Here is a 56,796-nt window from a genome sequence, read left to right on the forward strand (position 1 = left end):
CACAGCGCTCCGACACTTCTCCCAGGCGGGACGTTGGAGGGCGGTGCCTGTGCTCTCCGGTGTCAACCCCCGAAGGACTTCCGGAACGGAGCACTAAGCCCTGCCTGCTCTCCGGAGCCCGTTGACCTGCGATTCCGTGGTGGTTGAACCTTCGGCAGTCGTGTTGATCAACTGCCTGGAGGTCCGGGGTGCCGGTCGAATTTCTGACGGATGAGCAAGCCGCAGGGTACGCGGCGTTCCGAGGGGCCCCGGCCCGCGCGGAGCTGGAGCGGTTCTTCTTCCTGGACGATGCGGACCGGGAGCTGGTGGAGTCAAAGCGGCGCTCGCACAACCGATTGGGTTTCGCCGCCCAGCTGACGACGGTGCGTTTCCTCGGGGTGTTCCTGGACGACCCCACCGACATCCCGGTGGACGTCGCGGACTACCTGGCCGAGCAGTTGGGTATCGGAGACTCCTCGGTGCTGGCGGAGTACGGCGAGCGGGAGAACACCCGGCTGGACCACGTGCGCGAGCTGCGGCGGCTGCTGGAGTACCGGGAGTTCGCCGAGGCGGAGCCGGAACTGCGGGCGTGGGTGGACGCGCGGGCCTGGACGACGGGTGAGGGGCCGAAGGCGCTGTTTGACGCGGCAGTGGGGTGGCTGCGGGAGCGGCGGGTGCTGCTGCCGGGGGTGACGACGCTTGCCCGGTTGGTGGCGTCGGTGCGGGAAGCGGCGAACCAGCGGCTGTGGGACACGTTGTACGGGTTGCTGAGCGTTGGCCAGCGGGGCGTGCTGGATTCGCTGCTGGCAGTGCCGCCCGGCGCGCGGGTGTCGGAGCTGGACCGGCTGCGCCGTGGTCCGGTGCGGGTGTCGGGGCCGCAGATGAGGGCCGCGCTGGACCGGGCGGAGGAGATCATCGCGCTGGGCATAGGGGAGCTGGACGTGTCCGGGATTCCGCCGCGCCGCCTGGCGGAGCTGTCCCGGTACGGCGTGGACGGAAAGGCATCGCTGCTGCGGCGGCACGGGGATTCCCGTCGCCTGGCCACGCTGCTGGCCACAGCGGTCTACCTGTCGACGCGGGCGGTGGATGACGCGCTGGACCTGCTGGAGGTGCTGATCGCCACCAGGCTGCTGGCGCGGGCGGAGCGGGACACGGCGAAGGAGAAGCTGAGGACGCTGCCGAAGGTCGAGCGGGCCGGCGCGAAGCTGGCCACCGCGTTCCAGGTCGTGTTCGACACGACCGCGGAGCAGGTCGACACCGACACCGGGGAGATCACCCCGCCGAAGGTGGACACTCTGGAGGCGATGTGGGAGCAGATCGAGGCGGTGATCCCCCGCGAGGAGCTGGCCGCTGCGATCGCCGCGCTGTTCGAGCTGACGCCGCCGCTGGACTCGGACGCGGACGAGGCGTGGCGGGCGATGCTGGTCACCCGGTTCGGCACGGTGCGGCCGTTCCTGAAGCTGCTGGTCACGGTGGTGGACTTCGGTGCCACCCCTGAGGGTCTGCCGGTGTTGAAGGCGCTGAAGGCGTTGCCGGACCTGATGGGCCGCAAGAAGGTGGGCGCGACGGAGATCGACACCGAGCTGCTGACCGGCTCGTGGAAGCGGCTGGTGCTGTCCGCGCCGCACCTGGAGCCGGGCGAGGTGGACTGGAAGGCGTACACCTTCTGCGTGCTGGAGCAGGCCCACCGGATGCTGCGGCGCAAGGAGGTGTTCGCGAAGAACTCCTCCAAGTGGGGTGACCCGCGGGCCAAGCTGCTGGCCGGCGGGTCGTGGGAGCAGGCCAAGCCGACGGTGCTGGCCTCCCTCGGGCTGCCTGCGGGGGCGCGTGAGCACCTGGCGGCGCGGGCCGCGCTGCTGGACGGCACCTACCGCGAGGTCGCCTCCCGGCTGCCGGCGAACACGCAGATCGTCTTCGACGACGACGGCCGCCTGCACTTCTCGGCGCTGGAGCCGCAGCCCGAGCCGGCCTCGCTGCTGGCGCTGCGCGCGGCGTTGGGCGCGATGCTGCCGCGGGTGGACCTGCCCGAGGTCCTGCTGGAGGTGTTCTCCTGGACCGGCGCGGACCAGGCGTTCACGTCGGTCACCGGTGATGAGGCCAGGTTGAAGGACCTGCACGTGAGCATCGCGGCGCTGCTGGTCGCGCACGGCTGCAACGTCGGCTACACCCCGGTGATTGGCGGCGCAGACGCGCTGAAGTACGGCCGGCTCTCCCACGTCGACCAGACCTACCTGCGGCTTGGAACCTACCGGCAGGCCAACGCCGCGCTCATCGCGGCGCCGTCCTCGATCCCGCTCGCCCAGGCCTGGGGCGGCGGCCTGGTCGCGTCGGTCGACGGAATGCGGTTCGTCGTGCCGGTGCCCTCGGTGTACGCGCGGCCGAACCCGAAATACTTCGGCGCCTCCACCGGCGGCAGCGGACGGCGGGCGGGCGCCACGTGGCTCAACATGATCAACGATCAGGCCGCGGGGCTCGGCGGGAAGGTGGTGGCCGGTACCCCGCGCGACTCCCTGTACGTGCTGGACGTCCTGTACGACCGCGACGGCGGCAGGCGTCCCGAGATGATCGTGACCGACACCGCCTCTTACAGCGACATCGTGTTCGGGCTGCTCACCCTGGCCGGGTTCACCTACGCCCCGCAACTGGCCGACCTGCCCGACCAGAAGATGTGGCGCATCGACCGCGCCGCCGACTACGGCCCCTTCCAGGACGCCGCGCGCGGCCGGATTGACCTGGACCGGATTGAACGCCACTGGGAAGACATCCTGCGGATCATCGGCTCCATCCACACCGGAGCGGTACGGGCCTACGACGTGATCCGGATGCTGTCCCGCGACGGCCGGCCCACCCCGCTGGGCGACGCCACCGCCCACTACGGGCGCATCGCCAAGACCCTGCACATCCTGCGGCTGGCCGACGAACCCGGCTACCGACGCCAGATCAAGACCCAGGCCAACCTGCAGGAGGGGCGACACGCGCTGGCCCGGAAGATCTTCCACGGCCGCGCCGGCCAGCTCTACCAGAACTACCACGACGGCATGGAGGACCAGATCGGCGCGCTCGGCCTGGTCCTCAACGCCCTGGTCCTGTTCAACACCCGCTACATGGACGCCGCCCTCACGCAGCTGAGCGCCGACGGCTTCGACGTCCGCGACGAAGACGTCGCCCGCCTCTCCCCGTTCACCCGACACCACGTCAACCTGCTGGGCCGTTACTCCTTCCATCTGCCCGAGATGCCCGGCGGGATGAGGCCGCTTCGCGACCCTGGGACGTCCGAGGAGGAGTGACCCGCCAGCGGGCCGGCGCCCCCGCGGGGAAGGCGCCGGCCTTGAGCTCACATCAGCTGACTGTTGCCCACTGGTGGACGCTGCCCTGGTGGACGGCGGCGTAGATGCGGTCGCGCAGCAGGTTGGCGTCGTGGTCGGTGAGGGTGCGGTCCAGGTGTCGCAGGACCACCTTGAGGAGGACGTTCTTCTGGTCCGGGCGGGCTCCGAGCCGCTCCAGGGCCCGCGGCGGCAACTCCGCGCAGGGCGTCTGGCTGAGGATCTCGACGGTTTCCACGCAGTCGGCGTCGGGGCCGAGGGCGTCGCGGACCCGGTCGCCGAGGTCTTCGGCCAGGTCGTCGCGGTCAACGGCGACGGACAGATCACGGCGGATGCCGGGCATCGCGGACACGGCCCGGTAGGGGGCCAGGTCGGCCATCTGGGTGGCTACGGAGGGCTCGGCCGAGCGCAGGATGCGGATGTCCGGAATGCCCTTGAGCAGCATCAGCATGCGGTCGAGTCCCATGCCGAGCGCGAGGCCGCTCCACGAGTTGTCGAGGCCGGCCCGCTCCAGCACCTTCGGATGGGCCAGGCCGCACTCGGCCACCTCGATCCATTCGCCGTCGCGGTCCACGTCCACCTGGCGGCCGGAGAGGGTGTAGGGGTGGACACGGTCCTCGTGGCGGTGCTTCGCCCCGGGGAGGATCCCCGCCACGAGAGTGGTGACCATGTCGTCCAGGTCGGCGGTGGTCATGGGGACCGGGCGGCGGGTGACGCGCCACAGGTCGAGCTGGTGCGGCGTGCCGGTGTGCAGGCGGTCGATGCTGTCGCGGCGGTAGACCAGTCCAGGGCAGACCAAGAGCACGTCGTCGGCCGGGTCCGCGGCCAACGCTCGCAGCGCCGCCGGGACCAGCGCGCTGGAGTGGCTGCGCAGCATGCTCTGGTCGTCGACGTAGCGGGTGTAGCGGGCGTCGCGAGTGATGTCGTCGGTGCGGTAGCCGAGGTTGTCGTAGTTGTCCTCGACGGTGACGGCGCGCTCGCCGCGGCACCAGCGGACCTCGCAGCCCCATCGTTCCGCCAGGGCCTCGACGGCGCGGCCCAGGACGAGCTGGAGAGCGTGCGGTCCAGCGGCGGGGTCGGTGAGGTCCCGGATGGACAGGTCACGGGCGAGCTGTTCAGCGGAAAGGTGAGTGGGCATGTCGGCCTCCTGGCCAAGAGCTGTGACGGGGTTTCGGAAACCCCCCAGCCCCTGGGCTTGGCCGCACGGTGGGGTCAGCCTGCTCAGCTCTGGAGACGTGGCGAAGTCCGACCCCTGCGGCACCCTTCGGGGGCCAGGGGGCCGGTAAATCGGCGAGAGATCGCTACGACGGCCACACCAGGACTATAGCTGGCTCCTGAGACCGGACCTCAACTGTTTTCACCAGCCTGCTGGCAACAGGTCACCGGCGAGCGTCGCCTGGTGCCAGCAGGCTGGTGATCTCGGCGATCGCTTCCGGGGACGGCTTGAAGTAGCGGCGGACGTTCTCCGGCTTCCTGTGCCGGGACTTCGCCATCAGCATCAACAGCGACGCTCCCTGCTCACCGAGGTGGGTGAGGGAGGAATGGCGGTACTCGTGCAGGTCCCAGCCTGTCCCCGGCCCGCGCAACGCGGTGTGCTCGTCCAGCAGGGCTCGTGCTTGGCCGTACGAGAGACGCGCCAGCCCGGTGTCCGGGCAGACGTCGCGTACGCCGACGACCTTGCCGGGGCCCGGCCGGCGATGCGCGACGAACACCGGCCCGTGCGTGCGGCCCTTGAGCAGGCGGGGCAGCAGGCGCGCGGTGCCGGCGTCCCAGTAGACGGTCTCCAGCACGAAGTCGCCCCGGGTCTGGCCACGGCGGCGGCTCTTGGCCTGGGCTCCCTTCGCCTTCACCAGGGCGCGACGTCCCGCCAGGTCGAGGTCTTCGACGTTCAGACCCAGGATCTCCTCGGAGCGGGCCGCGGTCTCGTAGAGCATCCGGTAGAGGGTCTTCTCCCGCAGGTGGACCTCGCGGCGGGCGATCAGCCGGTCGATGGCCATCTTCGAACGGGCGGGGGTCTCCGAGTCCGGCGCGGGCAGCCGCTTCGTCCAGACGGGCACTGCGGGTGCGTCGTGGCCGCGCTCGCGGCACCAGGCGAGCCACGAGAGCACCGCTGCCCTGCGGGCGTTCCAGGTGTTCACGGCGGAACTGCCCCACAGCAGTTCCAGTGCCTCGCCAATCTCCTCGTCCGCCACCGCCCCCAGCGGTCGTGCCTCGCCCAGTCGCTCGGCGGTCTTGCCCACACCGATCCCGTAGCTCCGGACCGTGTTCGGATTGCCGAGCGAGTCGAGGAAGGCGTCGGCCGCCGTGCGGACGGTCAACGACTTGCCGGCAGGCAGATGCACGACCGTGGGCACCGCTTCTCCCTTGCCACAGATAACAGGGCCGCTTCATGTGCCGGCCGGAGAATGTCATCGCAGGTGGGAGATCACGCTACCGCAGATAACAGGGCATTATCTGCGGAACAGTTTCACGACCGGCCCGGCGCCGACGGACCGTCAGCCGCCCACCAGCCGCGATCCGGCCTTAGCGCCGCTTTTCGTTCCGATGTTCCTCAGGGCCCTAACACCTGAGAAGCAGGTCGCCACACAGGTCTTCCAGTTCGTCCAGCGCTTCCTCCACAAGGCGTGGCCGGCGGTCCACGCGGACGACCAGGTCCCCGCGCTGGTGTTCCGTACGAGGAGTGTCCCAGGCAGCGCAACCGGGCAGGGGTCGGTGGCGTCCCCGCACGGACGGGGGCGAACTGTTCAGTCAGGAGGGGACGATGGGACGCCACGAGCTGGAACCGGAGCTGGCAGCGTTGGTACGGACGGCGTTCGCGCAGGCGGGGACGCAGGTCACCCTTCACGGGGATGTCGCGCGGGACGACCAAGGGCGCGACTACGGCCTCGGCGGGCTGCCCGAACTGATGGCGGCCCGGCCGGAGGTGCCGCTGGGGGACCTGGTCCGCTCCCACGTCCTCGACCTGGTCGCCGCCGTCCAGAGACCGGGCGCGGGCCGGGCCGGTACGCCGGAGGAGACGGCCGCTCGGCTCTACCCGTTACTCCTGGACGCCGCGAGCCTGGCCGACTCCTCGCAGTACCCGCACGCGCTCGAAGTCGCCCCCGGGATACTGGAGTTCCTCGCACTGGAGTCACCGGTCGGCTGGCAGGTGCTGACCTCCGAGGCCGTCGCCGAGCTCGCGGACGCGGCCTGGCTGCGCCGGGCCGCTCGGGCACGGCTGGCGCGGCTGCCCGTCGAGGAGCACGAGCTCCGACCGACCGGCGGGGGCGGCGGCCTGCACGTCGTGACCGGAGAGTCGGCGCTGACCGGGAGCCGGGTGCTCGCCCTGGACACCCTCTACCGCGAGGTGGCGGGGCGGGAACTGCCGCCGGACGGCGCCGTGGTGGCCTTCCCCACGCCGTTCCGCCTGCTGTTCGCGCCGTTCGACGTCCGGGTACCCGAGGTGCTGCAGACGCTGATCGAAACGGCGGCCCACGAGTACGCGGCCTCCGGCGCGCCGCTGTCCGCCCACACCTACTGGTGGCGGGACGGCGAGCTGACGCCGCTCACCGCGGTGGGGGAGGGCGGGCTGCTGGACCTCGTCAACGCCGACGAGGTGATCGCCGCGGTCACCCGGCTGGCCGACCCGGGGGAGGCGCCGTCCGGACCGCGCCCGCACCACTACCGCTTCGCGCACCACCTGCTGCCCTCGCTCATCCACCTGGACACGGTGCCGGGGGAGCGCATCGGCGGCGAACTGCTGCGGCTCTGGGGCGAGTTCGGCGACACCCTGCCCGCGGACCAGCGGCTGGCGCCGGACGGACTCCAGGGCGGTTTCGTCCAGGCCGGGCCGCACCGGCTGCTCCTCGTCGCGCTCCCGGTGCCGCGGGCGGCGACGGAAGCCTTCGCGGTCGTGCTGGCCTGGCCGGGCGACGGCTCGCCGCAACGGGCCTTCACCCTGGAGTTCGCGGTGGACCCGATCACGGGCGAGCGCGGCGCGGTGCTGGGCGAGTGGGAGCAGCCGGGCCGTCACCGGCTTCACCGGACGGGCATGACCGCCGAGGCGCGCCCCTTCCTCCAGGCCGTCGTGGCCCTCCTCGACCCGCCGCCCCCACCGCCGACGCCGCCCGCGAAGACGAAGCGGCGGGGGTTCTTCCGGCGCTGAACGGGCCCGCCCCGGCCCGACGGCGACGCCGGGCCGGGGCGGGCCGGCGCGGGGCGACGGTCATCACCGTCACGATTGCGGCGGGTCCGCCCGTAGAAGCCACCCCTCACCGCCGGTGAACTCGACGCCCTGGAACGAGGCACCGATCAGCACGTGATCGAACCCGAGTTCCCGGTGCAGGTCGAGTGAGGCGCGGTTCCCGGCGGAGATGAAGCACCAGACTGCCGAGTCCCGTTCCCGGACCCAGCCCATGCGCCGCCGGGTCAACAGCGTCGCTATGCCGCGACGCCGCCAGGCAGGATCCACCGTGACGCCGGTCAGGTAGTAGCCGGCCGGGGCACGGTCCACAGGATGCCCAGGAAGGAACGCCACGTTCGCATACCCGACGGCCTCACCGGATACCTTCGCAGTGACCACTAGGCTGCGCTCTCCACAGCGCGCCCGATGGATGCGGTCCGCCCATTCACGCGGCGAACCACCGCGAGCCCGGGCCTGCAACAAGGCCAGCGCCGGCACATCGTCCCCGGTCGACTCCGCCACCACCGCGGACACCGGGGCATGCCGCTCGACCGGATGCGGCGTGTAGGCGGCGAACCGCAGATCCATCCCTGCCATGCCGCCCTCTCGCACCCGGCCCATCTTCGGCCCACCACGCTATTGCCACCCACGCCATTGCCACCCACGCCATTGCCACCCACGCTATTGCCGCCCGCGCGAGTCCCGCTACCTGGCCAACGGTGCGAGACGAGCCACTGGGCCTCCTGAACAGGGTCCTCACGCCGCGCGGGCCCGAGCGCTGACCGACACGGACCTGCTGCGCGAGGTGGAAACGGCATGAGCGTCGCCCTGGCCGGGGCGCTCGTCCTCGCCGAGCACCTCCTGCCGCCCCTCTTCACCGCCGGTCTGCGCGTGGTGCGCACCTGCGACGCCCACACCCTGCTCACCCCGGGCAACTCGCCTGATTATCTGCGCCGTTCGGGGTTAGACGGCTGCTGTGCTGAGATTCCTGTTGGTTGCCGGGCCGGTCGGTGGTGCGGCCGCCGCCACGGCCGCGGCCGTTTTCGGGTCCCCGTGGTGGTGGTGTGCAGCCGTCCCCTTGCTGGTGGTGACGGTGCTGGCGTCGAAGGACCTGCTGCAGACCCGGCACTCGATCCTGCGGAACTACCCGGTCATCGGGCGTCTGCGGTTCGCGCTGGAGGGCATTCGACCCGAGGTGCAGCAGTACTTCGTCGAACGCAACGTGGACGGGCGCCCCTACGACCGCGACACCCGCAGCATCGTCTACGAGCGGGCCAAGGGGACGGACGCGGAGGAGCCGTTCGGCACGGAGCTGGACCTGTACGAGAGCGGGCGCGAGTTCCTGGTGCCGTCGATGGCCCCCGTCGAGGTGCCGCAGCGCCCGCCCAGGGTGCGGGTCGGCGGTCCCGACTGCTCCCAGCCGTACGCGATGGCTCTGCTCAACGTGTCCGCGATGAGCTTCGGCTCGCTGTCGGCCAACGCGGTGCTGGCCCTGAACACCGGTGCGGCGCTGGGCGGTTTCGCCCATGACACCGGTGAGGGCGGGCTGTCCGAGTACCACCTGCGGCCCGGCGGAGACCTGGTGTGGGAGATCGGCACCGGCTATTTCGGCTGCCGCACCGAGGAAGGAGACTTCGACCCCGGCAAGTTCGCCGAGAAGGCGGCGCACCCGCAGGTCAAGTGCGTCTCACTGAAGCTCAGCCAGGGCGCGAAACCCGGCATCGGCGGCGTGCTGCCCGGTTCCAAGGTCGACGCCCGGATCGCGCGGGTGCGCGGTGTCCCGCAGGGAAGGACCGTGGTCTCCCCGCCCTACCACCGGGTGTTCTCCACGCCGCGCGAACTGGTCCGCTTCATCGGCCGGATGCGCGGGCTGGCGGGCGGCAAACCGACCGGGTTCAAGCTCTGCGTCGGCTCGCGCCGCCAGTTCCTCGCGGTCTGCAAGGCCATGCTGGAGGAGGGGGTGACGCCGGACTTCGTCATCGTCGACGGAGCGGAGGGCGGGACCGGCGCCGCCCCGCTGGAGTTCGCCGACCACGTCGGAATGCCGCTCACCGAGGGACTGATGACGGTGCACAACGCGCTGGTCGGCACCGGTCTCCGGGACCGGATCCGGATCGGCGCCAGTGGCAAGGTGGCCACCGGCAGCGACCTGGTGAAGCGGTTGATCCAGGGAGCCGACTACACCAACGCCGCCCGGGCCATGATGTTCGCCGTCGGCTGCATCCAGGCCCAGCGCTGCCACACCAACACCTGCCCGGTCGGCGTGGCCACCCAGGACCCGCGCCGGGCCCGCGCCCTGCACGTGGGGGACAAGTCCCAGCGGGTGCGTCGCTACCAGGAGGCCACCGTCAGGAGCGCCCTGCAGATCATGGCCTCGATGGGAGTCGACGATCCCTCGCAGCTGCGCCCGCACATGCTCCAGCGCCGCATCGACCCGCAGACCATCCGCTCCTACGCGGACCTCCATCTCTGGCTGGAACCGGGGCAGCTGCTCCATGACCCTCCCGCTTCCTGGGCACGCGACTGGGAGGCCGCCCACCCGGACCGGTTCACCGTCTGACACTTCGAAGGGAAGCCCCGTGGCACGTACCGTCGCCCGCGTGATCGTCGACGCCCTGCAGGAGCTGGGGGTGCGCCATGTGTTCGGCGTCGTCGGCGACGCCCTGAACCCGCTGACCGAGGCCATCCGCACCACCGAGGGCCTGGACTGGATCGGCTGCCGCCACGAGGAGGCCGCGGCCTTCGCGGCCGGCGCCCAGTCCCAGCTGTCCGGAACCCTGGGCGTGTGCATGGGTACCGTCGGCCCCGGATCGGTCCACCTGCTCAACGGACTGTACGACGCGGCCAAGAGCCGGACCCCGCTGCTCGCCATCGCCGGACAGGTCCCGTCCGCCGAGCTGGGCAGCGACTACTTCCAGGAAGTCGACAACGACCTGCTGTTCCGCGACGTCGCGGTCTTCCGGGCGACCGTGACCTCGCCGGACCAGCTGCCGAGGATGCTGGAGACCGCTGTCCGCAGCGCGATCAGCGAGCGCGGCGTGGCAGTGCTGACCGTCCCCGGTGACCTCGGCGACCGGGAGCTGACCGACGACCGCCCCGCCCGCTTCCCGCGTGTCCGCCCGGTCACCCGCGCCGACGACGCCGGCATCCGGGAAGCCGCCGACCTCGTCAACGCCGCCGACCGGGTGACCCTCCTGGTCGGCCGGGGAGCCCGGGACGCCCGCGGGGAGGTGCTGGAACTCGCCGAGCGCCTGTCCGCACCCATGGTCCTCACCCTGAAGGCCAAGGAGGGCTTCGAAGCGGACAACCCCTACCAGGTCGGACAGACCGGCCTGATCGGCAACCCCGCCGCCGCCGGGGCGCTGGACGCCTGCGACACCCTGGTCATGCTCGGCACGGACTTCCCCTACCGCGACTGGTACCCCACCGGCCGCAAGGTCGTCCAGATCGACCTCCTCGAACGCAACCTCGGCCGCCGGGTACCCGTCGACGTGGGACTGGCGGGCGACACCGCGGCCACCCTCCGGGCGCTCCTGCCGCACCTCAGGCCCACCGCGGACCGCGCCCACCTCGAAGCAGCCCGTGAACGCTTCGAGCAGTGGACCGCCGGCCAGCGGCGCCTGGCGGACCCCGAGCACGACCACCACCTGCTCGGCCGCCTGCGCAGCGCGCTGGACAACCGGGCCCACGACGTCCGCCCGGAAGCCCTGGCAGCCGCCGTGAACGACTGCGCGAGCGACGACGCCGTCTTCACCTCCGACACCGGCATGGCGACCGTCTGGCTGTCCCGGTTCGTGACCATGCACGGCCGCCGACGGCTCCTGGGGTCGTACAACCTCGGCTCGATGGCCAACGCGATGCCCCAAGCCCTCGGCGCGCAGCTCTGGGCCCCCGACCGGCAGGTCGTGGCGTTCTGCGGCGACGGCGGCCTGAGCATGCTCCTCGGCGACCTGATGACGATCAGGACCCACCGGCTGCCGGTGAAGCTCGTGGTCTTCGACAACCGCCGCCTGGGCATGGTCAAGCTGGAACAGGAGCAGGCAGGGCTCCCGGAGTTCGGCACCGAGCTGGACAACCCGGACTTCGCCGCGGTCGCCACCGCCCTCGGCCTCACCGGCATCCGGGTCACCCGCCCCTCCGAACTGCTCGACGGCGTGCGACGGGCCTTCGAGACGCCGGGACCGGTGGTGCTCGACGTCCTGACCAACCCCCGGGAACTCGCGGTTCCGGGCAAGCCGACCGTCGAGCAGGGATGGGGCTTCGCGATCGCCAAGGTCAAGGAGACGCTGCGCAGCCACGACGGCTGACGGTCGGCCCCCGGGGCGGCGGACGCCGGCGACGCGCCGGCTCGGCCGTCACGTCTGCGGCGGTGGTCCACCCGTCGTCCGGGTGGACGTGGCCGGCCCACCCTCAGGGCCGCGAGCCGACAGCTGCGCTTCCCGGGGGCGTCGCGGGGCAGACGGCGAACAGCGGTCAGCCCGCCTGCTGACCGAACCAGCGACCGAGGAGCAGCCGTGGACGAAGCGCCCGCAGGCGTCAACCCCCGGGATCTGCCGCCGGCCAGACGCGCGAGTGGACCACGGGCCCGGATCCAGACCACCAGGCGCAGACCACCGCGGGTGACGTCGTGGTTCCGGGTGGGTTTCGCGCTCAGCACGGGGGCGCTGCTGGCGTGGCACGCGGTGGACGCCGTCGTCCAGCTCACCTCCCTGCTCACGCTGCTGCTCCTCGCCGTGTTCATCGCGGTCAGCCTGGAACCCGTGGTCGCGTGGCTGCAGCACCGCGGCCTGCGCCGGGGCCGGTCGGTGGCGGTCGTGGTCCTCGGGCTGGCGGCGGTGCTGGCGGCCCTGCTCGCGGTGGTCATCCAGCCGGTCGGCGAGGAGGTGAGCGCGCTGGTCGACGCCGTTCCCGGCTGGCTCCAGCAACTGCACGACCATCAGTCGACGCTCGGCCGGATCGAGGACCACTACCACCTGATCGAGCGGGCCAAGGCGCAGCTGGGGTCGGGCGGTTCGGCCTCCGGCCTCTTCGGTGGCGTGCTCGGCGCGGGCCGACTCCTGCTGAGTACCGTGACCGGCGTGGTGATCGTCATCAGCGTCACCCTCTACGTCATGGCGGCGCTGCCGGACATCAAGGCGTTCTGCTACCGGTTCGTCCCGCGCAGCCGTCGCCCGGGGGTCGAGGAGATCACCGAGGAGATCCTCAGCCGGACCGGCCGCTACATGCTGGGCAACGTGCTGACCTCTGCCGTCGCGGGCCTGGCGACCTTTGCCTGGTGCGCGGCCACCGGCGTTCCCTACTCGGGGGCGCTCGGGGTCTTCGTCGCCCTCATGGACCTGGTCCCCATGGTCGGTTCGACGATCGGAGGGGTCGTCGTCAGCCTGGTCGCCCTGTCGGTGTCCCTGCCGATCGCCCTGGCCACCGCCGGCTTCTACATCGCCTTCCGGCTCCTGGAGGACTACCTGATCATGCCTCGGGCGATGAAGTTCGTGGTCGACGTGCACCCGATCGTGACGGTGGTCGCGGTCCTGCTGGGCGGCGCCCTCCTGGGCCTCGTCGGGGCCCTGGTCGCGGTCCCGGCGGCAGTCGCGCTGGGCTTGGTCCTGGACGAGTACGTCTTCCCCCGCATGGACGGCGCCTGAGGGTTTCCGCACGGACGGTGCCCGGGTTGCCGGACCGTGTCACCCGGAGGCAGGTCGATGCCGTGGCCGCGACCCCCACCGGCCCGTGAGTTCACCTCGTTCGGCTGGTGGGCAGGTCGGCGGTGAGGACGAGGGCGGCCTGGTCGTCGTGTATGCCGTGCGAGCCGGTGAAGGCGTGGACGGCGCGGGTGAGCGTGTCGATGGTCTGTTGGGCGGTGAGCGGGGCTGCGGGGACGTTGCTGAGGGCCTCGACGAGGCGTTCCTCGCCGAACTGTTCCTGGTGGTTGCGGGCTTCGGTGATGCCGTCGGTGTAGAGCAGGAGGCTTTCGGCCGGTTCGAGGTGCAGGTGGTGGGTGGTCAGGTGGGGGTCGTCGCTGATGCCGATGAGGGTGCCGGGGATGTCGACGGGGTGGGCGGTGCCGTGCCGGTCGAGGTGGAGGGGGTGGGTGTGTCCGGCGCGGACGAGGGTCAGGTCGAGTCCGTGGCCGTCGGCGGGGGTGAGGTGGCCGTAGACGAGGGTGACGAAGCCGGTGCCGTGGCTGTCGGGCCGTTGGAGAAGGGCCTTGTTGACCGCGCGGACGACCGCTTCGGGGCCGGGCAGCAGGGGGGCGACGGCGCGGGCGGTGTGGCGCACGAGCGCGGTGGTGGTGGCTGCGGTGGCGCCGCGGCCGCAGACGTCGCCGAGCATGAACGCCCAGCTGCCGTCGTCGAGGGGGAAGAGGTCGTAGAAGTCGCCACCGATGTCGAGTCCTTCGCCGGCGGGGTGGTAGTAGGCGGCGGCCTGGGCGCCGGGCAGTACCGGGATTTCCGGGAGGAGCAGGCCGGCTTGCAGGTCGTGGGCGAGGGTGACGCGCTGGGTGTACTGGCGGGCGTTGAGTGCGGCGGAGCTGGCGCGGCGAGCGAGTTCCTCGGCGAGGGCGACGGTGTGGCCGTCGAAGGCGTGGTCGCCGGTGGACAGCAGGGTCAGGGCGCCGAAGGCGCGGTCGCGTTCCAGGAGGGGGATGCACAGGTAGCCCGTGACGCCGAGGTCTTTCCAGGGGCCGGGCCCGGTGGGGGTGCGGCGGGCGATCTCGCTCACTCCGGAGGCCAGGACGCGGGCGACGGCGTCGTCGTGGGCGTCGTAGACGGGGATGTGCGAGGCGAGCAGGTCTTGCTGGGCGCGGGTGGGGGCGGCGGTGGCGATGCGGCTCACCCGCCCGTCGGCGATGATGTCGACCGCGCACAGCGGCGCCAGGACCGGGGTGCAGGAGTCGGCCAGGCGTTGCAGGGTCTGGGTCTGGTCCAGATCCAGGGTCAGGGCGGTACTGGCGTTCAGGAGGAAGGCGAGGTCGGCGCGTGCGGCCTGTTCCTTCGCCTCGGCGGCCAGGCGGGCCTGCTCGGCCTGGTGGCGTTCGATGGCCAGGGCGGCGGTGTCGGCGAAGACCCGGGCGAGGGCGAGGTCGGACTCCTGGGGTGCCCGGGGGGTGCGGTGGTACATGGCGAAGGTGCCCAGCAGGGAGCCGTCCCTGGCCAGGATGGGCTCGGACCAGCAGGCCGCCAGCCGCGCGGCCTGGGCGAGGTCACGGAAGTCGTCCCAGAACGGGTCGGTGGCGATGTCCGTGACGATGACCCGCTGGCGCCGGTGGGCGGCGGTGCCGCACGAGCCGACGCCCTCGCCGGTGGCGATGCCGTCGATGGCCCGGTTGTAGAAGTCGGGCAGGCTCGGGCCGGCGCCGTGCCGCAGATGCCTGCCCTCGGCGTCGGCCAGGAGCACCGAGACCAGGACCTCCTCCGGGGCCAGGTCCTCGATCGCGCGGGCCATGCCCTCCAGCACCTCGGTCAGGGGCGCTTGCCGGGCGATCTGCTCCAGCAACGCGCGGTGCTCGGCGGTGAGCCGCCGGGCGTGCTTGATCTGGGTGGTCTCCACCCCGATGACCCGGACCCCGGTGACGTTGCCGCCGGCGTCCCGGCGCGGCTCGTAGGTGAAGTCGAAGAACGCCTCGCGCGCCGCGGCCGAAGAGCCGAGCATCACCCGCGCCTCGCGCCCCACGTACCGCTGCCCGGTGCGGTAGACCCGGTCCAGCAAGGTGATGAAGCCCTGCTCGACCAGTTCGGGCATCAGCAGACCCAGCGGCTCCCCGCTGCGGATCCGCTGCGCGCCGCCGATCGCGGCGCAGAACGCGTCGTTGGCCGCCTCCACCATGTGCGCGGGCCCTGCCAGGGACGCGAAGACAGCCGTCGACCGGCCGAACAGAGACCGAAGATCCTCTTCGGAGCTCGGCCTGCCCGCCGGGTTCACCGTGCGAGCCGTTCCCATCTGCGAGACCTTGGCGGCATCCTGCCCTGACACGCGGGTCATACTCCTGCTACCTCTCGCTTGTGGCGGACGCCGAGGACGGACCGTCCTCGCCCGCACCGAAGGTGGACGCATCCGCCACCGTGCCGTACAGCCCGATGACCTGGTCCAGACCCGTCAACGTGAACACCCGCCTCACCGAACCCGGGACCGCCGCCATCCGCAGCACACTCCCGTGCGACGCCAGCCGCCGATGCATCCGCAGCAGGGCGTTGAGGCCCGAGGAGTCGCAGAAACGGAGGGTGGAGCAGTCGACCACGACGATCTGCGGCAGCGGCGTCGCGGCGAGCACCACGTCCATCGCCTCGTACACCTGCACGCAACTGTCGATGTCCAGCTCGCCCCGCACGGCGAGCACACACCCGCGCCCGCCCGTTTCGATGTCCACCCGCAACACCGTCGGCGCCTCCTCCGCCTCTTCGAACCTCGCCCGCGTACCGGGCCACCGAAACCGCCGCAGCCAGGCGGGGACCCCGAAGCGGGACCGCTCGCGCTCGCGCCAGGGCCGTCACAGCTGCGCCGGACCGGATGCGAGGCCCACGGTCCGGTCGGCCGGAGCCGGGACGCGATCGGCCTCGTCCCGGACAAGCGCGGACAGCAGGGTGGCCACGGTCAGCCCGGCGTCAGCCGGGTGGCGCAGCACTCTGGTGGGGTCGATCTGGTAGGTGTTGGTGCGCCCGTGGCGGGTGTGGGAGAGATAGCCGTCCCGTTCCAGGTCCCCGATGATCTTCTGGACGGCGCGCTCGGTGAGCCGGCAGTGCGCGGCGATGTCGCGGATGCGGGTGTCGTGGTTGTCGGCGATCGCCGCCAGCACGCGGGCATGGTTGGTCAGGAACGTCCATCCGGTGTGCGGCTCGGGCACTGTCTGCATGGCCACCACTGTACCGAACAGCTATTCATGAACCATAAAACACGTACGACAGTTCATGTAATGGTGAGCACACGGGGCGCGTCCCGGACAGAGCCTGCGGGATGCGGCGTGAGAAGGCGGCTGCTTCGGGCGGACTCCTGCACCTTCCGGTCACAGGTCGCACTCGGCCCAGACGGTCTTGCCGTCGCGGTGGGGGGCTGCGCCCCAGCGGTCGCAGGTCTGCTGGACGATGAACAGTCCGTGTCCTCCGGGCAGGCCGGGGCGGTGGGGGCGACGCAGTTCCGGCAGCGCCGGTGACCGGTCGCTGACGGCGATGCGCAGGCGCGCCGTCGTGATGTGCAGTGCCAGTTCCACTGCACCGTCGGCGTGGAGCATGGCGTTGGAGACGAGTTCGGCGGCCAGCAGGACGATGTCGCCCGCACGGGCGGGGTCGGGCCATGCCCAGTCCGCGAGAGCGGTGGCGGTGAATGTCCGGGCCCGGGCGACCGGCCGGGGCACCCCTGCCAGAGCCAGGCGTCTCCGTTGACCGCCGGCAGGCACAGCGGTGAGGTGGGGGACCGGTTCGTTGCCGAGGAGTTCCCGGCTGGTGTTCATGAGCGGTTGTCCTTCCGGCTTGACGCTCTTGCTCACCGGTTTCCCTGTCGTGGTCGGTGCATGCGGGTCGTCATCGGGGCGGTGGTCGGAGTGCCGGACGGAGTCCGGCGTCATCGAGGGGCGGAGAGCGCCTCGTCCACGGAGCGGTGGAGGGAGAAGACGGCGCGGGCTCCTGTGATGTCCAGCAGTCTCGTGACCGCCTGCGGCGGCGCCGCAAGTCGGAACGGGATTCCGGCCGCGGTTGCGTTCATGCGCGTCTTCAGCAGCAGGTTCAGGCCTGAGGAGTCGCAGAAACCGAGGTGCTCCAGGTCGGCCACCAGCAGGGTGGGACGTGCGGCGAGTGTTTCCTGCAGCGCGGTGTCGGCCTCGGTGACGTTGTCGAGGTCCACGTCGCCTGCGAAGCTGCAGACGGCTGCCCCGTCCGCAGCGCGCCACACCCGAACCGCCGGACCCACGACGGGCACTGACGCCGGCAGGGCTGCACCGTTCTCATCTCGGGCTGACAACGTCCCCTCCCACGAAGTTCCTTGGTGACCAGGCACGCCCCCTCCGGGCAGCCGGATCGCCCCGGCGCCGTCCACCGCCCAGCAGAAGAGCCTTTGCTCCGGGGGCCGTTCAGCCTGCGTTCAGGCCGTCCCGCAGTTTCTTCAGGGTGCGCGTGAGCAGCCGGGAGACGTGCATCTGCGACAGTCCGAGCCGGGCGCCGATCTGCGACTGGGTGAGTTCGTCGGTGAAGCGCAGGGACAGGAGGAGCCGTTCGCGTTCCGGCAGCTTCGCGATGAGGGGTTTGAGCGCGACGACGTTCTCGGCGAGGAGGAGCGCGGCGTCCTCCTGGCCGAGCCGGTCGGCGAGGGGGCTGGGGCTTTCGTCGTCCTCGGCGCTGCCGTGGTCGAGGGATCCCGTGGTGTGGGCGTTGGCGGCCGTGAGGCCCTCGATCACCTCCTCCTCGGTCAGGCCGAGGTGGTGGGCGAGCTCGGCGACCGTTGGTGCGCGGTCGAGTTGCAGCGTGAGGTGGTCCTGGGCCTTGGCGAGGGTGATGCGCAGTTCCTGGAGCCGGCGGGGGACGTGGACCGCCCAGGTGGTGTCCCGGAAGTGGCGGCGGATCTCGCCGAGCACCGTCGGGATGGCGAAGGTGGAGAACTCCGCCTCGCGCTCGGGGTCGAAGCGGTCGATCGCCTTGATCAGGCCGACGGCGCCGACCTGCAGCAGGTCTTCCTGCGGCTCGCGGTGCGAGTCGAAGCGGCGGATCACGTACCGGACGAGGGACAGGTTGATTTCGACCAGGGTCGAGCGGACGTAGGAGTACTCGCGGGTCCCTTCTTCGAGGGTCGCGAGGCGCTTGAGCAGCACCCGTGTGAGTTCCCGCGCGTCCGCCGGGGCGACATCGCCGGGACTGCCGATGTCGAGCAGTTCCGGCGCGACGTGGCGGACGGCCTCCGCGGTGCCGACCGGCCGGGCGGCCAGCTCGGGCGCCTCGGTTCGCGTGGTCATGGTGCTCCTCTCCAAGCCGGTCAAGTTCGTTCCCAGATGCCCGCGATCGCCGGCATCATGCACGCGAGTCACGTGAAGGAATTGTGTGAATTTCATGCAGCGTGGGCCGCCCGTGGTCGGTCCCGCGCGTCACCGGGCCGGGACCGCGGTGGGGTCGGCCGTCGCCGCCAGGGCGGCTTCCACGCTCGGGTGCAGGGGAAAGACCTGGTCCGTGCCGGTCACCCGGAGCAGCATTCGCACCCGCTCACCCGGCGCACACAGCCCGACCTCGATGCCCCGCTGGGCGGCCTCGGCCCGCAGCCGCAGCAGCGCGTTCAGGCCGCTGGAGTCGCAGAAGTCCAGTTCGGCGAGGTCGAACAACAAGTGGGTCGCCCCGGAGAGCACGGCCGGGTCCAGCCGGACGACGTCCACGCTGTCCAGATCGAGCTCGCCTGCCAGGGCGGCGACGACGACGCCGTCGGAGCGCTGCACCGTCAAGGTCGCCCCGTTCCCGAGGGGGCAGTCGTCGGTGCCGGAGGATGCGGTCGGCGTCATCGGCAGGTCCTCTCACACTCGTGGCGGCGCGCTTCGCTTCCCGCAGCTGGGCGCGGCGGTACGACCGACACGATCACCTGCGGCTCAGGAAGGCGTCAAGGAATTCATGACATGCGATTCAGGTAATGAATATCAAACCGACGGGGGCAGCAGGAACCGGGCCCTGCTCATGGGCATCCCGCCCGGCCTTCGTCAGCCGCGCGCGCGGCCGGGCCAGGGCAGAGCGGCGTGGATGTGCTTGCCACCCTCGTGGGCAACCACTGTCAGGGTGTCGGCGAGTTCCTCCAGGAGGAGCCAGCCGTAACCGCCGGTGCCATCGGGCTGCGGAGCGCGGGGCCGGGGTGCGGCGGTGCTGGTGTCGCTGACGGTGACCCGTACCTGGTGTTCCTCGGTGAAGTCGATGTGCAGCCGTCCGGGGCCGGCAGTGTGCCGCACGGCGTTGGTGACCAGTTCCGAGACGGCCAGCAGGATGTTGTCGGCCGCCCGCGGGTCGTCGCTGGGACGCGCACGGTGCAGCGCGGCGAGGAAGTCCCGGGTGACGGCGCGGGCGGCGCCGATGCTTCCGTGCCGGCCGTCGAAGACGTGCCGAACCGACCACTGGCCGCTGCGAGCCCCGGAGAGGTTGTCCACCAGCATCCTCACTCCTCTGACTGTCACGGGCCCCTCCAGGCGGGAGCACTCAGTGGAGGTCCCAGCGCCGGTACCTGCTGGCCGCACCGGTACGCGGCGGCTTCGGGCAACGTGTTGCCGTCCCGAGGACTCTACACATCCCGCTCCGGTTCCCGGCCGGGGCCGGGGGGATCGGCCGGCCGGCCGAGCAGGTCCGCAAGGCCGGTGAACGCCAGCAGTTCGCGGGCCTGACGGCCGGCTCCGCTCACGAACAGCGCGCCACCGCCGTCCCGGGCGGCGTGCTGAAGGGTGACCAGGGCATGGATGCCGGAGGAGTCGATGAAGGTGACCCCGGTCAGATCGACGGCGAGGTCGGTACCCGCCCCCCGTTCCGCGGCCAATGCGGCTCCGACCAGGCAGCCGGCGGTGTCCAGATCGATCTCGCCGAGGGGGTGGAGGGTCAGGGTGGCACTCTGGCGACTGGTGAAGACGTGAAGCTCGGTCATGACCGGCTCAGCCCCCTTCCGGGGCGTTGACTGCTCCCACCCTCTCACCACGTCCACGTCTCACCAACCCGGCGACTGGTCCCCCGCGGGCACGGCCCGTCGGCGGGCCGTGCCGTCGCACGCCGGACACCCACGGTCTCGCGCGTCGTCGAATCCCCGGAGGGCGGTCGGGTTTCACCGGCTCAGCCGTACCAGCCCGCCCGGGCCCCGGCCGCGGCCAGAACCGCGCACGCCGCCAGGTTCGCGAGCGGGTAGGAGACGAGTACGGCCACGAATTCCCGCAGAGTCGCGCTCGGCCGGTAGTAGGCCGCAGTGGGCGCGCCATGGGCCTCGCCCGGAACCCCGGCCCGGCGCGCCAGGATGCCCGCTCGCAGCACGTGGAAGTCGTTGGTCACGATGGCGCAGCGGTAGTCCGGGCGGATCCGCTCCATCAGTTCCCGGCTGTAGGCGAGGTTCTCCCCGGTGTTCGTCGAGGCGCGTTCCTGGAGGACGTGCGCCTCGGGGACGCCCCGCGCCATGAGGTAGCCGGCCATCGCCTCGGCCTCCGGCACGCGCTCGTCCGAGCCCTTGCCGCCGGAGACCACCAGGATCGGGGGCCGTCCTCGGGCCGCCTGGCGCCGGTACAGGGTCAGCGCCCTCTGCAGTCGCGCGGCCAGGAGCGGCGGGACGGTGGACCCGTTCGTCAGGCCGGCGCCGAGCACGACGACGAAGTCGACCGGGCGGCGTGCCGTGACCCGTTGGTAGAGCGCGGCGTAGCCGGCGAAGCAGAGGAAGAGGAACGCCAGGTAGCCGGCCACCAGCAGGGCGGCGGTTGCCGCCGCGCGCAGCGGCCCCTGGTCGGTGCGCTCGGTCACGACCGCGAGCGCGAGTACGGCCAGGACCCCGAGCCCCGCCAGCAGTGACAGGAGGTTGGCCGGGCGACCGCCTTCGGCGCGTACCATCCGGATGCCGTTGGCCAGCAGGGCCCCGGCGACGGCCGTCGCACTCACCACTGCCGCGACGCCGGTGGCGCCGGCCACCGCCTGGGCCACCGGGCGGTGGAAGCGGGCGAACTCCAGGAAGGAGCCGGCGAACAGGAGGAGAGTGCCCAGGCCCAGGAGCACGCCGTTGCCGAAGCGACGCCGGTCATCACGGAAACGCCCTGCGAAGAGCAGCAGGAGCAGAGCGGCGGCCAGAAGGAGGAGGGAAGTCACTGCGATTCCTTGCAAGAGGCGCTGGGGCGGCGGCTGCCGCCGGCAGACGGGCTGACGGACATCTTCGCCGTCGTCGACGTCTGATCCGGGGAGTCCGGGCCGATCCTTGGCCGTTCAGCCGCACGCGCGGTGCCGTGTGCCGGCGGAGGACTGTGCGCGCCAGAGGGGGGAACATGCACCACGGACGGATGGATCGCCGGGGCCCGGGAGGGACGAACAGGGTCTCCTCCGCCGTTGCCGCGATGCCTCCTGCGGTGCCTGCGCGTGTCCGGGTCCTGGAACGTGACACGGGAATGCGTCGGGCCCGGGCCCCGGGTGTCGCCGCCCCGGGGCCCGGGCCGGAGTCCAGCTGCGAGGCCGACCGGCCAGGAGCGCTCCGAGGGCGCGGGCCACTGCTGCCGCCGCGATGCGCCGGGCGTCCGGGGTCCTGTCGCCGGGTGCGCGCCCGGGCACCCGGCCCCGCCGCGGCCGGACCTTCAATCGGCGGGCATGGGACGGGAGTTCTTTCTCACCGGCCGTGTCGACGTCACCACCGGTACCAGCGGCGTCGGCCGCCGGCATCGTCGACGGTGCGGACCACGAAGCCGAGGAGCCACACCGCCAGGACGAACAGCGCCACCCACCACAACACCTTCACTGCGAACCCGAGGCCGAAGAGCACGACGGCGAGCAGCAGTACCAGCAGAAGAGCACCCATGGGTCTGTCATCTCCTTCGTCCGTCCACTGAGACGTTCATGCTGGTGACCCGATCGGCGGGAAGCATGCCTGCGAAATCGGCCACTCGCCGGCACGTTCGCCCCCGGCTGCCCAGGGGCCGGGTTCCAGCGACCGAAGGCCTTCGCCTCCCCCGGTTCGGGGACAGTGGCGAGAAGCGGTGGGGTGATCCCGCGCACGGCGAGAACCTTCCACCGCCGAGCGGCCTCTTCGCGCCCGGTGCAGCAGGCGGCAACCGTGCCCGTTTCGCGATTTGCCGAACTCAGCTGCTGGAAATGGGAGTTGTCGATCCTGCGCATGTCTGCGCGGCGGCGGGGCAGACGGTCCCGGGACAGGCTGCGATACGGAGGGAGAACACGATGAGCACCTCGGACAAGGCTTCGAACACCGGTGACAAGGTCAAGGGGAAGCTCAAGGAGACGGCAGGCAAGGCGGTCGGCAACGAGCGCCTTGAAGCCGAGGGCAAGGGCGACCAGGTCAAGGGCGACGTGAAGCAGGCCGGTGAGAAGATCAAGGACGCGTTCAAGGACTGACCGCGCAGTCGAACAGGTCTGGACACCCCGACTCGGGGGTGTCCAGACCTGTACGACCGGGTCCAGGGGGATTCGTCATCGGCTGATGTGCAGGGCGCAGACGTCGTCGCGGCGGGTGTGCGGGGCGATGAGGGGCCGCACGATGCCGTCCAGGGGTCGTGGGGTGTGGGCGTGGGCCAGGGCGGTGTCGGCCAGGCGGCCCAGGCCTTCGTCCAGGGGTTCGTCCCGCCTTTCGACCAGGCCGTCGGTGTAGAGGAGCAACTGGTCGCCGGGCAGCAGGTCGAGGGTGGAGGCCTCGTAGTGGGGCGTGGTGACGGCACCCAGGAGGATGCCGCCGGTGGAGGGAAGGTAGCGGGCCCGGCCGTCGCGCAGGAGCAGGGGTGGCGGGTGGCCGGCGCGTACCCAGGTGAGGCGGGAGGCGGCGGGCTGGTACACGGCCATGATCATGGTGGCCGTCGGGCCGTTGCGTTCCGGGGTGTGCAGCAGGAGGGTGTTGAGCCGGGCAAGGATGTCCGGCAGGGGGGTGCCGGTGATGGCCATCCCCTTGGCGGTGAAGCGCAGCAGGGCCATGGTGGCGACCGCGTCCAGGCCGTGGCCGGCGACGTCGCCGACGACGAGAAGTGCGCTGCCGTCGGGCAGTTCGATGGCGCTGTACCAGTCGCCGCCGAGGCTGAGCCCTTCCTGGAGCGGCAGGTAGGCGACGTCGACGGTGAGGCCCGCGAGGTCCAGCGTCTGCTGGGGCAGTGGGAGCAGGGTGTCCTGCAGCCGGGCGGCGAGGTCGCGTTCGGCGGTCAGCAGGCTCTGGTGGAAGAGGGCTGCCTCCTGGTGCTCCAGCAGCTGCTGTTCGGCGAGCTTGGCGGCTGTGAGGTCCTGGAAGAAGCCGTGGACCTGCACCGGGTCGCCGTGTACGTCCGTCTCCGCCTCGGCGACCACCCGCACATGGCGCACCGCTCGGCCGGGCAGGCGGACGCGGAAGGTGCGATCCATCGGCTCCCCGACCTTGAGCAGGCGCCGCACCGCGTCCTCCACCGCCGGACGGTCCTCGGTTTCGGCATGGGCCGACAGGTCCTCCAGCGTCATCGGGCCCAGAGAAGGGTCCCTCTCGAAGATCGAGTACACCTCGTCGGACCAGGTGATCTCGGCTCGGACCAGGTCGCGGTCCACCCAGCCCATCCGGCCCAGACTCTGCATGAGCGCCAGGCGGCGCTGCTCGCGCTCACTGGCGTCCAGACGGTTCCAGGAGACGATCAGTCCGCCCTGGCACGGGGCCGCGCGCACGCCGTACCGGGACCGGTGCGGGATGCCGGCCGCCGTCTCCTCGTACTCCAGTTCCCCCTCGTACGGGGCACCGCTCTCCAGCACTGCCAGGTAGCCGCGCCACAAGCCCGTGGCATCGACCCCCGGATACGTGCCCAGCACAGTCAATCCCAGCAGCTGGGCTCCGCTGCGCCCGCCGATGTCGACCGCTTCAGGAGAGGCGGCCATGAACCGGAAGTCCACCACCTCGCCGCGCGGTCCGCGTTCCGGCTGGAGGAAGACCACCGAACCGGGGAGGCCGGCCAGGACCTCCCGAACCACCGCAAGGCCGGTCTCCGCCGCGGGCCTGTCGCCCGGTACCTGCACTACCAGCTGCTCGTGGTCCATCATGCCAACGAGCATGTCACGTGGACCGCCCGCGTCGACAAGACCGGCTGCCGCCGCCCCTCTCCCGCCGGCGAAGGTACGCGGCCCTTCGGCGGGCACCCGATCCCGCCCCGGGCCGTTCAACTCGGTCGGGGGGCGACGGCTACGGGTTCACCCTCGTTGGCGGGAGCGGGCTCGGTACGGGCCGTCGGTAGCTGCGGTGAAAGGCCGAGAGCACTGCGAGTACGGGTGAGATCGGCGAGACGTAGCAGAGCGGGTGACGGGTTGGCGAGGTGGAAAGTGGCGGGTGCTTCCGTGATGCGCTTCTTCGCCCGGAGCAGACCGCCGAGACTCGCGCAGTCGCAGAACGTGAGGTTCTTCGCGTCCACGATCACGATCCGGGCGTGCGTGAGCAGCGTGTGACGGACCGCTTCCTCGAACTGCGGAAGGGTCTCCAGATCCATCTCGCCGGACAGTTCGATGTGGGCGACATCTGTGCCGATCGTCACGTCCACTGTCAAGCAGCCCGGTGCCATGCGGGGTCGTTCGGCCACTACGGCCTCCCTTCACCGGGCGGTGCGCGGAGCGCGGCCCGGGACCGCAAAGTGCGGCATATGGCCCACCCTAGAGGCAATAGTTGCGCTTCGACAACAATTGCCGCTCAGCAATGATCCGTTGCTGCTTCGTGAGCCGGGTGGCCCGAGCGGGGCCGGCAGTGCGAACGCCTGGTTCAGGCGCTACGTGCGGGGCCGACACCCCGTACGACATCGTGGCCGGACACATCAGCGACCGGCTCCCCGCCCGGTACCCCGTGCGAGCCCGCTGAGGTGGTTCGCTGCGCCGTGACGCCCAGGGCCGCTGCACGGAAGGACGTCAGCCCGGACATCAGCGCGCGGCGGTCCGCGTCGGGCATGGCTTCGAGGACCCGCTCCAGGGACTGCTCCCGGTCCGCCCGCAGACCGGCGAGAAAGGCGCGACCGGAGGCCGTGAGGTGGAGTTCGAGCTCCCGTCGACTGGCCGCACTCGGGGTGCGCTGCACCAGACCGATCGCTTCCAGCCGATCGCAGAGCCGACTGGCGGACGAGGGACGGGTGTCCAGGGCCTGTGTGAGGGTGCGCAAATTTATTCCGTCACTGGCCTCCAGAACGTAGAGCACCCGCAACTGTGACACCGAGACCGGCGCGGCGACCAGGTCGCGGCCACCGCCCCAGAGCACCTCCAGCAGTTCCACCACGGACGACGCGATGGCCGCGGCGTCTGGGCGGCCCGGCAGGGGGAAGACTGTGTCCATGGGGCCATCTTGGCACCCGTACCACCACACAAGACACACCGCCAACAAAACAGTCGGCGGTCGAACGAGAGGGCGAACTGATTGGCGGCCAACCTGTCGGCGGTAGAACGCGCACTGCGCGTCGCCGCGCCCTATGCCCTGCTGGACACCATCCGTGCCGGCCTCACCGACCTCTACCGCGCACACCAGGTCGAGCTGCTTCTGGCCGACTACAGCCTGACCGTGCTGCAGCCGGTCACGGAACTGCCTCACACCGCGCGGCCGCTCCCAGTGCACACCAGTGCTCCGGGCCGCGCTTTCGGCTCGCAGGAGCCCTTCGCTGAGCCGGGCGCCTCCGAGGGAACATGTCTGCTGCACCTGCCGGTGACCGTCCGGGGTGACCGTCTCGGCATCCTGAGCGTCGGCCTCGACAGTTCCACCCTCACCCCCTCCGTGCAGGACGAATTGTCGGAAATCGCCGAGTTGCTCGGCTACCACATCATCGTCGCGGAACGCGACACCGACCTCTATCTCCAGGCCCGCCGCAAGAACCGACTCACTCTCGCCGCCGAGATGCAGTGGCAGCTCCTGCCTGCCCGCGCCTGTGCCCGGGACGAGTACGCCATCGGTGCCCAGCTCGAACCGGCCTACGCGATCCGCGGTGACAACTTCGACTGGTCCGCTACCGAGGACCACCTGACTCTGACCGTCACCAACGGCATGGGTGAGGGCATCGAGGCGTCCCTGCTCACCAACCTGGTCGTCAACTCCCTGCGCAACGCCCGGCGGGCGGGCGTCAGCATCGCCGACCAAGCGGCCCTGGCCGACCAGGCCGTGTACGGGCAGTACCGCGGCAAGGCCCACGTGTCGGTCCTGCTCCTGGAGTTCCACCTCGACACCGGCCTGGTCGAGATCGTCGACGCGGGCTCGCCCAAGCTGCTCCGGCTCCGAGCCGGAGCGGTCGAGCACATTCCGTTCGAGGCGCAGCTACCGCTGGGTCTCGCCGACGAGACCCCGTACGAGGCGCAGCGCCTTCGGGTCGAACGAGGCGACCGGCTGATCTTCGTCAGCGACGGCGTGCACGCGGTCACCTCCAAGACAGGCGAGCCTTACGGCGAGCGGGCGCTGGCCAGGGCGATCTTGGCCACCCAGCTGCTGCCCGCCGCCGAAGTCCCCCGAGCGGTACTGACCGAGCTGGGCCGCCACCGCGACGACGATGCCCTGGACGACGCCCTGGTCGTCTGCCTCGACTGGTACGGCCGCCATCCGGCGTCGGCCGATGCCACGCCGGAGTGAGCCGCCGCCATCCTGCCCGTCGCGAGGACGCACGCCGCGGACCGCGCATCCACCTCCGCGGTCCAACTGGAGTTGATGCCTCGCGGATGCGGGCTGGGGCAGCAGGGTGCAAGGAACGGCGTACGGCGGGGGCGAGGCGGGTATCCCCTCCAGGGGAGCGTGGAGTCCGGTGAACCGGGGGGCGGGATGGACGCGGGAGGTTCCGGCCGACGATTCGGCCCGCGGGAGGTCTGGACGGGACTGGCCTCGATCGTGCTGCTGATCGGCGGGCTTGCGGTGTTGGCTCTCCGCTCGCCGCCCGGCGAGTACAGCTGTGACAGCTCCAACTACCCGACCGGCGGGTGCACGCGCATCCAGCACGGGCCGGCTCCGACGGGCTCGGCCGTCCGGTGCCCGACCGACTGGTGGGAGTACCGCAGCCTCGGCCGGTCGGCCGCCGCGGTCTGTGCGATGACCCGGCCGAGTCCGCTGCCGTGCCCGACCACGCCGGACACCTACTGGGTGGCGAAGGGCGAGGACGCGCTTCCGCCGGGCTGCTCCTACCCGCGGACAGCGGTGACGTCGCCGTCCGCGTCGCCGCCGTCGCGTTCGTCGCCCGGCTCGCCGTGACCTGCCGGCCAGACCTCGATACAGGCCGTCGATGAGCCTGACGTCCAACCATCGGCCCGACCGGGCCCCGCCCACGCAGCCACACGCATCGCAAGACCTTCCGCTCTCCGGAAAGCACGAAAGTCCCGGCAGCAGGCTCGCCACCGGGAACTCCCGTGGCGGGCGAGCGTGTCGCCGCCCTGCTGTACGGGGCCGGCACGGACCCGTCCGGTCCGGGTCGGACGGGTGTAGCGGAACCCCGTCCGGCCGGGCCCGGTCTCTGCCATGATCGTTTGCGGTCGGGGCAGGGGGCTCCGGCGGTGCACGGCACGGGGGGCGGCATGAACGGAACCATCAGTGACAGAGTGCCCGAGCGGTCCTGGTCCTGGCGCGACGTCGACTTGGAGGACCTCGGACCGGTCGCAGGCGGGGTGCTGGGCGCCCTGCTCATCACGCTCGGCCTGAGCGCGCTCTTCGGGGGAGACCACGGCTACGGCGGGACGAGCGTCGACGTCATGGCCATCATCGCCGTCATCGGCATGATGCCCTGCGGCGCCGGGTTCATCCTCTCCATGCTGCACCCCAAGGTCGGCCTGCCCTCCGCCGCCGTCGGCGTGCTGCTCGGCCTGGGAATCTTCGTGACCTTCGCCGGCCACTGCCTCAACGACACCTGGACCGCTCCGCCCGACCGCCCCACCGGCATCCGCGCCGTCGGCACCTGGACCAGCGGCGACCTCGTCGTCCGGGCCCGACCCGACCGGGTGGTGGCCTACCGCGGCACCACCGGCGAGGTCGCCTGGAGCTGGACCCCGCCCGCCGAGGACTCCGTGTGCGCGATGAGCCGCGAGACCGGCGGCGGCGTCGGACTCATCGGCCACGGCGCCCACGACCGGCCGTGCGCCGCCGTCGTCGCGCTCGACCTCGCGACCGGCGCCGCCCGCTGGACTGCCCCGGTCGACGCGCCCGCCCGCACCGGCGACGGTGCCGCGGCCGGCTCGCTCGCCATCGCCGGGGACCGCGCCGTCGTCCAGGACGGCGCCGGCTGGCGCGCCCTCGCGCTCGCCGACGGCAGCACCGCGTGGCGCAGCGCCCCGGACGCCGGCTGTGCGCCGCTGCACGTGGCAGGCGGTCCGGGCACCGTCGTCACCGTCGCGCAGTGCGACCACCGCAGCCCGGTGCTGGGGAGCCTGTCCGCGGCGGACGGGAGCGAACGGCTGCACGCCGCCCTGCCGCTGGCCAACGGGCTGCGGACCGTGGCCGTGCTCTCGACCGCCCCGCTGACCGTCTGGGCCGACGAGACGGGCGAGCGCGGCACGCACGCCGTACTCTCCTTCGACCCGTCAGGCCGGATCCGCTCGACGATCCCGGTCTCCGGCGACGCGTACGACCTGGACGTCCTCCTCGGCGGCACCTCCGGTCCCGGCCGGTTCACCGCCCGCCCGCTGTACGGCGCGGTGATCGAGGACGACCTGCTGATCGTGCCGGGCGAGAAGCCCGGCGACGTCACGATCGGCGGCAAGAACCACAACACCCGTCGTGCCACTGGCCGCTTGGTCGCCTACTCCCTCGCCGACGGCGGCGAGCGGTGGACGTCCGGGCTCGACGACCAGGTGACCGGCCTGGCCGTGGACGGCGCCGGCGTCTGGGCGATGACCCGGAGCACGGTGACGAGGGTCGACGCTGCCACCGGCCACCAGGACGCCCAGTTCCCCGTCCACGACACGGAATCCGACTACCCGGCGGACCTCTCCGTCGTCGGCCCGAACCGGTTCACCGTCCTCGCCGAGGACGGCACCGCCGCCGAACCCCCGGCCCGCGGCCTGCACTGAGGGTCCGGGGCGACGCACGTGAGCACCGCGCCCAGGTCTGCGCCCCGGATGACCCGTGGCGGGAGGTGCGGGTGCTGCACGCCAAGGCGGCCCCTCCCCGGGGTCCAGCGCTGCGTCAAGAACGCTCGGTGCCTCGGCCGGTTGCCTCGCGAAGAGCCGCGGCGAGTTCCCGACGATGCCGTGCCCGCTCGACGAACACGCCGACGTCACCCCGGAGACTCGGTGGGACGAGGAATCGTGGCCAGTTGAACCAGACCACGGTGAGGTGCAGCAGCAAGCCGAGCATGAAGCCCACCATGCTCACCGCCACGATCACGGCAGCCACGACTTTCGGAGTCCCAGTCCAGCTGTTCGCGATGAAGACGTCGAACATCATGACGGTGAGCAGCAGGAATCCGCCCGCGAAAGGCACGACGCCCCGTTCATGCCCGCGTCTCACGGACGGATCGGACGACCTGGCGAACGTCATGCGTGGCGCCCGGGCCGGATGGTGCCAGGACAACCAAGCGGCGCGCACGAATGTGAAGTCCACGAGCAAGAGGAACAGCGTGATGAAAATCAGGAGGCCGGCTCTCACGACCATGACATCCTCTGCTCGGTCTCGTCTCGGGCTGGTCGCCCATTATGGGCTTCCCACCTGGACTGCGAAGACCCGGGTCGGTTGCCCCGCAGTCCTCGAAGTCGAGGGAGGCGGTTGCGGCGCCTGCGGCGGGCCTGCTCGTACGCCTGCACGCTCGGGTGCTCGGTTCGGCCTGGCTGTCGGCGGGTCTGCGCGCCGCGGCTCCTCCTGCCGTTCGGGAGCCGAACGGGACGCTCTTCCCCATGGAGCAGGGCTGAACTGGTCTGCCTGAGCTCGACCTTGTGGATGAAACCCGCCCACCGGGCGTGTGCGGACGGTCCGCCCGCAGACCGCGGACCGCCTCATGCGAGGCGCGAGCACGGGGTGAGGCGTCCGATGTGCTCCCGCCTGTCCCCGGCGCCGACGCCCGGCAGACGCGGGTGGACGTCCTCGGCGGACCGGTCGGCGGAGGACGTCCCGTCAGTTCTGGCAGGGGATCGGTTCCCAGGCCTTCCCGCCGGGCGGGTATCTGGACAGCGGCCGGTCCTTGAGCGCGCCGGTGCGGAACGGCAGCACCGGCCGCGCCATCCCGAGCCCCTGCCGGCGCGTCCCAGGGAGGTCACGTCTTCCCAGCTCAAACGGGGTAGCGGCGTCCCCGCGTCCCAGATCGCCGGCCCACCGTCGCGGCGGGGACGAACCGGCGCACAAACTGACGGCGAACACCTGGAGGGAGCAGCTTGTGAGCACTGTTCGGGAGGCCCGGGCCGCGATACGGCCCGGCGTCGAACGGCCCGCCGACGCCGTTACCTCGGCAACCGAAGCGGAGCCCGCAACGCCCGTACGAGCGGAGCAGTCGTCGGGCACGGCCCGGGACTCGGCCGTGCCCGACGCCGTGGACTCAGGCGCGCGCGACAGTGGCGCCGACCGGGCGGCCGAGCCCCTGGCAACCAGTGCGACCAGGCCCACCGGGCTCCTCGGCACCTACGATGACCGCGCCGAGGCACCGGATGAGCCGGCCGTGCCCGTGACGCCCGGCGGAAAGGCCTCGGACGGCACACGCGCTGACGCCGGCGCCCTGGCGGGAGCCGAGGAGTGCGAAGAAGCGCCGGACGTCCCCCTCGCCGAGGCCCTCGGGTTGGTCGCCACCGCCAACGAGGCGTCACCAGGCACGGTGGTCCCTGGTCGGACCCGGGCGCCCCAGCGGTCGCGGGCCGTACGGCGCGGCGGCCTGCGCCGGGTGGGGATCGCCACCGGGCTGGTCGCGCTGCTGGCGGTGGTCTTCTGCGCGGTGCAGGTGCTGCGTCCGCTGCCGGGACCGGTGCTGGTGATGACGGGTGCGCCGTCATACACGATCGCCGGCGCCCCGCTGACGCCCGCCTGGCCGGGAGAGGGCGAGGCGGCCGTGGAGGTCGAGGGCGTCGGCAGCCTGGGTACGTACGGTGATCAGAAGCCGATCCCGACCGGCAGTATGGCCAAGGTGATGACCGCCTATGTCGTCCTCCAGGACCACCCGCTCAAGAACGGCGACGACGGCCCCGTCATCGCGGTGGACGCGCAGACGGCGAAGGAATCCAGGGCCCCGGGCGAGTCGACGGCCGTGGTCGCCGAGGGTCAGCGCTTCACCGAGCGCCAGATGCTGCAGCTGATGCTGATCCCTTCGGGCAACAACATCGCACGTCTGCTGAGTCGTTGGGACGCAGGGTCCGAAGCGGCGTTCCTGGGGCGGATGAGCGGGGCCGCCCGGCAGCTCGGTATGAACGACACCACGTACACCGATCCCAGTGGCCTGGATGCCGGTACCCGAAGCACCGCCGTCGACCAGATCAGGCTGGCCCGAGCCGCCATGCAGGACCCGGCGTTCAGCGCGGTGGTCGCCATGCCGCGGGTGACCATCGCCGGGGTCGGCCAGATCGACAACAACAACACCGACCTTGTCGACCCGGGCGTCATCGGAATCAAGACCGGCTCGACCTCGGCGGCGGGCGGCAACCTGATGTGGGCCGCCCAACAGTCCGTCGGCGGCAGCAAGCAGCTCATCCTGGGCGTCGTGATGGCTCAACACAGCGCCGGCGCGTCCGACTACGGCCTTGCCAAGGCCCTCGCTGTCAGTCAGAAGCTCATCGGCCAGGTTCGGAAGGCCCTGACCTGCACCACCGTCGTCCACAGGGGCGATGTCGTCGGCTACCTCGACGACGGACTCGGCGGGAGTGCCCCTGTGGTCGCCGGAGCTGAGCTCACGGTGATCGGCTGGCCCGGCCAATCCACCCAACTGACGCTCTCGGCACCGGTCACGGGTCTGCCGCACAGGGCGAAAGCGGGCACCACCGCCGGCACGATCGCCCTTCGCACCGGCCAAGCCGCCGGCACGGAGGTACCAGTTGTCCTACAGCACGACCTGACCACACCCGGTCTCAGTCAGAGGATCGCCCATCTACGGTGACGCCGAAGTGGCAAGTCGTGTGGCGGCCACGACACCGGGGCGCCTGCCGGGCGCCGAATGACCCTTCCGCCAGCGGAACCGCCACGCTCGTCGTCAGCGTCGTGCCTTCTGGCGCCACAGCGCTGGAACCGCACGGGAGGCATGAGTTGAAACCCCCTGGCCGATCCTTTCGGCACTGGTGGTGGCTGTCGGGCTTGGGGGTGCTCTGCGTCGCGGCCGCTGCGGTCGTCTCCCTCGGGGGCGACGAGTCGGACGCGCGGACACACACCGAGCAGCTCTCTGTTCACGACTATCGACGCGTACTCATCCGAGATGAGTCCTATCCCGGCACCACGAACACCGTCGCCGACTACGTGGGACCCGCCGGGTCAGGCAACGCAGCGCAGCTGCTGTCCGGTCCAGGACTGACGATCACCCACACCGGTCCGGAGACCTGGGTGACGCCGCAACCGAACGACCTGTTCGACCTCGTGGCCCGGGGGAAGTTCGAAGGACCGGGGAATTGCGGCCTCACGGTTTCGACGTTCCGCCTCGGTCGCTCCGCGCCCGAGGAATGGCATCTCTCCGGCACGCAGGCAGCGGATCTTCGAAGTGGTCGACTGACGGCCATAGAGGTCAGCGTGGACTGCGGACTCGGGTAGTTCGGCACCGTGAGCATCACAGTGACACCACGAAGACCGAAGGCCCGCTGGACAGCTCCGGCGGGCCTTCTTGCTGGACCGACATGCTCATCCTCAGTGGCAAGCGCATCACGATTTTCAACGGCACTCAACAGTCGGCTCCGTGTCCCCCAGCGGGCGGCCGAACCACGTTCGCACCCGCTCCAAGTGCCCCACATCGCCGCGGATCGTGCCGTCCGGCGCCGCCCATCCCGTCCGGCGCCGCCGGCGGGTACGTTGGCCTCTCGATGATCTCGGGGGGCCGTGTTGATGGTGTTCGTGGGCGGGATTCTGGTCGGGCTGCTGCTGGCGGCCGGCAGCGTGACGGGCTACGTGCTCGGTCTGCGCCGGGCCGCCGGGGCCCTGGGGCCGGTGCGGGAAGTGGGCCCGATCCCGGGACCGGTGAAGCGCCCGGTGCTCGAACCGGCAGCGGAACCGGCAGAGGAAGCGGTGGCGGAAGCGGTGGTGGCACCGGTGGCCGACGCGGCAACCGGGCCGGCCGCCCGCACCCCGGCCGTCCTGCCGGCCGCGACCCGCACCCCGCGCGCGGGGCGGACGGCGCGGGCACTGGCGGATGAGGACCTGCTGGCGATCGAGACGCTGCGGCTGGACCTGGATGCCGCGGTGGCCGCCCGCATCACTGACGCCATCGATGCCGACCCGGTCGAACGCACCGCCCAGCGCCGGGCGGAGGCGGCGCTGGCCTCCGCGGAGCGGATCCGGGACGGCGCGGGCCGCACGGAGTCGTTGAGCGCGGTGCTGCGCCAGGGCCGCACCGCCCTGGAGGAGATGCTGGCCGGCCGCGCGGAGCGCCGCGACGCCACCGCGATGATCGCCGAACTGCGCGAGCGCCTGGAACTGCTGCCGCCTCAGGACATCACCGACACGCCGGACGGAGCGGCGGCGCCGCACGGCACCGACGCCCGGGACGACGCCGGCGCGCAGTACGACACCGCCGAAGCACTGCGCGACCGCCGCGCCGCCGAGGCCGCGCTGGACCGGGCCGAGCAGGCGGCCCGCGGCCTGGAGAGGGACCGCTTCAAGCGGGTGCTCGGCGCGGTCGGCAGCGGGCGGGTGGCGCTGCTGCGCCTGGAGGCGCGGCTGGCCGGGCGCCGGGTCCCGCTGGAGCTGGTCTCGCCGGAGGAACTGGCGAAGGCCGAGTGGGAGTTGCGGGCCGGAGTGACCCCGGACCCGTACTGGTTCGAGGGAAACGGATCGACCGAGATCCCGATCGACCGCCCCGAGCCCGGGCGGGTGGCGCTGCTCGACATCGCCTGCGAGGGCGAGGGCTACCACCACCTCCACCTGCTCACCCGGACCCGGTCCAGCACCGCCCAGTCCCCCTTCCACCAGGACACCGACCCCTACCGCGGCCGGGTGCTGGTGCCGGTCGAACGGACCCACGTCCGGATCGAGGTCCACCGCAAGGCCCGCTGGTCGATGCGCCTGCGGCCGCTGTCCGACGCCCGCGAGCTGACCGGCGCGCTGACCGGCCGCGGCCCCGAGGTGCTGCTGCTGCCCGCCGAGGGCGACCTGCGCCTGTCCATGCACCTCCAGCAACCGGGGGCGAACGGCAGCGTGCGCCTGGTCTCCCCGCAGGAGGTGGCGGACGGGGTCCGCGTCGACAAGTACGGCAACTACGGACGCACCGTGACCCACGACTTGGGCACCTTCCGCCGCACCGCCTCGATCACCGGCCCGGGACTGCTGGTGGTGGACACCCCGGGCACGTGGGAGCTGGAACTCACACCCGCGCCGGCCCCGCGCAGGAAGCACTGACGGGCGCCGGGAGGACTCGGACGCCGGACGGTCCCCTCATCCACGGCCCGACCGGACGCCGAACCACGGCTCGGCGTCGCACTCCTCGAACCGCTCAACCTCGGTGAAGGCCGGCTTCGCCGCGACGCGCGTCGAGCGGCGTTTGCGGTCCGGGTGCAGAGCACCACCGGCTCGCCGGGATGCGGGGTGGCGAACCGGTCCAGCGCCGCCGCGCACGACTCGGAGGCGTACCCAATGGAGTTCCTCGCGCGAACGGGGGCCGCCCACGTAGGTGCCGACCTCCGGCGAGGCGAACAGCTCGATGATCGCCACGCGAAGCACGAGGCGGTCGGTGCTGATCGGGGTGAGGGGTTCGGCGCTTGCCACGCGCACAAACCATTTGATGATCCGACAGCCAATTGTCCCGGGCAACCCACGGGACCGTCCGGTTCGGCCAACGATCGGCGTCACCGCCCCCCCCGGGCCGATGACCTGCGAATCGTGTTGTCCCCACACCCGCCGCCCCTCTACGCTCACGCCCATCGGCGTGTAGCTCAGCAGCAGAGCACCGGGCTCTTTCCCGGAGAGCGCAGGGGCGGAACCTGCCACGCCGGCCACTGCCTCGCCGGCCAACGCCTCCCCGACCATGACCACGGTTGCCGCGGCCGCCGGACCGACAATCCGGTTGGCCGGAGCCGGGTCGGCCGGGCAGGATCGGCTGGTGCACGACGACGCTGCCGTGCCGGTGCCCGTCGTGCACGCCGAGGCCTGGCAGGCCGGCGCGACGCTGCACGCCGCCTTCGCCCGACACCGACCACGGCCTGACCACGGCCTGACTACGGCCTGACCACGGCCTGGACGAGGACGAGCCCGACGAGCGGACTGTCCGGCCGAATGTGCGCCGCCGGTTCTGACAAGGCGTGCCCTCGCGATCACGCACAGGCCGCTACCGCTACCAGGGCGACGCAGGTCAGCTCTCGTGTCGTGGACCACCGTGCAGCGCAGCCGCCGCGCCAACCAGAGCGGCCGCGCCAAGGGCTCCCAGCAGAATCCTCAGGGGCCAACGTCCGAAGGTCCCCTCGGACGCCGTTTCGAGGTGGGTGGGCTCGGACGGGTCGTAGACCACGTCGAGTGTCGTACCGACGTCGCCCGAGACGCTGGCGCCGGTCGTCCACTCGTCCGCCAGACGGCTGCCCGGGCCGAAGCTCAGCAGATACCTGGTGTGGTTCGAGCGGTGGTCCGGGGCCTGCTCGACCCGGACGATCGTCGCCTTGGCCGGTACGGCCCGGCTCCTGAACTCGCGGTCCTGCCGCTCCAGATGGACGATGGTCCCGATCAGGCACATCCCGAGTACAGCCAGCACGACACCGGCGGCCCAGAACCGTTCCCGTGGACGCCCCATTCCCCTGTTCCCCCCTCGCATGAGTGGATCTTCGCACGCCCCGGGCAAGCACCGTTCCAGGCGTCACCGACCAACGGCGTCGGGAGATAGACGGGGATGAGGACCCAGGACACCTTGCCCTGCCGGTAGGACTGGCGTCCTTGGCCCGCCGGTCGTCCGCGATCCTGGGTGTGGCGGTGAAGTACAGCCGCCGCAGCGCGGGGACCTGGTCGTCGGCGTGGACGGCGGCCCAGGCCTTGCCGTCAGATCCGGCGGTGCGGTGCGCCTCGTCGACCACCATCAGGTCCCGAGCGGGCAGGCCGAACTGCTGGTGGGCCTGGACGATCCGCTCCAGCGACGCGGAGGTCGCGTACTCCGTCACCGGTTCCCCCGGCTTCGCCGCCGCGACCAGGTCGGCGATCCGCGCGGCCTGCGTCTGGGCCCGCGTCACCCAGAGCGAGTACTTCTACTCTCCGGGCCCTCCGCACATCGCAGCCGATCCAGAAGCCTGCCGCCTCTGGAGGTACCACCGCAGATTCACCTGCACCTGGCTCCGGCAGACGGACGATCACCCCCTCTACCGCTTGCACTGCTAGCGGAGCTGCCTTCTTCGCTACCCCGTACCACCCCTCGAAGTGCCCGCCCCCGTCCCGGCGGGCACCTCAGCCGGTTCCCCCACTCTCCGGCCGCCGAGTCCGCCTTGTGACGCTCTACATGGCGATCACGATCTTGCCGTGCACGTGCCTCTCGGCCTGCGTCGTCACGGCTTCGCGAATCCGCTCGACCGGGTAGGTCGCCGCGATCGGCACCGTGATCCCGCCGCAACGGATCGCGTCGGCGATCCGCTCCAACGTGCCCGGGGCCGCGTCGAGGGCCCCCAGCTTGCGCACGCCGGGCGGCGGGGCGGGGCCGTCGGCCACGACGGTGATCCGCTCGGGTGCCACGCCGAGCTTGAGGGCGGTCTCGGCCGCGTCCCTTCCGAACAGGTCGGTTGCGGCGGTGATCCCCTCGGGTGCCAAGGCCCGCACCCGGTCCGCCAGGCCCGGGCCGTACGCCACGGGTTCGGCGCCGAGCCCGCGCAGGAATCCGAACGTGGCCTCGGAGGCGGTGCCGAGCACCCGGGCGCCCGCGAGCCTCGCGAGCTGCACGGCGAAGACGCCCACGCCGCCCGCCGCCCCGCCGATCAGGACGGTGTCCCCGGTGCGGAGCCCGAGTGCGGCGAGCGCGGCGGCGGCCGTCAGACCGGACACCGGAAGCGTGGCCGCCACCTCGTCGCCGACGCCCTCGGGGGTGTGCCAGAGCGTTGCCGCGGCTGTCCTGACCAGCACGTAGTCGGCGACGGACCGGCCGATCGCAGCCCCGTAAACCCGGTCGCCGATCGCGAATCCGGTGGCTTCGGCGCCCACCTCGTCCACCACTCCGGCGAAGTCGCTGCCGAACCCGGCGGGCAGGGTGATGCCGAACCGCGCCGCCATGTCGGGCTGTGTGGTGATCTGCCAGTCCATCGGGTTCAGCCCGGCGGCCGTGACCCGGACGCGAACCTCGTCGGGTGCGGCGTGCGGCTCGGGTATCTCCTGCAGTTCGAGCACCTCGGGACCGCCGAAGCGCCGGTAACGGACGGCTCTGCTCATCGGTGACCTCTCTCCTGGCCAGTGATGGGACTTGGTCTTATCGACCGTACACCAGTGATGGGACGAAGTCCCGTAGACTGCTCCCATGGCTCGCTGGCAACCCGACGCACCAGGACGACTCGCCGCCGCCGCCCTCGATCTCTTCGAGGAGCACGGCTACGAGAACACGACCGTGATCGAGATCGCGGAACGGGCGGGACTCACCAAGAGCACGTTCTTCCGGTACTTCCCGGACAAGCGGGAGGTGCTCTTCGGCGCGGGCACGATCACCGACCTGCTGATCGAGGGGGTCGCCTCGGCGCCGCCGACTGCGGGACCACTCGACGCGCTGGCGCACGCCCTCGATGCGCTCGGCCGCACGTTCTTCACCGCCGACCGCCGCGAGTTCAGCCGCCGGCGCCAGGCCGTCCTGAACGCCAACACGGAGCTGCGCGAACGCGAAGCCCTGAAGCGGATCGACCTCACCGCCGCGATGGTCAAGGCCCTCAACCGACGCGGGGTCCCCATCCTGACCGCGCGCGTGACCGCACAACTGGGCGCGCTCGTCTGGGAGATCGCCTACGACCAGTGGATCGACACCACTGGCGAGGACTTCGGCCCACTGGCCCGCCGGGCACTCGCCGACCTGCGCGCGACCGGAGCCCTGTGCTAGCCAGGGCGCGTATTCGGCCGGTGACCAACGGGTGGTCCTGTTGAGGTCTTTGATCCGGATCATCGCGCCGCGGAGGTGGAAGCCGGCGAGGTAGCCCGTGGGCGTCTTGTCGCAGTGGATGGCTGTGCCTCGCCGGACTTCCAGCCACGGGTACATCTCCCGCAGCTACCCGGTGACCGCGAGGGCCGGCGCGGTGGGCGTCGCGCTCGGCGCCGGCCGCATCGGCGCGATCGCCGGACCCCTGCTCGGCGGCTGGTCCTCGCAGCCGATCTGACGCCTCGTTGGGACTTCGTCCTGTTCGCCGTGCCCGCCGTCCTCGTGCCCGCCGTCCTCGGTGCCACGCTTCCTCGTGCCGCGCTTCCTCGTGCCGCGCTCGCCCTGGCGGCCGGTGGACGGCGGGACCCGGCGGACCGATGCCCGGGGACCGCGGCCGTCCCGCTCCCGCGCCGCAGGAACGGGACGGCTGGCCGATCACCTCCTCGGGCATCAGGCCGTAGCCGGCGCCCAACCCGAGCAGCGCGAATGCGTCGCTGCGCCGCTGACCGCGCAAGCGCACCGCCCGGCCCCGACGGCCCGCCAACTCGCTGGCGGGGCAAGGCCGGCGGGGCCGCATTCCACCTTCACCCGTCGACCTCGGCAGTCCGTGCGCGCAGCGCTTGCGAGAGTGCGTCCGCGGTCACGTCCACAACGGCCAGGAGCTGCTCCGGACTCGCCCCGGCTCTGCTCATGACGGCGAGGGACTGGTTCACGGCCGCCACGTGCACAGCGAAGGCCTCGGCGTCCTGGTCGGTCATTCGGCCGGCTTTCAGTGCGGCGCGCAGGCGCAGGCGCTGGAGGCCGAGCGCTTCCTTGACGTGCGCCGCGATGCTCGGGTTCAGCGCCGGTATCGCCATGGCCGATTGGGCGATCAGGCATCCGTCGGGCAGGGCGGGATCGGCGATGCGCTCAAGGGTGACATCGAAGAACGCGCGAACGGCGGCGAGCGGTTGCGTGGCCGCGCACGACAGGGCGGCGTCGTACTTGGCGCCGTAGTGCGCGCTGTAGCGATCCAGGCAGCGCAGGAAGAGCGTGTCCTTGTCGCCGAGCGAGGAGTAGATGGAGCTGCGGTTCAGGCCGGTTGCCCGGGACAGATCGTCGATCGAGGTGGCGGCATGGCCGAAGCGCCAGAACTGGACCATCGCGGCGTCGAGGGCCGTGTCCATGTCGAACTGCTTCCTGCCTGCCATGTGGCACTTCCTCGCCGGTTGGTGCGTCGGTGTTCCCGGTTGTGCCGGGTGCGCCATTCTATCTTGAACTGATTGGTTCAAGATGTGCTAGCGTCCGGGCAAGGTTCGTCGGGTGTCCTCCGTCCTTCGCGACAGCCGACATGCACTCCAAGTCGCCCCCGCCTCGGGCGGGGCACCGAACAATGCGCCTGGCACCGATGGAGGATTCCAGTGACCGACCCTGCGACCAGTCCTGTGCGTGACCTGCCTCCGTACGATCTGGCCGGATTCGCCCACCGCTGGGTCGACGCCGATGGCGTCCGCCTTCATGTCGTCGAAGGCGGCCAGCCCGCTGGACCGGCCGTTGTCCTGCTCGCCGGGTTCCCGCAGACCTGGTGGGCCTGGCGAAAGGTCATGCCCGGCCTTGCCGACCGGTTCCGGGTCATCGCGATCGACCTGCCGGGCCAGGGCCACTCCGAGCGTCCGGCGGGCAGCTACGACACCCACACCGTCGCTGCGCACGTCCACGCCGCCGTGGAGGCGCTCGGCACACCCGTCTACTGGCTGGTCGGGCACGACATCGGCGCCTGGGTCGCTTTCTCCCTCGCCGTCAACCACGAGGACCAGCTGCGCGGGGTCGCTCTGCTCGACGCCGGAATTCCCGGCATCACCCTGCCCGAAGCGATTCCCACCGACCCGGACCTGGCGTGGAAGACGTGGCACTTCGCGTTCCACCTGGTGCCCGAACTTCCCGAGACGCTGCTCGCAGGCCGTGAGCGGGAGTACGTGAGCTGGTTCCTCAAGGTCAAGGCCCTTGATCCCGGCACGTTCGACGACGCCGAGCTCGACCACTACGCGGCGGCCGTCGCCGCCGACGGCGGCCTGCGCGCGAGTCTCGCCTACTACCGGGACGCCGCCGAGTCGGCGCGCAAGAACCGTCAGGCGCTCGACCGGCGGCGCCTGACGGTGCCCGTCCTCGGGATTTCCAGCAGTCACGGCTCCGTTCCGGGCATGGCGGCCTCCCTCAGGGCCTGGACCGAGAGCACCACCGGAGTCGTCGTGCCGGACGCCGGTCACTTCATCCCCGATGAACAGCCCGAAGCCGTCGCTGCCGCTCTGACCGACTTCATCAGCGCCGACGATCGGTGAGGGATCCTGGGCACCGCCAAGCGCCGATGGTGAGGCGGCCACGAGGTCAAAGCTCCGTAGGCCCGTGGGTTACGCCCGCGCCTGGCCGGCCCGACGGCGCGCACTGGCTGCCCGTCCACCCGGCGGCAGCACGGGAAGGACCCGGTGGGCCGGGTGGTCCACGCGGAGTTCTGTCCGGTGAAGGGCCGTGAGGTGTCGTTGTCGGTGGTGGCTGGCACTGTGGTCCGTGTGATCAACGATCTTGAAAGTGTCGACTGGTCGTCGATGAGTCATGCGTACGGGCCGGCCCACGAGGTGCCGGTTTGGCTGAGGGCGATGGCATCGGCCGACGCCGGGACCCGTGAGAAGGCGTTCGGCGACTACTACAGTGCGGCCCACCACCAGGGGGACGTGTACCCGTGCACCGTGGCGAGCCTGCCGTTCCTGTTCGCCCTGGCCGACGACCCGGCAACCCCCGACCGCGGCGCGGTCGTCCACCTGCTGCTCAGCATCGGGTGCGAGGCCGTCGACCGCGGCGACGACATCATCGTCGCGCCGGACGGCAGCGAGTCGACGGCCGCCGCGGACGGCGTGGCCATGCTGCGCGAGCGCTCCGGCGCCTTCCTCACCTACGCGCAGGACCCGGACCCGTGGGTGCGCCGGGCGGGCATCGAGGGCCTGGGCCTGTTCGTCGAGGACGCCGACCGGGCGCTCGGGGCGCTGCGCGAGCGGCTGCCTGCCGAGGACGGGACCGTGGAACGGCTGCTCGTCGTCCACACGGTGGCGACCCTGGCACTGCGGCTCCCCCCGGCACGCACCGCCGCGACGGCCTGGCTCGCCGCCCTGGCCGACGACCCGACGACGGAACCCGACATCCGGCTCGCCGCACTCGTTCACCACGCCCGCTGCGGGCAGGACCGCGACGACGCCGTGCCGACCGCGATCGCCCTGCTGCGCCGGCTCGCGACCGCACCGGAGCGCGGGAGCGAGGAGGCCGGATGCCGGTCGGGAACCGGCTCCGGAGCCTGCGCGTGCCGGAACGGGCGTGAGGGCGGGACCGACACGCGGGCCGACGGCGAGACCGACACCGAGGCAGAAGCGGTCGCTCAGGACGGCGTTCCGCCACAGGTCACCGCCGCGTTCGAGGACCTCGACCGGCAGGGCCGGCTGCATGCCCCCACCACGACCCTGCTGCGCACCTTCCACACCGTCCTCGACGCCCGGGTGCCCGAGCGCACGGCGCTGCTCACCGAACAACTCCGCAGCCCGGACCCGGCCATCCGCTACGACGCGATCCGCATGGCCCAGGACCTCATCACGTCCTGGCGGGGCGAGCACACCGGCCTCGTCCAGCTCCTTGCCGACTGCCTGACGCCCGAGGACCCGTACACCGCCGCCGCGGCAGCCGAGAGCCTGCGGGCCCTGGGGCCCGCAGGCGAACCCGCCCGCGAGGCGCTCGCCGCCCACGTCGCCGCCAACCGCACCACCCACGGGCCGAACGCCTGGGCCGTCACGAAGACGCTTCCGCGACGCGCGCACCAGGAGGCCGTCATGGCCCTGGCCGCCCTCGGTGATCCCCGCGCCCTGCCCTGCCTGCTGACCGCACTGGACGGCGGCACCGACGCCTGGCGCGCGGTGCAGGTCGCCGGCCGGCTGAGCCCGGGAGCCGGTGAGCTGGTGCCGCGGCTCTCCCGGCACCTGGCGGACGCCGACCTGTCGAATCCGTGGGCCGACATGGGCACAGGCGCCCTGATGTCCGCCTTGGCCGAACTGGGTGACGCGGCCGCCGTTCCCGCGCTCACCCACGCCGTCACCGCCGCCATCCGCCATGACCAACTGCGCCTCGGAGCCTCCGCGCTGAAGGCACTCGCAGCCTTCGGCACCGAGGCCGCGTCCGCCCTGGACGTGGTCCGCCCGCTGGCCGATGTCGCGGACGTGAACCTGCGCGCGGCCGCCACGGCCGCGCTCTGGGCGCTCGAACGCGACCCGGCCGATGTCGTGCCCCGGCTGTGCGACCTGCTCGACACCCACGCGCATCACGACGCGGCTGACGTCCTCGGACTGATCGGCCCGCCTGCCGCTGCCGCCCTGCCGCGCCTGCGCACGATGCTGACCGCCGGGTACGAGTGGACCCGCGTCCATGCCGCGACGGCCTTGTGGGACATCGTCGGCGAGGTCGAGGCCGACGTCGTGGTCCGGACGTTGCTGGCCGCCTGGGAGAAGAACGACGCGACGTCCAACCACGTGCTGGCCTGCCTGGATCGGATGGGCTCGGCCGCCGCACCCGCCCTGCCCCGCATCCGGGCGGAACTGGCGCAGGCCCGCCGCAGCGGGCGCTTCGGGCGCGTCACCAACGACGAGGAACTGCAGCGCACCTGCCGAACCATCCTGGCCCGTCTGTCCTGACTGATGTCCTGACTGAACCGAAGTCACTTGTCCTGAGCCGCGGGAGCAACGATCTCCCGGCAGAGCAGGCACTTCGTGCCGGCTGGTCGGCGCGCGTCCGGGACCCTGCCGTTGCGGAGAGCGAGCGGCTCGTCTACCAGGTCATCGACCAGAACCCTGGCAACGCCCAGGCCGGCGGCAACGCGATCGCACCGATCAGCGAGCTGATCCGGGTGAACGAGCCGACCACGATCCGGCTGCAGGGCACCCGAACCGACGCGGTCGGAACAGCGGTCGTCGCCCAGATCTACGACGACGACGCCGGTCACACGTCGCTGCGCTTCGAGCGGGTCGGCCCCTCATGCTCGAACGGGCCGAGGAGGCCGACGCCGACCGGCGTGGTGCCCGGCCGGGTCGGTCACCGTGGTCGGTACGGCGGCGGTGGGCCGGGTTACCGAGAGCCGGAGCTGTCCGGAGCTGCCTGGAGCCGGCCGTTGGCCGTGTGCCGTGGGATCACTACCAAAGTTGCTTCGACCAGTCGACCCCGAAGCGGTAGGCACTACCCCGAAACGGCCGGGCACCGGGAGACGACACGACCGGGCCCTGATGGCCCGGCCGTCGCCCCACTCCGTTCCTTCTCCTGGTCAGGCGCTGTTCAAGGGGTCCGGAACTGCCCGTCGTCTCTCTCACCGGAGCACGACAGTGACGCCGTACTCGCGCAGGAGGTTCACGGTCTCCTCGAAGTAGGACAGGCCGCCGCGGTGGTCCAGGACGTGTCCGGCGAGGGCGCGGCGGGCGATGTCGGCGTGGTGCCACACGAGGGTGAACGGTGGGACGACGGAGGGCCCACCGCACAGGTAGTCCTGTACCGAGTCCAGGCATCTCCCGTAGTTGGCGCCGGGGCCGAGCAGGGCTTCGCCGAGCGCCAGCAACATGCTGGTCCTGTCGGTGACGTGCTGTCCGTCCAGGTCGTACGTCCCGCCGGAGAGGCCGTCCGGCCCGTACGGGCCGATGCGGGTGAGGTCCAGCCACTCGGACTGGCCTTCGGCGTCGAACCGGGCCCACTGGTTGGGTTGAGTGGGAATCCCGGAATACCAGACCTCCCAGACCTGGCGGGCCGCCAGGGTGGGGCGGTCGGCGAGCCACGGAAGGCCACCACTGGGGTCGTGGATGGTGATGTCGACCAGGGTCCCGCCGAGGACGGACGGGCGGGTGTCGCCGGGGCGGAAGTGGAGGTCGTACTGGGTCATGCGGCGGCCGTTGCGGTCCAGCACCCACAGCGCGAGGACCTGGCCGTCCTCCTGCCGTGGCGAGCGGAGTTCGGCCAGCAGGGGTTCGGCGGGTTCGCAGCCGATCAGATGCAGCGGCTGGAGCTGGCGCCGGGGACGTGGACCGGACAGGCCATCGATCGACTGACAGCTGCCTTCCAGGTCAGTGGCCGACAGGTCGATCTGCGGCGCCGGTCCGAGCTGCGGGCCCCGGTCGTCCTCGACGCCGGTGCCGACGGTGATGTCCACGCGATCCGGGTCACCGGGCGTGGGCCGGTGGGCCAGGACGGCCACGTTCTCCAGGTCCCAGAACCGGGGGCTGTCGGTGCTGGGATCTTCGGGGTGGATGAAGAGGTTCACGTCACCCAGCAGCCGGACGGGATCGGTTGACCGCGTGACCGCCTGGGCCAGCGCGCTGTCGCGCGGGCAGCCGCGTAGCGTCAGGACCTCGCGCGGCAGTGGAGGCGGGTCGCAGAACAGCCCCTCGACCTCCGCGCAGCGCCCCCACAGGTCGCCTGTCATTTCGTCGTCATCGTCGTCGTACTCCCGTACCAGGAGGTACCGGACCGGGACGTCCCGCCCCCACGCCACGTGCTCCTCGGACGGCACACTTCTCCCCACCAGCCGACGATCTTCGCTCGCACACGATACGAGTAGGGCGCGCGATCCTGCCGAGCCGGTGCCCGACCGGGCCCCGTACGGTCCACGCGGGCCCGGTCGTCGGGCAGGGGTCGTTCGGGCTTCGGACCGGTTCGGGCGCGCTGCGGGGCGACCGGCCGTCACCGGCAGACCGGTGACTGACCGTGATCAGCCGAGCAGGGTGGCTTCGACGCCGGCCAGTACCGCCGCCAGGCCCTGCTCGAAACCCTCGTCGAAGTCCTGGAACATCACCCGGCCCGCCTCGGCGGCCAGCGGGTGGGCGGCCAGGCGCTCGGCACGGGCCTCGACGTCGTAGCCCTCGTCGCCGTCGAACGGATTCGGGGCCATGGCCTGCTCCTCGATGACGTAACCGACGGTGTAGCTGTACGCCGTGTACCAGGCCCGGGTGGCCGCCGCCAGGGTGAAGCCGGCCTCGGTGAGCACCCGCAGCGAGGCGTTCAGGCCCGCCGCGTACGAGGTGTCCGTGAACCGGGCGCCGCTGTAGACCTTCGCGCCGTCGCGGTGGCGCAGCAGCTCGGCGCGCAGGGTGCGCATGGTCGTGAGGTACAGCGCCCGCCAGTCGCCGTCCTGCTCCGGCCGGTCGCCGCCCGCCGCGGTCGCCCGGGCCGTCATCCGGCGCATCATCTCGGTCGCCATCTCGTCCAGCAGCGCCTGCTTGTCCTTGAAGTGCCAGTACAGCGCCGGCGCCTTGACGTCCAGCTCGGAGGCGATGGCGCGAAGGGTGAGGCCGTCGAGGCCCACCTGGTCGAGCAGGCGGAGCGCGGCTTCGACGACCTTGGCGCGGTCGAGCTTGGGGGTTCTCTGCGGTATCACGCTTGACAGTTTAACGCCGTTAAGTGCACGCTTCCGGCAACGGCTACTTAACAACGTTAAGGGGGTTGTCGTGACCTCTCACGGCACGCACACGGACGTCCTGATCATCGGAGCCGGGCCCACCGGCCTCGCCCTCGCACTCGACCTCGCCCGGCACGGCGTCACCGCCCTGACCGTCGAACGCGGTCCTGGGCTCTTTCCCGGCTCGCGCGGCAAGGGACTCCAGCCGCGCACCCTGGAGGTCCTGGAGGACTTCGGCGTGCTCGACCGGATCCGAGCGGTCGCGGGCCCCTACCCGCCCAACCTGTTCTGGAAGGACGGCGAGCCGCAGGGCGAACGCACCATGTACGACCCGGCCGAACCCTCCGAGGCCGAGCCGTACACCGAGACGCTGATGGTGCCCCAGTGGCGCACCCAGCGGATCCTCCACGAACGGCTGCGCGAACTCGGCGGCGAGGTCGCCTTCGGCCGCGAGCTGGTCGACCTGACCCAGGACGGGGAGGGCGTGACGGCCCAGTTCGCCACCGGCGCACCGGTCCGGGCGCGCTACCTCGTCGCCGCAGACGGCGGGCGCTCGACGGTCCGGCGGCTGCTCGACATCGGGATGACGGGGGAGACCGTCGACCCGGACCCGCTGCTGGTCGCCGACGTCCGGATCTCCGGGCTCGGCCGGGAACACTGGCACGTGTTCCCCTCCGACGAGGGCCTGCTGGCGATCTGCCCGATGGGCGGCACCGAGGACTTCCAGCTCGTCGCGCAGTTCCCCGAGGGCACGGCCGTCGACCTCACCCTCGACGGCCTGCGCACGGTGGTGGCCGCCCGCTCCCACCTGACCACCGACCAGGTCAGCGAACTGCGCTGGATCTCCGAGTTCCGCCCCCGCGCCGCGCTCGCCGACCGCTTCCGCGAAGGCCGGGTCTTCCTCGCCGGTGACTCCGCCCACGTCCACTCGCCGGCCGGCGCACAGGGCCTGAACACCAGCGTCCAGGACGCCTACAACCTCGCCTGGAAACTCGCCGCCGTCCTCGCCGGACGGGCGGACGCCTCCCTCCTGGACACCTACGAGGAGGAACGCCGCCCCAACGCCGCCGCGATGCTCGCCCTGTCGACCCGCGTCCACCGCGGCCAGGAGCGCCGCGGCCGGGCGACCCGGCAACTCGGCCTCGGCTACCGCGGGTCCTCCCTCGCCGTGGACACCCGCCCGGACCTGCCCGAGGAAGCGCTGCGCGCCGGCGACCGCGCCCCGGACGGCCGCCGCGGTGGCACCCGCCTGTTCGACGCCTTCCGGGGCCCGCACTGGACCCTGGTCACCGTCGGCACCGACGACCCGCTGCCCACCCTGACCACCCCCGTGGTCCGCATCCCGGCGTACGAGGTGTACGGCACCGGCGTCTTCCTGGTCCGCCCCGACGGCTACCTCGGCTGGGCCGGTCACACCCCGGAGGGCCTCGCCGCCTACGCCGCGGGCCAGGGACTCCTCGCCCGCCGACCCGGGGATCCGGCCCCGGCCGGCCCCGCCGGAGCCTGACGGCGCGTCGCCACCGCGTCGCCGTCGTGTCAGCGGCACGCCGGCGCGGGCGAGGTGCCACGCCGGCGCCGGTCAAGGCCGGCTGACATGCGACCGAATGACCGCCGGCCGGTCCGACAGGGCGGGGCGGGGGTGACGTCGAGCTGGGGGTGCACGGACGCCGCGACGGAGCCGGGGGCGACGGACCATTCCTGACGTTCCGTCTGCGCACGCCGGCCTTCCTGGTTAGACTCCCGGACCGTCGTGCGGTCGTCCGACCGGTCGATCCGTCACGCCGTCCGCCCGCGGAGGAGCCTTGGTCTCGATCACCCTCGACGCCGAGCGCCGCCTCCGTGCCGACGCCGCACGGGTTCGGGTCGCGGCCGTGGACGCGCTGCGCTCGCTCGGCTTCCGGATCACCTCGGAGATGGCCACCGTGGTGGAGGCCCAGCGGGGCTCGGCCGTCCGCTCCGCGATGCTCCTGCCCGACGAAGTGCCGCTCGCGATACGCGTGCTGTTCGCCGGCGGGCCGGACGGCGCCGACCCGCACACCACGGTGTCGGTGCACCTCACCGACCGTGCCGTCTCGGTCGTCGCGCTGGGTGTGCAGTCCCCCTACGTGGAGGCCTACCGGAGCGCGCTGCTCACGCTCGACCGGGCGCTGGCCGGCCTCGATCCGGACGCGGACTTCCCCCAGCCGCGCTGGTGGGCCCGCGCACCCCAGGCGGAGACGTTGGCCCGCCACCACCAGACCGGCGAGCGCGTGGTCGGTGGCGTGGCCTCCCTCATCAACGAGCGGCTCTCCGGCGGCCCCCGGGCCACCGGGCCGTCCCTGTGGGACGGGATCCAGGGCGTCGTCTTCCGCTCGCGGGAGGGCTTCGTCGCCGTGGACCGGAACGCCCTCCCCGGCCTGCTGTCGATCCCGGTGATGATGAGCCGCCGACCGGACGGCATACCCGAGCGACTCGGCTCCGGGGTGGCGCAGTTGGCGGCCACCGTCGAGGGCTTTCTCGCGGCCGTCGGCGTGGGTGTGGCGGACGTCCCGGTCGGGGAGGAGCACCGAGCGGCCTTCGAGTTCCTGTACCGGCAGTTCGGGATCCGCTCCCGGCTGCCCGTTCGGACCCTGTGCACGTGCCGGGACTGCCGGCAGACCAAGGTCGTCAACCTGGACCTCCAGCGCCTGCGGGAGCGGAGGCGGCGGCTGAAGACGATCCAGTCGGTGCTGCGCGCGGCGCACAGCAAGGACGGCGAGATCCACCCCTTCCAGATCTTCGGGGCGTTCTTCCAGCACGGCAAGGTCGAGCCCGACTTCATCTGCTCACGTTGCGAGAGCACGGAGGCCGACGAGCAACCGGTGACGTTCTGCCCCGGCTGCGGGGACATGCGCACCGAGGGAGCGCTGATCTCCTGCGGTGAGTGCGGGTACGACTTCGAGGCGCTGGTGGCCGGACTCGCGGTCTGGGACGTGGCGCCGCCACCGGCGGTCGTTCCGCCGGCGGTTCCCCCAGCTCCTCCCGTTCCTCCGGCTCCTTTCGTTCCTCCCGTTCCTCCGGTTCCTCCGCTCCCTCCCGTTCCGCCGGTCGCGCCCGCCGCCCAGGTCGTGCCCCCCTCACCGGTCGTAGCCCCGCGCCCGGCGGTTCCCGCACCGCCCGCCGTCCCGCCGATGCCGGCCACCGTCCCGACACCCACCGCACCCACCGCACCCACGGCACCCACCGCCCCGCCCGGCTTCGGGCCGCCGTCCGAAGGCTTCGCCCCCCTCCCAGCCCCGACCTGCGCCGTCTGCGGCGTCAGCTACCCGGTCCTGTGGGCCGTACAGGTCCTCGACGGTCCCAACCCACGGCCGCTGACCGTCTGCCGGACCTCCCAGCGGTGTTCACCGCCCTCGGTGGTCACACCCGTGCGCATCCTGACCTGACGGCACCCGCCCGGGGCCGGCGGCCCGAGCCGCGAGCCTCTGCCGGGCTGAACGGCCGGTCGGCCCGCAGACTGCTGCTGACCGACCCCACGGGTTCCGCCGTCGGTGAGGTCAGCGAGTAGGCGGTGGCAGGAGCGGTTCGTCTGTCCCGCCGCGTCCCCGCCGGAGCCGTCCGACGACGACCTCGACAGGGTGCTCGCGGTCAACGCCGCTGCTCCCGCGGTCACTCCGGCTCCCGGGAACGAGAGCGCCCGCCCGGTCGGCGAACGGGTCGCCGCGGCGACTCCGGCCGGAGCCCCCGGGCCCTCCCGAGGACATCGCCCGCGCCGTCGCCTTCCTCGCCTCCGACGAGGCCCGGATGATCCACGGCGCCACGGATGCCGGCGAAGGCGTGGCCCGCGGGCCCGTCGGCGTGAACCGACGGTGTGTCAGTTCAACAGGGGCCCTGACCTCCCGTTGCGTGATCGACAGTGGCGCAAGGCGAAACCTCGCCGGGTCCTTCTTCCGTCTTGGAGTTGAGCGTGACGTTCTCACTGTGCGGGGCCGTCGGTCGGCCCGCTGCCGGGCGTCGGGGTCGGGTGCTGGCCGTGGCGGCCGGTGTGTTCGGCGCCGCGGCCCTCGCCCCGGTGGCGTTGTCCGTGCCCGCCCGTGCGCAGGGCACCTGTACGGTCTCCGGCCCCACCACCACCTGCACGTTCGCCTTCACCGGCGCCGAGCAGACGTTCACCGTCCCCAACGGCGTCAGCCAGGTCGACGTCACGGCGATCGGCGCGGCCGGCGGCCTGTCGGGGGTCAACACCACCCCGGGTGGCCGGGGCGCCCAGGTCTCGGGCACGCTCACCGGGCTCTCCGGCGGGCAGATCCTGTACGTCGAGGTCGGTGGCGTCCCCACGCTCCCCTCCGGGTGCTACCCCTTCTCGCCGTGCGTCGGCGGCTTCAACGGCGGTGGCAGCAGCCACTTCGGCGGCGGTGGAGGCGGGGCCTCCGACGTCCGCACCCAGCCCCGCACCACCCCCCTCACCACGAGCGACTCCCGCCTCATCGTGGCCGCGGGCGGCGGTGGAGCCGGTGAGGTCTTCAGCTCGTCGTGCACGGGCGGCAGCCAAGGTGGGGACGCCGGCCAGCCGGGCGCAACCGGGGGGTGCAACGGGGGAACCGGCGGCGGGGCGGGCACCGCCACCCAGGGCGGGCCTGGAGGCACGTCCCCCAGCGGTGGCAGCGGCGCCCCCGGCACACTCGGCACCGGCGGCGACGGCGGCGGACCAGGCGGCAGCCGGACGGGTGGCGGCGGAGGCGGCGGCTACTACGGCGGCGGCGGCGGTGGCGACCTCAACGTCAACATGAACCCGTTCGGGAGCGCGGGTGGCGGGGGAGGTGGTTCGTCCCTGGTCCCGGCCGGCGGCACGGGCCCCACGGTGACCAGCGCCGCCGCAGGCATCACCATCAGCTACCTCACCCCGGGCAAGCCGGTGACGACCCGCCTGATCGCGATTCCCCAGCAGGTCCGGCTCGGCCGACCGGTGGTTCTCGACGACCTGGTCTGCCCGGCCGGCACGGGCGCCACGACCCCGCCCACCGGCACGGTGACGTTCACCGACACCACCGCCGGAGTGACTCTGGGCACCGCACGCCTGGTCCTCAACCTCGGGAACTGCGCCGCCGCCGGGCGCGTCGTCTTCTTCCGGACCACCGGCCCGCACGTCATCACGGCCGTCTACAGCGGCGACTCGGTTTACCAGGGCAACGGCGGCAGCCCCGAGAGCATCACCGTGACGGTGAACCCCTGACCAGAGGAAGATCGCGGCGCCCCATGGTGCCCCGGTGAAGCGCAGTTGAAGGCGTACCGTTGCCGCTTCCGGCGACTGGGGGTCCGCTCCTTCGGACGGGCGGACCCCCAGTTCCCCGTCGGGGCCGCCCGATCAGGCCGGCTCGACGCCGAACGGCGCTGCCCGGACGTCGACGCCGGGCGGACGAAGGGGGCGACGGCGCTGGGCACCTGGCGGCGCGCGGTGTCCGGGGGGTGTCCCGCGCGCCGCCAGCCCTGCCCGCGACCTCCGGCTACCCCCGCCCACCCACTTCATGCACCGGACCTGACGGCCGGGGCATGGACACAGCGGTCCCGGCAACCGCTCATGAATCCTCAACTGACAGGCGGCGCCCGTGTCCCGCGCCGGTGCTCCGCGTTCCCGGGCGTCCGGGCCCGCCACCACGGCTTGTTGACGGGAGAGGAGCCACCTTGCATGCTGCGCCTGGGAGTTCGACGGCAGGGGGAGTGGGGGCGAAGTGAAGGGGATCGATCTCCGGCGTGCGACCGGTGCCTTGGCGATCGCATTGCTCGGTGGGGGCTGGCTGCTCAGCGGATGCGCCGGCGATCCCGAACCCGCTCCTGACCCGCTGAGTCATCCCTGCCTCTTGCTGAGTGCCTCCCAGGCCGCGGAGGTGCTGCACCGCTCGCCCGGCCCGGCCAAGGAGATCCTGCAGGAGCAGGTGAGCGAGTGCGCCTACCAGGAAGCGGAGCTCTACGTCAGCGTTGCCCGTGCCTCCTACGGCAGGCAGTCCTTCCGCGACGTCGTCGACCGCACCAAGGGCCAACCAGTGACGGAGTCGGGGCTCGCCGACGCGGCGTACAGCTTCCACGTGCAGGAGGAGTCCAGGGACTTCGTCCTGCTCGACGTCCTCAAGGGCAGCAGGCTCGTGCAGATCACGGCGCCCACGGCCGAGGACGCCCGGCAGACCGCCCACCTGGTACTGCCGCAGCTTCACTGACGGCGTCCCGCGCAGCGGAACCGGTGCCCTCCGGCAGGCGATCCCGACCGGCGGCCGAGTGACGAGGAGCTGTTCAAGGTTCGGATCATGTGGCTGGAGTCAGGGACTTCAGCCACATGATCGATCCGCGTACAACCGCAGGCGCCTACGCAAGCTCCCCGAGTGGGGCTACCTCACGCCACTCGGGACCCGCCAGCGGCACCGGCAAGGTACGTCGCGTAGACGGAGAGTGTCCAACCGCAAGGTGGAACTTCGAGGTCCGGACACCCCAACGCGCACGCTGGGAGTTCGAGGCTCGGCGGACCGCTACTGCGCGGCGGGCGCGCTCACTCCGCCTGCGCTGCTCCCTGGGCCCACTGCTCAAAGGTCGTCGTCTCGATGCCCAGCGCGTGGGCCATTTCCGGAAGGGCCGGTGCCGGGTAGGTGTCCATCCGCCGCTGCGACTTTGCCAGTTCCGGCATGACCCCCCAATCGACGGCCTGCCCCGGGCTGCTGGGCAGCTCGATCGGCGTCGCCCGTACGGAGTTGAGTATCTCGACCGCGCGGCGCATGGACAGGACGTCTCCCGCGAGTTCCAGCACGACCTCGTGGAAGCGTTGCGGGTCCGCGACCGCCGCGAGCGTGGCGGTACCGATGTCCTGGACAGTGACCCATGGGCGTGCGACGTCGAGGTCGTTGACGACCGCCAGTCGGTTCGAGGTGAAACCCGCGAACCAGATCGACGGCTGTCTCAGGTTTTCCATGAAGCCGGAGGGTCGCAGGATGGTCCAGGTGGCGAAGCCCGACTCGCGCACCACCCGCTCGGCCTCGATCTTGCTGTGCCAGTAGTGGGCCGGGAAGGCTCCCCAGCGTTCCTCGTCGAAGGCCCCAGGATCGTCGATGCCGGCACCCGACACCGAGGAGTGCACGATCTGCTCGATCCCGGCCTCCCGGCTTACCGCCACCAGGTTGCGGGCACGTTGCACCTCGAAGTCGGCCATCAGGTTTGCGAAGTTCGCGGTCTCCATCGAGAACACCGCGGTCGCCCCGGCCGCCGCTTCCTTGAGGGAGGCGGGATCGTCGAGGTCGCCGCGTACCAGAGTCGCTCCCGCCGCGGCCAGCCGGACAGCGGCTTCGGACGACGGGTCCCGGACCAGTGCCCGGACCGGCCGCCCCGCGTCGAGCAGCGCGCGGGCGACCGCGCCCCCCTGGTTGCCGGTCGCCCCGGTCACCAACACCGGATGGGTTGTCATGGGTACTTCCCTCCCGCCAGTCAACCGGGGTGGCCCCCCGTTTGTACCCCGGAATATATGGGGTGGCCCCCCGATTGTCGAGAGGAGGGTAGGATCGGCGCGATGACAAGCCAGCAGATCCCGCACCGCGCCGACTGGCGGCGCAATCGCGAGCGCCTGCTCGCCGCTGCCGCCGAGGTCGTGGCGCGGGATGGTTCCTCCGCCTCGCTGGAGGAGATCGCCCGGCGGGCCGGGCTCGGCTCGGCGACCTTGCACCGGCACTTCCGCTCCCGCGAGGCCTTGCTGACCGCGGTCTTCCACGAGGGTGTCGAGCGTTTGGTGGCACGTGGCCGGGAGCTCAACGAGACAGCGGGCGGCGGCCTGGTGGTCTGGCTGGAGGAGCTGACCCGCTACACCGCCACTACTCGCGGGCTGGCCGTCTCCCTGCGGCCCACCGCGGACGACAGTGGCTGCCACGGCATGTTGGCCGACGTCGCCGCCGAGCTAGCGGCAACCGCGGTGAGGGCCGGCCGACTGCGTCCCGAGATCACGGTCGACGACCTGCTCGCCCTGGCCAACGGCATTGCCATCCGAGCCGAGGACGATCCGGAATTGGCCTCCCGCCTCCTGCGGATAGCCATCAGCGGAGTAGAACCACGGACATAGTCCCGGCTCTGTTCGCACCTGCCCGTCATGGCGATGACGGGCAAGCCGTCAGGTCCACAGCCGACCGACTTCGAGTTCCATGGCGGCGCGTACGGACTGACCGGAGCCGCGGACCGCACGATGGCGACCTGGCCGCCACCGCCCGCTGAACCAACTCCCGTGGGCGTGGCCTTTGTTGCTGCAGGGTTCGTCAGACGATGCCACCGGCCGCCGCCTGGGGCATTGGCCAGTAGGCGGCATCCGGCGTGGTCGACCACCCCGCGAACGTCGGCCGAGACAACGAGCGAATCCACGGCCGCATCGCGCACAAAGGCGAGAAGGCACCGATCCAGGCCAGCCGGCGTTGGCACGTGGAGCGCACTCACGCCTGGCGGAACGCCTTCTACCGGCTCGCCCGCTGCTACGAGCGGCGCGCCACCGTCATCGACGCATTCTTCGACTTCGCCGACACGGTCATCACCGTGCGCAGCCTGATCCGACAGGCATGGACGACTCACCGCTGGGACGAACGCCCGACCCGCCGACCATGACCGCACGCCCATCCGTGCGCCCTTGACAGACCCCAACCCGACGGATCATGGAAGACGTCAGCCAGGGAGCGCTTTTGAGCGCGAACCGTAGAGGTTGGATTGTTTCATCGGAGAAAAGCCAGAATTTTGATCCGGTCGGCCCGGGGCCGAGTCATCGGCCGCGTCCGCCAGAAAGGTCCGGTTGGCGTCAATCAGGTGATCAAGTGCTTCCTTGGCGGCGGTCAGGCTGTCAATGGTGGATGAAAGGCGGGTTCGCTCCTGATTCATTGCGGTCAAGGCTTGCCGAGCTCTGTCCCTGTTGGGCTCCGTCATGCAAGGGACCATCTGGGCGATGGCTCTGCTGGACATTCCGGCGGCCAGGAACACCTGAATCAGCGCCACCCGCTGGACGTGATCGTCGTCGTAGCGCCGCTGGCCGCTGGGGGACCTTGTGCTGACCAGCAAGCCCTGCTGCTCGTAGTAGCGCAGTGATCGACGGCTTGCTCCTGTCCGGGCGGACAGTTCACCGATCCGCATCTCAACCCCTCGTATGCATTGGGTCACGGCGACTTGCCCTTGACATCGATGTGAGCGTTTAGGTTAACCCCATGGCTCGGGACCTGCTGCCGGGGGCTCCGGTCGCCGACCTCTCGCATCCGCTGGAGCACGAAAGGGAGAGTTCCGTGATCAAGTTCGCTTTCATGATCAACCGTATCCATGGAATGACGTTCGAGGAATTCGTTGAGCATCACCGGGACCGCCATGCCCCGTTGTTCACCTCCATTCCGGAGGCGCGGCAGTACGTGAAGAAGTACACCGTCTCCCACCCGGTGCCCGCTGAAAGCTACCCGAGTCCCGCCTACGACGGCCTCACTGAAATCTGGTTTGAAAGCTGGGCGGACCACGACGCCTTCTTCGCCTCCAAGAATTACAAGGAGGTGGTGAACCCGGACGAGAGCAAGTTCATCGACATGAATTCGGTGGCAGTAATGGTCACTGAAGAAAGGATGGTGATCTAGTCTTCGGGCTGCCCGCTCCGCGCCGCGGGCGATGCGGCGGGCCATCCACGTGACGTCGGCCCACGTGATCAAGGTTTCGGAGTGCTGGACGAACCGTTCGTAACACAACGGGCGCTCCAGGCCAGCGGAGAACGACGAATCGGAAGTGCGTCGCCCACACCCAGCTCCGCCTGGCCCGCCGGCTCGCCGCCGACCTGCGCCGCCCCTGGGAACGCCCGCTTCCAGTAGCAAAGTTGACTCCGGTCCGGGTCCGCCGAGGGTTCCGCAACATCCGTGCGAAGGTCCTCACTCCGGCCCGGGTGCCGAAACCCTCCCGGCCCGGCCCCGGACGACCTCGGCTCCCTCGGCGGCGTGCGGGATGTCCTCGGCGGGGTCATGATGAGACGGCCCGGCCGCCGCGGGAGCGCCGGGCAGGAAAGGGGCAGGCGATGGAGCTGTTCCCGCCGGCGCCGCTGCCGGAGTGGCGGGACACGAAGGAGACGCTGCACCGCTTCGCGCAGATTGTCGGCAAGATCCGCTTGGCCGCGAGCGCTCGGCGCAACCACTGGTGGAACGTCCCGTTCCATGTCACTGGGCGCGGCATCACCACCCGTCCGATGGGTCAGGTCGACGGGAATCCGATCTTCACGGTCGACTTCGACTTCGTCGACCACCGGCTCGTCGTCACGACGCTGGACGGCGGAGAGCAATCCTTTCCGCTTCCGGGCCAGTCCGTCGCGTCGTTCTACGACCAGACCATGGCCGCGCTGGCCGCGCTGGGCGTCCGGGCGAACGTCGCTATTCCCAGGCCCTTCGACCTACCCGACGCCGACCGGCCGTTCGCCGAGGACACCGAGCACGCGACCTACGACCCGGTAGCCGCAAACCGCTACTGGCGGGTGCTGAGCCAGGTGGCGTCCGTGCTGGAGGAGTTCGCGGCGGGCTTCTCGGGAAAGGCCAGCCCGGTGCACCACTTCTGGCACACGTTCGACATCGCCCACAGCCGGTTCTCCGGGCGCCGGGTCGACCAGCCCAGGCAGGCCGACCCCGTCACCCGAGAGGCGTACTCCTCGGAAGTGATCAGCTTCGGCTTCTGGTTCGGCGACGACACGTTTGCCGAGCCCGCGTTCTACTCGTACACCGCTCCCGAGCCCGCCGGTCTGGCCGAGGCGCCGCTCAGCCCGGCGTCCGCGCAGTGGGTCGCGCGCGGCGACAGCCACCTGGCCGTGCTGCGCTACGACGCGGCCCGCGCCGAGGCCGATCCACGTGCCGCTGTGCTCGCCTTCTACGAAGGCGCCTACCAGGCCGGGGCCGGATGCGCCGGATGGGACATCGCGGCGCTTGCGTGCCCCTACGGAATCACGGACCCGGTCCGGCGCATTTGACGAAGTCGGTCAGCAGCGCAGCGCGGTGCGATGGTCAGGCTTCGGTATCGGTGCGCGCCAGGAGGCCCTTGAGCAGGCCCGTGGACTGGCCGACCTCGATGAGGTAGCCATCCGGGTCGCGCATGTAGCAGCGCAACTCGGCGCGCCGGTCGATGGGCGGCGTGAAGAACTCGGCTCCCTTGGCGCGGGCTGCCGCGTAGAAGC

General features: G+C 71.6%; 51 protein-coding genes, 1 tRNA gene and 4 pseudogenes (1 of these 56 only partly in view). 27 read left to right on the top strand and 29 right to left on the bottom strand.

Annotated features, from left to right (window positions below; translation table 11 throughout):
- Nucleotides 1-188: 188 nt before the first annotated feature.
- Complete coding sequence (locus ACIRVF_RS29755; protein WP_402824429.1) at nt 189-3,266, top strand: Tn3 family transposase; 3,078 nt, start codon at nt 189-191, stop codon at nt 3,264-3,266.
- A 52-nt stretch (nt 3,267-3,318) separates the two neighbouring features.
- Here the strand turns inward: ACIRVF_RS29755 and ACIRVF_RS29760 are convergent, their stop codons facing one another.
- Complete coding sequence (locus tag ACIRVF_RS29760) at nt 3,319-4,440, bottom strand: hypothetical protein (protein WP_402824431.1); 1,122 nt, start codon at nt 4,438-4,440, stop codon at nt 3,319-3,321.
- 241 nt (nt 4,441-4,681) lie between these two features.
- Nucleotides 4,682-5,656 (bottom strand): tyrosine-type recombinase/integrase, encoded by a 975-nt coding sequence (locus tag ACIRVF_RS29765; protein ID WP_402824434.1) that lies wholly within the window; start codon nt 5,654-5,656, stop codon nt 4,682-4,684.
- Nucleotides 5,657-6,063: 407 nt separating this feature from the next.
- Between ACIRVF_RS29765 and ACIRVF_RS29770 the strand changes: the two genes are divergently transcribed.
- The gene (locus ACIRVF_RS29770; protein ID WP_402824437.1) at nt 6,064-7,446 is read left to right on the top strand and encodes a hypothetical protein; all 1,383 of its coding nucleotides are present in this window, start codon (nt 6,064-6,066) and stop codon (nt 7,444-7,446) included.
- A 69-nt stretch (nt 7,447-7,515) separates the two neighbouring features.
- Here the strand turns inward: ACIRVF_RS29770 and ACIRVF_RS29775 are convergent, their stop codons facing one another.
- Entirely contained in the window at nt 7,516-8,061 is a 546-nt protein-coding gene (locus ACIRVF_RS29775) for a GNAT family N-acetyltransferase (protein WP_402824440.1), read from the bottom strand.
- A gap of 379 nt (nt 8,062-8,440) precedes the next feature.
- Between ACIRVF_RS29775 and ACIRVF_RS29780 the strand changes: the two genes are divergently transcribed.
- From ACIRVF_RS29780 to ACIRVF_RS29790, 3 genes are all read left to right on the top strand, one after another.
- Nucleotides 8,441-10,024: an FMN-binding glutamate synthase family protein gene (locus ACIRVF_RS29780; RefSeq protein WP_402824443.1), complete on the top strand. Its 1,584-nt coding sequence runs from the start codon at nt 8,441-8,443 to the stop codon at nt 10,022-10,024.
- Nucleotides 10,025-10,043: 19 nt separating this feature from the next.
- The gene (locus ACIRVF_RS29785; RefSeq protein ID WP_402824446.1) at nt 10,044-11,771 is read left to right on the top strand and encodes a thiamine pyrophosphate-dependent enzyme; all 1,728 of its coding nucleotides are present in this window, start codon (nt 10,044-10,046) and stop codon (nt 11,769-11,771) included.
- A gap of 312 nt (nt 11,772-12,083) precedes the next feature.
- On the top strand, nt 12,084-13,106 hold the full coding sequence (locus tag ACIRVF_RS29790; protein WP_402824448.1) for an AI-2E family transporter: 1,023 nt from the start codon (nt 12,084-12,086) through the stop codon (nt 13,104-13,106).
- A gap of 91 nt (nt 13,107-13,197) precedes the next feature.
- Here ACIRVF_RS29790 and ACIRVF_RS29795 read toward each other — a convergent pair whose 3' ends face one another.
- From ACIRVF_RS29795 to ACIRVF_RS29845, 11 genes are all read right to left on the bottom strand, one after another.
- Entirely contained in the window at nt 13,198-15,288 is a 2,091-nt protein-coding gene (locus ACIRVF_RS29795; RefSeq protein WP_402824451.1) for a SpoIIE family protein phosphatase, read from the bottom strand.
- Between the two features lie 163 nt (nt 15,289-15,451).
- The gene (locus ACIRVF_RS29800; protein ID WP_402824454.1) at nt 15,452-15,829 is read right to left on the bottom strand and encodes an STAS domain-containing protein; all 378 of its coding nucleotides are present in this window, start codon (nt 15,827-15,829) and stop codon (nt 15,452-15,454) included.
- A 120-nt stretch (nt 15,830-15,949) separates the two neighbouring features.
- Nucleotides 15,950-16,312, bottom strand: coding sequence for a helix-turn-helix transcriptional regulator (locus ACIRVF_RS29805; protein WP_402824457.1), 363 nt, complete (start codon nt 16,310-16,312; stop codon nt 15,950-15,952).
- 150 nt (nt 16,313-16,462) lie between these two features.
- Nucleotides 16,463-16,906 (bottom strand): ATP-binding protein, encoded by a 444-nt coding sequence (locus ACIRVF_RS29810; RefSeq protein ID WP_402824460.1) that lies wholly within the window; start codon nt 16,904-16,906, stop codon nt 16,463-16,465.
- A gap of 110 nt (nt 16,907-17,016) precedes the next feature.
- Nucleotides 17,017-17,487: an STAS domain-containing protein gene (locus tag ACIRVF_RS29815; RefSeq protein WP_402824463.1), complete on the bottom strand. Its 471-nt coding sequence runs from the start codon at nt 17,485-17,487 to the stop codon at nt 17,017-17,019.
- 34 nt (nt 17,488-17,521) lie between these two features.
- Entirely contained in the window at nt 17,522-18,397 is an 876-nt protein-coding gene (locus tag ACIRVF_RS29820; protein WP_402824466.1) for an RNA polymerase sigma factor SigF, read from the bottom strand.
- A 129-nt stretch (nt 18,398-18,526) separates the two neighbouring features.
- The gene (locus ACIRVF_RS29825) at nt 18,527-18,931 is read right to left on the bottom strand and encodes an STAS domain-containing protein (RefSeq protein ID WP_402824469.1); all 405 of its coding nucleotides are present in this window, start codon (nt 18,929-18,931) and stop codon (nt 18,527-18,529) included.
- Nucleotides 18,932-19,123: 192 nt separating this feature from the next.
- Nucleotides 19,124-19,567, bottom strand: coding sequence for an ATP-binding protein (locus tag ACIRVF_RS29830; RefSeq protein ID WP_402824470.1), 444 nt, complete (start codon nt 19,565-19,567; stop codon nt 19,124-19,126).
- A 125-nt stretch (nt 19,568-19,692) separates the two neighbouring features.
- Nucleotides 19,693-20,046, bottom strand: a complete 354-nt coding sequence (locus tag ACIRVF_RS29835; protein ID WP_402824472.1) for an STAS domain-containing protein — start codon at nt 20,044-20,046, stop codon at nt 19,693-19,695.
- 182 nt (nt 20,047-20,228) lie between these two features.
- Complete coding sequence (locus ACIRVF_RS29840; RefSeq protein WP_402824474.1) at nt 20,229-21,239, bottom strand: YdcF family protein; 1,011 nt, start codon at nt 21,237-21,239, stop codon at nt 20,229-20,231.
- 526 nt (nt 21,240-21,765) lie between these two features.
- Nucleotides 21,766-21,936 (bottom strand): hypothetical protein, encoded by a 171-nt coding sequence (locus ACIRVF_RS29845; RefSeq protein ID WP_030279177.1) that lies wholly within the window; start codon nt 21,934-21,936, stop codon nt 21,766-21,768.
- Nucleotides 21,937-22,313: 377 nt separating this feature from the next.
- Here ACIRVF_RS29845 and ACIRVF_RS29850 point away from each other — a divergent pair, with 377 nt between their 5' ends.
- Nucleotides 22,314-22,487 (top strand): CsbD family protein, encoded by a 174-nt coding sequence (locus tag ACIRVF_RS29850; protein WP_402824476.1) that lies wholly within the window; start codon nt 22,314-22,316, stop codon nt 22,485-22,487.
- Nucleotides 22,488-22,562: 75 nt separating this feature from the next.
- On the opposite strand, the gene ACIRVF_RS29855 is transcribed toward ACIRVF_RS29850, so the two are convergent.
- From ACIRVF_RS29855 to ACIRVF_RS29865, 3 genes are all read right to left on the bottom strand, one after another.
- Entirely contained in the window at nt 22,563-24,134 is a 1,572-nt protein-coding gene (locus tag ACIRVF_RS29855; protein ID WP_402824479.1) for a PP2C family protein-serine/threonine phosphatase, read from the bottom strand.
- A 116-nt stretch (nt 24,135-24,250) separates the two neighbouring features.
- Nucleotides 24,251-24,664: an STAS domain-containing protein gene (locus tag ACIRVF_RS29860; protein WP_402824482.1), complete on the bottom strand. Its 414-nt coding sequence runs from the start codon at nt 24,662-24,664 to the stop codon at nt 24,251-24,253.
- A gap of 176 nt (nt 24,665-24,840) precedes the next feature.
- A complete protein-coding gene (locus ACIRVF_RS29865) occupies nt 24,841-25,401 on the bottom strand; it encodes a MarR family winged helix-turn-helix transcriptional regulator (RefSeq protein WP_402824485.1) in 561 nt (186 codons plus the stop codon).
- An 81-nt stretch (nt 25,402-25,482) separates the two neighbouring features.
- Here ACIRVF_RS29865 and ACIRVF_RS29870 point away from each other — a divergent pair, with 81 nt between their 5' ends.
- The 3 genes from ACIRVF_RS29870 (at nt 25,483) to ACIRVF_RS29880 (ending at nt 29,093) form a co-directional block, all read left to right on the top strand.
- Entirely contained in the window at nt 25,483-26,676 is a 1,194-nt protein-coding gene (locus tag ACIRVF_RS29870) for a PP2C family protein-serine/threonine phosphatase (RefSeq protein ID WP_402824487.1), read from the top strand.
- A gap of 186 nt (nt 26,677-26,862) precedes the next feature.
- On the top strand, nt 26,863-27,285 hold the full coding sequence (locus ACIRVF_RS29875) for a hypothetical protein (RefSeq protein ID WP_402824490.1): 423 nt from the start codon (nt 26,863-26,865) through the stop codon (nt 27,283-27,285).
- 320 nt (nt 27,286-27,605) lie between these two features.
- Nucleotides 27,606-29,093 carry a PQQ-binding-like beta-propeller repeat protein gene (locus ACIRVF_RS29880; RefSeq protein ID WP_402824492.1) on the top strand — a complete coding sequence of 496 codons (1,488 nt, stop codon included), beginning with the start codon at nt 27,606-27,608 and terminating at the stop codon, nt 29,091-29,093.
- Between the two features lie 115 nt (nt 29,094-29,208).
- On the opposite strand, the gene ACIRVF_RS29885 is transcribed toward ACIRVF_RS29880, so the two are convergent.
- Nucleotides 29,209-29,670, bottom strand: coding sequence for a hypothetical protein (locus tag ACIRVF_RS29885; RefSeq protein ID WP_402824495.1), 462 nt, complete (start codon nt 29,668-29,670; stop codon nt 29,209-29,211).
- A gap of 862 nt (nt 29,671-30,532) precedes the next feature.
- On the opposite strand from ACIRVF_RS29885, the gene ACIRVF_RS29890 reads away from it, so the two are divergent.
- The 3 genes from ACIRVF_RS29890 to ACIRVF_RS29900 all read left to right on the top strand — a co-directional run bounded on the left by ACIRVF_RS29890 (nt 30,533) and on the right by ACIRVF_RS29900 (nt 34,530).
- A complete protein-coding gene (locus ACIRVF_RS29890; RefSeq protein ID WP_402824498.1) occupies nt 30,533-32,092 on the top strand; it encodes a D-alanyl-D-alanine carboxypeptidase family protein in 1,560 nt (519 codons plus the stop codon).
- Between the two features lie 194 nt (nt 32,093-32,286).
- On the top strand, nt 32,287-32,733 hold the full coding sequence (locus ACIRVF_RS29895) for a hypothetical protein (RefSeq protein WP_402824501.1): 447 nt from the start codon (nt 32,287-32,289) through the stop codon (nt 32,731-32,733).
- 297 nt (nt 32,734-33,030) lie between these two features.
- Nucleotides 33,031-34,530: a hypothetical protein gene (locus ACIRVF_RS29900; protein WP_402824504.1), complete on the top strand. Its 1,500-nt coding sequence runs from the start codon at nt 33,031-33,033 to the stop codon at nt 34,528-34,530.
- Between the two features lie 36 nt (nt 34,531-34,566).
- Here ACIRVF_RS29900 and ACIRVF_RS29905 read toward each other — a convergent pair.
- A pseudogene (locus tag ACIRVF_RS29905) lies at nt 34,567-34,902 on the bottom strand (hypothetical protein).
- 150 nt (nt 34,903-35,052) lie between these two features.
- Here ACIRVF_RS29905 and ACIRVF_RS29910 point away from each other — a divergent pair.
- Both ACIRVF_RS29910 and ACIRVF_RS29915 read left to right on the top strand, forming a co-directional pair.
- A tRNA-OTHER gene (locus tag ACIRVF_RS29910) sits at nt 35,053-35,126 on the top strand.
- Nucleotides 35,127-35,230: 104 nt separating this feature from the next.
- Nucleotides 35,231-35,356 (top strand): hypothetical protein, encoded by a 126-nt coding sequence (locus tag ACIRVF_RS29915; RefSeq protein ID WP_402824507.1) that lies wholly within the window; start codon nt 35,231-35,233, stop codon nt 35,354-35,356.
- Between the two features lie 123 nt (nt 35,357-35,479).
- Here ACIRVF_RS29915 and ACIRVF_RS29920 read toward each other — a convergent pair whose 3' ends face one another.
- From ACIRVF_RS29920 to ACIRVF_RS29930, 3 genes and pseudogenes are all read right to left on the bottom strand, one after another.
- Nucleotides 35,480-35,911 carry a DUF3592 domain-containing protein gene (locus ACIRVF_RS29920; RefSeq protein WP_402824510.1) on the bottom strand — a complete coding sequence of 144 codons (432 nt, stop codon included), beginning with the start codon at nt 35,909-35,911 and terminating at the stop codon, nt 35,480-35,482.
- A gap of 175 nt (nt 35,912-36,086) precedes the next feature.
- A pseudogene (locus tag ACIRVF_RS29925) lies at nt 36,087-36,341 on the bottom strand (helicase); the annotation flags it as partial.
- A 259-nt stretch (nt 36,342-36,600) separates the two neighbouring features.
- Nucleotides 36,601-37,521: an NADP-dependent oxidoreductase gene (locus tag ACIRVF_RS29930; RefSeq protein WP_402824513.1), complete on the bottom strand. Its 921-nt coding sequence runs from the start codon at nt 37,519-37,521 to the stop codon at nt 36,601-36,603.
- Nucleotides 37,522-37,606: 85 nt separating this feature from the next.
- Here ACIRVF_RS29930 and ACIRVF_RS29935 point away from each other — a divergent pair, with 85 nt between their 5' ends.
- Together ACIRVF_RS29935 and ACIRVF_RS29940 are read left to right on the top strand one after the other, a co-directional pair.
- Complete coding sequence (locus tag ACIRVF_RS29935; protein ID WP_402824516.1) at nt 37,607-38,173, top strand: TetR/AcrR family transcriptional regulator; 567 nt, start codon at nt 37,607-37,609, stop codon at nt 38,171-38,173.
- Between the two features lie 118 nt (nt 38,174-38,291).
- Nucleotides 38,292-38,447 (top strand): hypothetical protein, encoded by a 156-nt coding sequence (locus ACIRVF_RS29940; RefSeq protein WP_402824519.1) that lies wholly within the window; start codon nt 38,292-38,294, stop codon nt 38,445-38,447.
- Nucleotides 38,448-38,793: 346 nt separating this feature from the next.
- On the opposite strand, the gene ACIRVF_RS29945 is transcribed toward ACIRVF_RS29940, so the two are convergent.
- Nucleotides 38,794-39,399 (bottom strand): TetR/AcrR family transcriptional regulator, encoded by a 606-nt coding sequence (locus ACIRVF_RS29945; RefSeq protein ID WP_402824522.1) that lies wholly within the window; start codon nt 39,397-39,399, stop codon nt 38,794-38,796.
- 210 nt (nt 39,400-39,609) lie between these two features.
- Between ACIRVF_RS29945 and ACIRVF_RS29950 the strand changes: the two genes are divergently transcribed.
- On the top strand, nt 39,610-40,527 hold the full coding sequence (locus ACIRVF_RS29950) for an alpha/beta fold hydrolase (protein WP_402824525.1): 918 nt from the start codon (nt 39,610-39,612) through the stop codon (nt 40,525-40,527).
- Between the two features lie 315 nt (nt 40,528-40,842).
- Entirely contained in the window at nt 40,843-42,912 is a 2,070-nt protein-coding gene (locus ACIRVF_RS29955; RefSeq protein WP_402824528.1) for a HEAT repeat domain-containing protein, read from the top strand.
- Between the two features lie 23 nt (nt 42,913-42,935).
- Here ACIRVF_RS29955 and ACIRVF_RS29960 read toward each other — a convergent pair whose 3' ends face one another.
- The 3 genes from ACIRVF_RS29960 to ACIRVF_RS29970 form a co-directional block, all read right to left on the bottom strand.
- Entirely contained in the window at nt 42,936-43,220 is a 285-nt protein-coding gene (locus ACIRVF_RS29960; protein ID WP_402824531.1) for a hypothetical protein, read from the bottom strand.
- A gap of 357 nt (nt 43,221-43,577) precedes the next feature.
- Nucleotides 43,578-44,780: a barstar family protein gene (locus ACIRVF_RS29965; RefSeq protein ID WP_402824534.1), complete on the bottom strand. Its 1,203-nt coding sequence runs from the start codon at nt 44,778-44,780 to the stop codon at nt 43,578-43,580.
- A 186-nt stretch (nt 44,781-44,966) separates the two neighbouring features.
- Entirely contained in the window at nt 44,967-45,632 is a 666-nt protein-coding gene (locus ACIRVF_RS29970; protein WP_402824537.1) for a TetR/AcrR family transcriptional regulator C-terminal domain-containing protein, read from the bottom strand.
- Nucleotides 45,633-45,702: 70 nt separating this feature from the next.
- Between ACIRVF_RS29970 and ACIRVF_RS29975 the strand changes: the two genes are divergently transcribed.
- From ACIRVF_RS29975 to ACIRVF_RS29990, 4 genes are all read left to right on the top strand, one after another.
- On the top strand, nt 45,703-47,160 hold the full coding sequence (locus tag ACIRVF_RS29975; RefSeq protein WP_402824540.1) for an FAD-dependent monooxygenase: 1,458 nt from the start codon (nt 45,703-45,705) through the stop codon (nt 47,158-47,160).
- A gap of 295 nt (nt 47,161-47,455) precedes the next feature.
- Complete coding sequence (locus ACIRVF_RS29980; protein WP_402824543.1) at nt 47,456-49,057, top strand: hypothetical protein; 1,602 nt, start codon at nt 47,456-47,458, stop codon at nt 49,055-49,057.
- Between the two features lie 521 nt (nt 49,058-49,578).
- A complete protein-coding gene (locus ACIRVF_RS29985; RefSeq protein ID WP_402824546.1) occupies nt 49,579-50,844 on the top strand; it encodes a glycine-rich protein in 1,266 nt (421 codons plus the stop codon).
- A 625-nt stretch (nt 50,845-51,469) separates the two neighbouring features.
- Complete coding sequence (locus ACIRVF_RS29990) at nt 51,470-51,823, top strand: hypothetical protein (RefSeq protein ID WP_402824549.1); 354 nt, start codon at nt 51,470-51,472, stop codon at nt 51,821-51,823.
- Nucleotides 51,824-52,149: 326 nt separating this feature from the next.
- On the opposite strand, the gene ACIRVF_RS29995 is transcribed toward ACIRVF_RS29990, so the two are convergent.
- Nucleotides 52,150-53,055 (bottom strand): NmrA family NAD(P)-binding protein, encoded by a 906-nt coding sequence (locus tag ACIRVF_RS29995; protein WP_402824551.1) that lies wholly within the window; start codon nt 53,053-53,055, stop codon nt 52,150-52,152.
- A gap of 102 nt (nt 53,056-53,157) precedes the next feature.
- Here ACIRVF_RS29995 and ACIRVF_RS30000 point away from each other — a divergent pair, with 102 nt between their 5' ends.
- Nucleotides 53,158-53,700, top strand: a complete 543-nt coding sequence (locus ACIRVF_RS30000; protein ID WP_402824554.1) for a TetR/AcrR family transcriptional regulator — start codon at nt 53,158-53,160, stop codon at nt 53,698-53,700.
- Between the two features lie 290 nt (nt 53,701-53,990).
- Nucleotides 53,991-54,230: pseudogene (locus ACIRVF_RS30005) on the top strand (IS5/IS1182 family transposase); the annotation flags it as partial.
- 57 nt (nt 54,231-54,287) lie between these two features.
- Here ACIRVF_RS30005 and ACIRVF_RS30010 read toward each other — a convergent pair.
- Nucleotides 54,288-54,746 carry a MerR family transcriptional regulator gene (locus ACIRVF_RS30010; protein WP_402824557.1) on the bottom strand — a complete coding sequence of 153 codons (459 nt, stop codon included), beginning with the start codon at nt 54,744-54,746 and terminating at the stop codon, nt 54,288-54,290.
- Between the two features lie 146 nt (nt 54,747-54,892).
- On the opposite strand from ACIRVF_RS30010, the gene ACIRVF_RS30015 reads away from it, so the two are divergent.
- The 3 genes and pseudogenes from ACIRVF_RS30015 (at nt 54,893) to ACIRVF_RS30025 (ending at nt 56,592) form a co-directional block, all read left to right on the top strand.
- Entirely contained in the window at nt 54,893-55,228 is a 336-nt protein-coding gene (locus tag ACIRVF_RS30015) for an EthD domain-containing protein (protein WP_402824844.1), read from the top strand.
- 152 nt (nt 55,229-55,380) lie between these two features.
- Nucleotides 55,381-55,567, top strand: a pseudogene (locus ACIRVF_RS30020) (transposase); the annotation flags it as partial.
- Between the two features lie 89 nt (nt 55,568-55,656).
- On the top strand, nt 55,657-56,592 hold the full coding sequence (locus tag ACIRVF_RS30025) for a DUF5996 family protein (RefSeq protein WP_402824560.1): 936 nt from the start codon (nt 55,657-55,659) through the stop codon (nt 56,590-56,592).
- 34 nt (nt 56,593-56,626) lie between these two features.
- On the opposite strand, the gene ACIRVF_RS30030 is transcribed toward ACIRVF_RS30025, so the two are convergent.
- Nucleotides 56,627-56,796: the final stretch of a VOC family protein gene (locus ACIRVF_RS30030; protein ID WP_402824563.1), read on the bottom strand. 304 nt of this gene lie beyond the right edge of the window; only the last 170 of its 474 coding nucleotides appear in the window; its start codon lies beyond the right edge, outside the window; the stop codon is at nt 56,627-56,629.

The sequence above is a fragment of the Kitasatospora sp. NPDC101157 genome (assembly GCF_044768255.1).
Taxonomy (GTDB): Bacteria; Actinomycetota; Actinomycetes; order Streptomycetales; family Streptomycetaceae; genus Kitasatospora.

Bases quoted from the DNA above. Each gene is read 5' to 3' on its own strand.
- ACIRVF_RS29760 (WP_402824431.1), bottom strand. From the start codon at position 4,440: ATGCCCACTCACCTTTCCGCTGAACAGCTCGCCCGTGACCTGTCCATC.
- ACIRVF_RS29770 (WP_402824437.1), top strand. From the start codon at position 6,064: ATGGGACGCCACGAGCTGGAACCGGAGCTGGCAGCGTTGGTACGGACG.
- ACIRVF_RS29775 (WP_402824440.1), bottom strand. From the start codon at position 8,061: ATGGCAGGGATGGATCTGCGGTTCGCCGCCTACACGCCGCATCCGGTC.
- ACIRVF_RS29795 (WP_402824451.1), bottom strand. From the start codon at position 15,288: ATGGTGGAGGCGGCCAACGACGCGTTCTGCGCCGCGATCGGCGGCGCG.
- ACIRVF_RS29805 (WP_402824457.1), bottom strand. From the start codon at position 16,312: ATGCAGACAGTGCCCGAGCCGCACACCGGATGGACGTTCCTGACCAAC.
- ACIRVF_RS29810 (WP_402824460.1), bottom strand. From the start codon at position 16,906: ATGAACACCAGCCGGGAACTCCTCGGCAACGAACCGGTCCCCCACCTC.
- ACIRVF_RS29820 (WP_402824466.1), bottom strand. From the start codon at position 18,397: ATGACCACGCGAACCGAGGCGCCCGAGCTGGCCGCCCGGCCGGTCGGC.
- ACIRVF_RS29825 (WP_402824469.1), bottom strand. From the start codon at position 18,931: ATGACGCCGACCGCATCCTCCGGCACCGACGACTGCCCCCTCGGGAAC.
- ACIRVF_RS29830 (WP_402824470.1), bottom strand. From the start codon at position 19,567: ATGCTGGTGGACAACCTCTCCGGGGCTCGCAGCGGCCAGTGGTCGGTT.
- ACIRVF_RS29835 (WP_402824472.1), bottom strand. From the start codon at position 20,046: ATGACCGAGCTTCACGTCTTCACCAGTCGCCAGAGTGCCACCCTGACC.
- ACIRVF_RS29845 (WP_030279177.1), bottom strand. From the start codon at position 21,936: ATGGGTGCTCTTCTGCTGGTACTGCTGCTCGCCGTCGTGCTCTTCGGC.
- ACIRVF_RS29850 (WP_402824476.1), top strand. From the start codon at position 22,314: ATGAGCACCTCGGACAAGGCTTCGAACACCGGTGACAAGGTCAAGGGG.
- ACIRVF_RS29855 (WP_402824479.1), bottom strand. From the start codon at position 24,134: ATGATGGACCACGAGCAGCTGGTAGTGCAGGTACCGGGCGACAGGCCC.
- ACIRVF_RS29865 (WP_402824485.1), bottom strand. From the start codon at position 25,401: ATGGACACAGTCTTCCCCCTGCCGGGCCGCCCAGACGCCGCGGCCATC.
- ACIRVF_RS29875 (WP_402824490.1), top strand. From the start codon at position 26,863: ATGGACGCGGGAGGTTCCGGCCGACGATTCGGCCCGCGGGAGGTCTGG.
- ACIRVF_RS29880 (WP_402824492.1), top strand. From the start codon at position 27,606: ATGAACGGAACCATCAGTGACAGAGTGCCCGAGCGGTCCTGGTCCTGG.
- ACIRVF_RS29920 (WP_402824510.1), bottom strand. From the start codon at position 35,911: ATGGGGCGTCCACGGGAACGGTTCTGGGCCGCCGGTGTCGTGCTGGCT.
- ACIRVF_RS29930 (WP_402824513.1), bottom strand. From the start codon at position 37,521: ATGAGCAGAGCCGTCCGTTACCGGCGCTTCGGCGGTCCCGAGGTGCTC.
- ACIRVF_RS29935 (WP_402824516.1), top strand. From the start codon at position 37,607: ATGGCTCGCTGGCAACCCGACGCACCAGGACGACTCGCCGCCGCCGCC.
- ACIRVF_RS29940 (WP_402824519.1), top strand. From the start codon at position 38,292: ATGGCTGTGCCTCGCCGGACTTCCAGCCACGGGTACATCTCCCGCAGC.
- ACIRVF_RS29945 (WP_402824522.1), bottom strand. From the start codon at position 39,399: ATGGCAGGCAGGAAGCAGTTCGACATGGACACGGCCCTCGACGCCGCG.
- ACIRVF_RS29955 (WP_402824528.1), top strand. From the start codon at position 40,843: ATGGCATCGGCCGACGCCGGGACCCGTGAGAAGGCGTTCGGCGACTAC.
- ACIRVF_RS29995 (WP_402824551.1), bottom strand. From the start codon at position 53,055: ATGACAACCCATCCGGTGTTGGTGACCGGGGCGACCGGCAACCAGGGG.
- ACIRVF_RS30000 (WP_402824554.1), top strand. From the start codon at position 53,158: ATGACAAGCCAGCAGATCCCGCACCGCGCCGACTGGCGGCGCAATCGC.
- ACIRVF_RS30010 (WP_402824557.1), bottom strand. From the start codon at position 54,746: ATGCGGATCGGTGAACTGTCCGCCCGGACAGGAGCAAGCCGTCGATCA.
- ACIRVF_RS30025 (WP_402824560.1), top strand. From the start codon at position 55,657: ATGGAGCTGTTCCCGCCGGCGCCGCTGCCGGAGTGGCGGGACACGAAG.